Origin of the sequence: Streptomyces sp. NPDC048424, from assembly GCF_040651555.1 — a bacterium.
Lineage (GTDB): Bacteria > Actinomycetota > Actinomycetes > Streptomycetales > Streptomycetaceae > Streptomyces.
Window position 1 is genome coordinate 1 of record NZ_JBEZKE010000033.1, and the last position, 56,862, is coordinate 56,862.

Genomic DNA, 56,862 nt, shown 5'->3' on the forward strand with positions numbered 1-56,862 from the left:
GCGAGCGCGTTCAGGGACGTCGCGGCAAGACCGCACTCGACCTGCGTGTAGTGGAAGTTCTGCGCGAGGCCCCGCAACTGGACCAGGGCCTCCTCCACGGCCTTCCCGGCGAGACCGGCACGCAGCCGGGCGGTGATCTGGCCCTCCGCGCTGCCGTAGGCGTGGTCGGCCATGGCACTGACCGACTGGTAGCCGTCGGCGGCCTCCGTGAACTCCGACGGCTTCAGAGCCCTCAGGGTCGCGTAATCCATGTCCGCGCTCACCGGCCCCCGTCGTTGCCGCCGGTGGCGGGCGTGTCCTTGTACGTGTCGTTCATGCGGGCGAAGTCACCGCGTAGGGTCTCGTCGTTGGAGACCTGGCCCTTGCCCGCCGAGATCATCGGCCCCTGCAACCTCGTGCACTTGCCGACCAGAGAATCGAGGTACGTCTTCCACGACGTGTACAGCTCACCCTGCGCGGCGGCGCTCTCCACGCCCGTGACGGCCGCGCCCTTCTGGCCGGTCTCGAACTCGGTCAGCGCCTTCTTGACGGCCGTCACCAGCTCGCCGACGTCCTCGCTGCCCTTCTTCCAGACCGCCAGGTCGGACTTGAGGTCCTCACCACCCCCGCCACCACCACCGTCGGGTGCGGCGCTCGCCAGCCGCATCTGCGCGCCGGACGGCGTGCCTTGTTTGAGCCCTGCCCACTCCGCGTCGAAGGACGTCATGCTCACCCGAGCCCCCGTTAACACTCTGCGAATGCAATGATCGGGTGATCCTAATACTTCGACAGCGCTGCACCTCTCGCCCGGTGTTGCCTCGCCGCACCAACCGGCCCCCCTGTAGCGGACCGTAGCGTTCTGCAACGCCGTGAAGGGGTCCCCCCGCGGCGACGGTCAGGCGGCCCGACCCTGCTTGAGGGCGGCGAGCCTGGCCTCGATCTCCGAGGACTTGCCGAGGTCCTCCAGGTACTCGAACTGGGCGTCCAGCGACGACGCGGCCAGCTCCTGCTTGCCCAGCGCCATGGCCTCCTCCCGCCGGACCTTCTCCTCGAAGCGGTTCAGGTCGCTCGTCGGGTCCATGACGTCGATGTTCTTCACCGCGTCCATCATCGTGTTCTGCGCCTGGGCCGTCCTGGCGCGGGCCACGAGCTCGTCCCGCTTGGACTGGAGCTCGACCAGCTTGCTCTTCATCGAGTCCAGCCCCGACTTGAGCTTGTCGACGACCTCCGTCTGGGCGGCGATCGTCGGCTCCGCCGTCCTCGCCTCCTTCTCCGACTGCATCTGCCGGCCCAGCGCCACCTTCGCGAGGTTGTCGAACTTGTCGGCGTCCGCCGTCGCCCCCGACGCCCGCAGCTCGTCCCCCTTCCTGCTCGCCGCGAGGGCCTTGGAACCCCACTCGGAGGCCGCCTCCACGTCCTCCTTGTGGTCCGCCTCCAGCATCCGCAGGTTCCCGATCGTCGTCGCGACGGCCTGCTCCGCCTCCGAGATGTTGTTCGTGTAGTCGCGGATCAGCTGGTCCAGCATCTTCTGCGGGTCCTCCGCCTGGTCCAGCAGCGCGTTGATGTTGGCCTTGGCGAGCTGGGTGACGCGGCCGAGGATGGTCTGCTTGCTCATGACTCGTCTCTCCTGGTGAGGGATGGGCTCTCCGTTGCCGTGCACGTTCAGAAGCGGCCGCCACCGCCCATGCGGCCGCGGGTTCCGCCGCCGCCGAAGGAGCCGGGGCCGCTGCCGCCGCCCCCGCCGAAACCGCCGCCGAAGCCCCCGCCACCGCCGCGGCCGAAGCCCCCGCCGCCCAGCCCGCCCCGCAGGATCTCGCCGAGGATGATCCCGCCGAGCACGGCGCCGCCCTGACCGCCGCCGCGCCGGCCCCCGTACGGGTCCTGGTACGCCCGTACGTCCTGCTCCGCCAGCTGCTGCGCCTGCCGCGCCAGCGCGTCCGCCCGCTGCGCCTCCGCCAGCGCGCCCGACGGGTCGCCCGCCGCCAGAGAGCCCGCCCGCTCCAGGTGCCGGCCCGCCTCCGCCAGCCGGGTGCGGGCCTGGCTGCCGACCGCGCCCCGGCTGGTCGTGACGTAGTCCGTCGCCGCGCCGATCGCGCTGCGCGCGGAGAGCATGGCCTGGTCGAGCAGGGCCACCGCCCGCTGCCGGCCCGACTCCCGCTCCCGCGCCCCGGACAGCGCCTCGTCGAGGGCCGCGTCGGCCTCCTCGATCCGGCGCAGGGCGTCGATCGGGTCGTACCGGCCGGCCGCCTCCTCCTGCCGTACGTCGGCCAGTACGGCCTCCGCCCGGCCGATCCGCCCGCTCAGGTCCGCCGTCGAGGTGCCCTCCGCGGTCCCGGTCAGCAGCCCGCGGGCGTCCGCCAGGTCGGTCTCCGTCTCGGTCAGCGCACCCGGCAGCTTCCCGGCCGCCTCCGCCAGCTCCTGCGCCCGCCGCTCGACCGCGTCCAGCAGGGTCGCCGCCTGGTCCACGGCGCCCTCGGCGGCCCGTACGTGCACGGCCGCCGTACCCTTCTCGCCGCCGTCGAGGGCCGCGTGCGCCAGCCCCAGATTGGTCGCCGTGAACAGCAGCCGGTCCCTGGCCTGTTCGGGATGGGAGGCGACGGGCGCGGAAGCGGAGTCCGCGTACCGCCGCGTCAGCGCGGTCAGGGTCGCCTCGGCGGTGCCGGCGCGCCCGGTCAGCTCCAGATAGCGCTCCTCCACGGTCGCCAGCGCCTGCGGGGCGTTCTTCTCCAGGTCCCGCAGCCGGTCGAAGTCCGCCGACTCGGCGTCGAGCCGCCGGTTCGCCTCGGTACAGCGGGCGACGATCTCGTCCAGCATCCGGCGCCGGGTCGCGTCGTCCTCCGGGTAGGCGTCGTCGAGCTGCTGGCGCAGCCGGAAGGCGTGGGTCAGCTCGCCCTTGGCGTACTCCACGGCCTCGGTGAAGGGGCCGACCGCCTCCTCGCCGAACTGCGCGGAGGCGAAACCCAGTTCCTCCGTGCTGGTGCGGACGGCGTCGTCGGTCTGCACCAGCAGGGTCTTGGCCCTGCCGTCCAGTTCCGGCAGCGGAAGCCGGTCCGGCGCGCCCTCGGGCCAGCCCGGCCCGGTGGTCGTACCGCGGCCGCCCGCGGCGGCGTCCTTGCGCTTGCGGCGGGAGTACGCGTACGCCGCGAGCGCCCCGGCCGCGCCGACCGCGACCACCGGGAGCACGAAGTCCCCGGCCCCGCTCTCGCCGCTCGCCCCGCCACCCGGATCGGCCGGGCCGGGGGTGATCGTGGGCACGGGCACGGGCTGCCCGCCGAGCACCGCGTCGTAGCCGTTCGCCGCCCCGATCGCGGCGCCCGCCCAGTCGTTCTGCCGCAGCGGCGGCTCGATGGCGTCCCGGGCCACGGCCGCGAGCTTGTCTTCGGTGAAACCGGAGTCGACGGCGGCCGAATAGGCGTACTGGCGGGCCCCCGTCGCCACCGCCAGCAGGATGTCGTTCTGGCCGAGCCCGTTCTTCTCGGCGGTGGCGTCGGCCCAGCTCTGGGCGGAGCGCCCGGAGAAATCGTCCACGTACGCCACGAAGAGCTGGACCCGCCGGTCGGCGTACAGCTTGTCGAGCGCGTCCTTGACGGCGGCCTGCCGGCCCTCCAGCGCCCCGACCCGGTCGGTGATCTGCCCCTGCCGGGACAGCGTGACGGGGTCCTCGGCCCGTGCGGGCGGCGCCCCGGCAACACCCCAGCCGCCGAGCGCCAGCAGTGCGGCGGCCAGGGCGAGCCCGGCCCGTACGCGTACCTGGCTCTTCGGCTCGCTTCTCGGCGGGGTCACATTTGGGAGGGTATGAGCCGTTTCCCGTGCCCGCATCCGGAGCAACGGGTGGTGCGCCCGCCCGGGCCGGGGCCCTCCCGGAGAGGGTCCCGGCCCCGGCCTCGCGCGCCCCGTCAGCCCTGTCGACGGCCGATCTTGTTGCCCAGCCACACCAGCGGGTCGTACTTGCGGTCCACCGCCCGCTCCTTCAGCGGGATCAGCGCATTGTCGGTGATCTTGATGCCCTCGGGGCAGACCTCCGTACAGCACTTGGTGATGTTGCAGTAGCCCAGCCCGTGCTCCTCCTGGGCGGTGCGCTTGCGGTCCAGGCCCGCCTCCGACGCCGCGTCCAGGGGGTGCATGTCCAGCTCCGCGACCCGCATCAGGAAACGCGGACCGGCGAAGGCGCCCTTGTTCTCCTCGTGGTCACGCACCACGTGACAGGTGTCCTGGCACAGGAAGCACTCGATGCACTTGCGGAACTCCTGCGAGCGCTCCACGTCCATCTGCTGCATCCGGTACGCGCCCGGCGCCACCCCCTCCGGCGGCACGAAGGCCGGCACCTCCCGCGCCTTCGCGTAGTTGAAGGACACGTCCGTCACCAGGTCGCGGACGACGGGGAAGGCGCGCAGCGGGGTGACCGTGATCGTCTCGGACCGCTCGAAGGTGGACATCCGCGTCATGCACATCAGCCGCGGCCGGCCGTTGACCTCCGCACTGCACGAGCCGCACTTGCCCGCCTTGCAGTTCCAGCGCACCGCGAGGTCCGAGGCCTGGGTGGCCTGGAGCCGGTGGACGATGTCCAGGACCACCTCCCCGTCGTGCACCTCGACCGTGAAGTCCCGCAGTTCCCCGCCCTCCGCGTCGCCCCGCCAGATCCGGAAGCTCGCGTCGTACGTACTCATTCGTAGAGCTCCTCTTCGGCGAGGTACTTGACCAGCTCTTCCTTCTCGAAGAGCGCGAGCAGGTCGGGGCGGATGGGCTCGGTGCGGGTGCGTTCGAGGACGATCCGGTCGGCCGCCGGGTCCGCCGGGGGCGGGTCGACGGGGCGGCACAGCAGGTTCACCGGACGCCAGCCGCGCTCCATCGACGGACAGTCCTCGCGGGTGTGCCCGCCGCGGCTCTCGGTGCGCTCCAGGGCGGCGCGCGCCACGCACTCGCTGACCAGCAGCATGTTCCGCAGGTCCAGGGACAGGTGCCAGCCCGGGTTGAACTGCCGGTGCCCCTCGACCCCGGCCCGGGCGGCCCGTACGCGCAGGGTCGCGAGCCTCTCCAGGGCCTCGGCCATCTCGCCCTCGCGCCGGATGATGCCGACGAGGTCGTTCATGGTCGTCTGGAGCTCCTGGTGGAGGGTGTACGGGTTCTCCGCGCCCTCGGCCGCGTGGAACGGGGCCAGCGCCTCCGCGGCCGCCGCGTCGATCTCCGCCTGGGAGACCGCGGGGCGCGCACCGGCGGCCGCGGCGTGCTCCGCCGCGTGCAGTCCGGCCCGCCGCCCGAAGACCAGCAGGTCGGACAGGGAGTTCCCGCCGAGCCGGTTCGAGCCGTGCATCCCGCCCGCGACCTCGCCCGCGGCGAACAGCCCCGGCACCCCGACGGTGGCCGCGGTCTCGGAGTCGACCGCGATGCCGCCCATCACGTAGTGGCAGGTCGGGCCCACCTCCATCGGCTCCGCGGTGATGTCCACGTCCGCCAGTTCCTTGAACTGGTGGTACATCGACGGGAGTCGCCGCTTGATCTTCTCGGCGGGCATCCGGGTGGACACGTCGAGGAAGACCCCGCCGTGCGGGGAGCCGCGGCCGGCCTTCACCTCCGAGTTGATGGCCCGGGCCACCTCGTCGCGCGGCAGCAGCTCGGGCGGGCGCCGGTTGTGGTCCGGGTCCTCGTACCAGCGGTCGCCCTCCGCCTCCGACTCGGCGTACTTCTCCTTGAAGACGTCGGGGACGTAGTCGAACATGAACCGCTTGCCCTCGGAGTTGCGCAGCACCCCGCCGTCGCCGCGCACCGACTCCGTGACGAGGATGCCCTTCACCGACGGGGGCCAGACCATGCCGGTCGGGTGGAACTGCACGAACTCCATGTTCAGCAGGGGCGCGCCCGCGAGCAGGGCCAGCGCGTGGCCGTCGCCGGTGTACTCCCACGAATTCGACGTGGTCTTGAAGGACTTGCCGATCCCGCCGGTGGCCAGCACCACGGCCGGGGCCTCCAGGACGAAGAAGCGGCCGGACTCGCGCTCGTAGCAGAAGGTCCCCGAGACCTTCCGCCCCTCCTTCAGGACCCTGGTGACCGTGCACTCCTGGAAGACCTTGAGCCGGGCCTCGTAGTCCCCGTACTCCTTGAAGTCCTCCTGCTGGAGCGCGACGATCTTCTGCTGGAGGGTGCGGATCAGCTCCAGGCCGGTGCGGTCGCCCACGTGCGCGAGGCGCGGGTACTCGTGGCCGCCGAAATTGCGCTGGGAGATCTTCCCGTCGGGCGTCCGGTCGAAGAGCGCGCCCCAGGTCTCCAGCTCCCAGACCCGGTCCGGGGCCTCCTTCGCGTGGAGTTCCGCCATCCGCCACTGATTGAGGAACTTGCCCCCGCGCATGGTGTCGCGGAAGTGCACCTGCCAGTTGTCGCCCTCGTTGACGTTGCCCATGGAGGCGGCGATCCCGCCCTCCGCCATCACCGTGTGGGCCTTGCCGAAGAGGGACTTGCAGATCACGGCCGTACGGGCCCCGCGCTCGCGCGCCTCGATCGCGGCCCGCAACCCGGCGCCGCCCGCGCCGACCACGACCACGTCCCACTGCTGCCGTTCCACTTGGGCCATGTCAAAAGATCCTCGGGTCGGTGAAGGCGCCGCTGGCCAGCAGGTAGACGTAGAAGTCGCACAGGGCCACGCTGATCAGGGAGGCCCACGCCAGCTGCATGTGACGGGTGTTGAGCCGGCTGACCCAGCCCCAGAGCCGGTAGCGGACCGGGTGCTTCGAGAAGTGCTTGAGGCGGCCGCCCATGATGTGGCGGCAGGAGTGGCAGGACAGCGTGTAGGCCCAGATCAGCGTGATGTTGACCAGGAACAGCAGGGTCCCGAGGCCCATGTGGCCCCACGCGTAGTGCTCGTCGCGGAAGGTCAGCACGGTGTCGTACGTGAGGATGCCCGCGACCGGGACCGCCGCGTAGAAGAAGTACCGGTGGGCGTTCTGGAGGATCAGCGGGAAGCGGGTCTCGCCGGTGTACTTCGTGTGCGGTTCGGCGACGGCGCAGGCGGGCGGCGAGGCCCAGAAGCCGCGGTAGTAGGCCTTGCGGTAGTAGTAGCAGGTCAGCCGGAACCCGAGCGGGAAGATCAGGATCAGCAGGGCGGGGGACAGGCCCCACCAGCTGCCGAAGACCTCCCAGTTGGGGCCGCCCTTCATCGGGACGCAGTTCTCCGCGAGGCACGGGGAGTAGAAGGGCGAGACGTACGGGGCCGCGTAGTAGTCGGCGTTCGCGAAGGCCCGCCAGGTCGAGTAGGCGATGAAGGCGAGCAGCCCGGCCGCGGTGACGGCGGGGGAGACCCACCACCGGTCGGTCCGCAGGTGCCGGGCAGCGATCGCGGCCCGGGAGGCGTCGTGGACGCCGCCGGGCCGCTGTCGGGGTGGTTGTGTTCCTGTGGCCAAAGAGGACTCCGGGAGGAGTGATGAGGGGTGGCCCCAGGGGGCCCGGCCGCGAGCGGCCGGGCCGGATGGGGTGTGCGGGAGGTCGTGGGGTCGCGTACGCCGCTCAGGGCGCGCGACGGTCGCGGGCGCCGAGGCCCTCGTCGTCCGAGTCGGTCCACAACGAGCTGTCGTACGGCGTGTCCGGGACCGTCACCATCCGGGACGGTTCCGGCGACGACGCCGGCGTCGAGCTCCCGGGCTTGCGCCGCCCGGCCTGCTGCTCCAGCTGCTCGACCTTGCGCGTGAGCTCGTCGAGGTTTCGGCGTACGGCACTCAGATCGTCTTGCAGGGACATGATTTGCCCTCACTTCCGCCGAGGTGCGGTGGCAACGCTCATGTGCGCCTGCGAGTGTCGCGCTTCCCGTCCCCCGTTGTGAAGGGACGTGCAGCGATTGCGGGCGCGCAGGCGTGAACTGTGCGCCCCTCCCTGCCCCTCATTGTCATCCCTCTTCCGGGGGAACGCCCCTTTGGAGCGCAAGCCGGATTGGTCCGCACGGGTGGGGTTCGCGGCGTGGCGAGAGGCGGGTGCGAAGGGTGCGGCGGACCGTCGATTTCAGTGGGATCCGGCAACCGGTGTGATCAGCTCCATATACCGCCGAACGTGATCATGCTTCCCCCACGCCCCGCCCCGGAGGTACCACCCATGTCCCAGCGAAGGCGCAGGTCCTTGGCGCTCCTGACCTCGGGAGTCCTCGCACTGCCGCTCCTCACGGGCTGCGGCGCGGGTGAAGACGAGGGCGGCCCTGTCGCCGCCGGGCAGGACATCGCCACGACCGCCCGCGAGAAGGTCGCGGACGGGGGTGTGCTGCGCTGGGCCGTGGACACCCTGCCGGACACCCTGAACACCTTCCAGGCCGATGCGGACGCCACCACCACCCGCATCGCCGGGGCCGTGCTGCCGCAGCTGTTCGTGCTGGACGCCAAGGGGCGGCCCGTGGCCAATCCCGACTACCTGGAGAAGGCCGAGGTCGTCGAGCGGGAGCCCAAGCAGGTCGTCCTTTACAAGCTGAACCAGCAGGCGGTGTGGAGCGACGGACGCGAGATCGGCGCCGCCGATTTCGTGGCGCAGTGGCGGGCCCTGAACGGCAAGGACTCGGCGTACTGGACGGCGCGCAACGCCGGCTACGAGCGGATCGAGAAGATCGAGAAGGGCAAGACCGACCTGGAGGTCAGGGTCACCTTCGCCAAGCCGTACGCCGACTGGCGCTCGCTCTTCAGCCCGCTCTACCCCAAGCAGGTCACGGGCACCCCGGACGCCTTCAACGAGGGCGCCCGCGGCGCTCTGAAGGTCACCGCGGGGCCCTTCGCCCTGGGGGCGATCGACAAGAAGACGGGTACGGCGGCCCTCACCCGCAATCCGCGCTGGTGGGGCCGGCAGGCCAAGCTGGACACGCTGGTCCTGACGGCGGTGCCGCGGGCCGAGCGCGCCGCGGCGCTGGCGGCCGGGAAGCTGGATCTGGCCGAGATCGACCGCAACGGCGCCGACCGGATCGCCCTGGCCCGCCGGGACGCGGCCGGCAAGGACGCCACCGGCAAGGGCGGCGCGGGCTCGGGCGGCGCCCCGGCCCACGGTCCGGGAGCCGCGATGACCCCGGCCCAGGCCACGCTGTCGTGGGCGGTCGCCTTCGGGACGGACGAGGACAAGGCCACGGAGGAGAAGGAGACCCGCGACAAGCACGTGGCGGCGGTGAAACGGTACGCCGACGAGCAGACGGCCCTGCGGAACTTCACCGTCCGCAAGTCGCTGGAGCCGTCCTACACGCAGCTCGCGATGAACGGGTCCACGGGCCCGCTGGCGGACGAGCGGGTGCGCCGGGCGGTGGCCCGGGCGCTGGACCGCAAGGCGCTCGCCGAGCTCGTGCTGAAGCCGCTCGGCCTGCCCGCGAAGCCCGTCGGCAGCCACGTGGCGCTGGCCGGGCAGCGGGCGTACGCCGACAACAGCGACGCACTCGGCGGTCAGGACATGCAGGCGGCCCAGGCCCTCCTCGCGGACGCGGGCTGGCGCCGGGGCGGCAAGATCACCGAGCCGGCGGGAGCCAAGGCCGGCCCGGAGAGCGCGCCGCAGGACGACGGGAAGACCCCCTCGGGCCCGGGCACCGGAAACGACGGCCTCTACATCGTGGGCCAGGACGACGAGGCCAACAAAGACCCGCGCTCGGCCGCCGGGCAGCGCCCCCAGGGCCGCCCGGCGGGCTCCGTCGAGCGGCCCCTCGCCGCGGCCCCGGGCGGTGCGCAGGACGGGCCCTCCCCGGTCCTGGCCCCCGCCCCCTTCGGCGCCCAGCAGGAGGTCTCCCTCCTCGCCCAGGCCGCCCGGGTGGCGGTCGTCGACGACGGCAAGCGCAGCGCGGCCCGCGACGGTGACGCGGCCGATCCCGCCAAGGCCTCTCCGGCCCCGGCCAAGCAGGCCACCCGCACCTCCGGCGCCATGCTCGCCAAGGACGGCAAGGCGCTCACCCTGCGCTTCGTCCTCCCGGCCGGACCCGGCTCGGAGTCCCTGCGCGCGGTCGGCGAGCGGATCGCCCAGATGCTGCGGAAGGTCGGGGTGAACACCGAGACGACCAAGGTGGCCGACGAGAGCTTCTTCAAGGACCACATCGCCTCGGGCCAGTACGACCTGGCCCTCTACTCCTGGCCCGCGACCGCCTACCCGGCCACCGACGCCCGGCCCATCTTCGCCAAGCCGGAGCCGGCCGCGGACGGCTCGCTCCTCGTCGAACAGAACTACACCCGGGTCGGCACCGACCACATCGACCAGCTCTTCGACCAGGCGGTCGGCGAGCTGAACGAGGAGCAGTCCCGCGAGCTGATCCGCAAGGCGGACGCCCGGATCTGGGCCGCCGCCGGCTCCATCCCGCTCTACCAGCGCCCGGAGCTGGTGGCCGTCAAGCCGGGCCTGGCCAACGCCGGCGCCTTCGGCCTCGGCACCCCCCGCTACCAGGACATCGGCTGGAAGAAGCCGCCGACCGCCAAGGACAAGAAGAAGTAGCGTGGGCGAAGAAGTGATGACAAAGGGGTGCCTGTCAGGTTGACCCCCGGGTAGCAAGCTCAGATGTGACTCAAGTCCCTTGCCCGCCGGATCCCCGGCGGGCAAGGTCGTGCCATACCCATTGACCCGGCCGTTGACCCGCATGATTACCGGCACGATGGGCGGTCCGGGCACCCCACGCAGCACTCGGCCGCGCTCATTCGTCCGGCCTCTTGACAGCCCCCCGGCAGGCGGTTCCCGCCACGCGACGTACCATGGGGTAAGGCCGTGGCAGGTTTTCGCCCGGCCGAGGCGCGCGTGCCAGGCCGTACGCGACGCCATCCACGATCCCGGGAGAAGCGCCGAAGTGCCCACGCGCCACGACATCCGTAACGTCGCCATCGTCGCCCACGTCGACCATGGCAAGACGACCATCGTCGATGCCATGCTCAAGCAGGCCGGTGCCTTCGCCGCCCACCAGCACCTCGACGACCGCATGATGGACTCGAACGACCTGGAGCGTGAGAAGGGCATCACGATCCTCGCCAAGAACACGGCGGTGAAGTATCACCCCAAGGACGGCGGGGCCCCGATCACGATCAACATCATCGACACCCCCGGCCACGCCGACTTCGGTGGTGAGGTCGAGCGCGGTCTGTCGATGGTGGACGCGGTCGTCCTGCTGGTGGACGCCTCGGAGGGTCCGCTGCCCCAGACCCGCTTCGTCCTGCGCAAGGCCCTGCAGGCGAAGATGCCGGTCATCCTCTGCATCAACAAGACCGACCGTCCGGACTCCCGGATCGACGAGGTCGTCAACGAGACGTACGACCTCTTCCTCGACCTGGACGCGGACGAGGACCAGATCGAGTTCCCGATCGTCTACGCCTGCGGCCGTGACGGCGTCGCCTCGCTGACCAAGCCGGAGGACGGCACCGTCCCCGCGGACAGCGACAACCTGGAGCCGTTCTTCTCCACCATCCTGGAGCACGTCCCGGCCCCGGTGTACGACGAGGAGGCCCCCCTCCAGGCGCACGTCACCAACCTGGACGCCGACAACTTCCTCGGCCGCATCGCGCTGCTCCGCGTCGAGCAGGGCGAGCTGCGCAAGGGCCAGACCGTCGCGTGGATCAAGCGTGACGGCACGATGTCCAACGTCCGCATCACCGAGCTGATGATGACCGAGGCGCTCACCCGCAAGCCGGCCGAGGTGGCGGGCCCGGGTGACATCTGCGCGGTCGCCGGTATCCCCGACATCATGATCGGCGAGACCCTGGCCGACCCGGAGAACCCGATCGCGCTCCCGCTGATCTCGGTCGACGAGCCGGCGATCTCCATGACCATCGGTACGAACACCTCCCCGATGGTCGGCCGCGGCGGCAGCGGCAAGGGCGCGGACGCCAAGTCCGCGGTCAAGGACCGCAAGGTCACCGCCCGCCAGGTCAAGGACCGTCTGGACCGCGAGCTGATCGGTAACGTCTCGCTCCGCGTCCTCGACACCGAGCGCCCGGACGCCTGGGAGGTCCAGGGCCGCGGTGAGCTCGCGCTCGCCATCCTGGTCGAGCAGATGCGCCGCGAGGGCTTCGAGCTGACCATCGGCAAGCCGCAGGTGGTCACGCAGGAGGTCGACGGCAAGGTCCACGAGCCGGTCGAGCGCATGACGATCGACGTGCCCGAGGAGCACATGGGCGCGGTCACGCAGCTCATGGGCGTCCGCAAGGGCCGCATGGACAACATGTCGAACCACGGTTCCGGCTGGGTCCGCATGGAGTTCGTCGTCCCGTCGCGCGGTCTCATCGGCTTCCGTACCGAGTTCCTGACCGGTACGCGCGGCACCGGCATCGCCCACTCGATCCACGAGGGCCACGAGCCGTGGTTCGGCCCGCTGGTGACCCGTAACAACGGTTCGCTGGTCGCCGACCGCGCCGGTTCGGTCACGCCGTTCGCGATGATCAACCTGCAGGAGCGCGGCGTCCTGTTCACCGACCCCGGCACCGAGGTGTACGAGGGCATGATCGTCGGCGAGAACTCGCGCTCCGACGACATGGACGTGAACATCACCAAGGAGAAGAAGCTCACCAACATGCGTGCGGCTTCCGCGGACAACACGGAGAACGTGATTCCGCCCCGCAAGCTCTCCCTGGAGCAGTCCCTGGAGTTCTGCCGCGACGACGAGTGCGTCGAGGTGACCCCGGAGGCCGTCCGCATCCGCAAGGTCGTGCTGGACCAGAAGGACCGCTCGCGCACCGCGTCGCGCGCCAAGTCGGCCAAGTAGGAGTAAAGACCTTACGCAGCAGGGCCGTTGCGTCGCCCGTCCTGTGGTTTGCTCGGGCGGGCGGTCGCGGCGGACGCTGCGGGTCGCAGCACTCTGAAATGCAGCAGCCCCTCCTGTCACGGAGTCCGTGACGGGAGGGGCTGTTCGCTTTTGTCAAGCGGATTTTGGCGTTCTGGTGTCCGCATACCGACCGTGACACTCCGGAAGATGAGCTAACCGTCCGTTTCGCACGTGTCTGTCTCCTATCCGTTTGTCCGGATTTCGGGTTTCTGCCGCGGATCGATGTTGTGAAAACGAGACCACCCAAGTGTGGTTTACGGCCTGGCAGTCCCTGAGGATGGCTCCATTGAGCTCGGGTCAATGGGTCACGCGCTGTGGGGAGCGCGCCGACTCACGAGCACACTATGGGCAGGAATTCGCTCGCCGTCAGGGGTGTCGGCGAGGTTTTTTTGCCCCTCAAGTCGATCAGTGGACTCATGAGGAGGAAACCCATGCGCGGTGCCAAGAGCGCCAAGTGGGTCGTGGGCGCGGTTGTCGTCGCCCTGGCCGCTACCGCCTGTGGCGGCGGTGACGGTGACAGCAAGGACAAGGGCAGCGCTGCCAACGGTGGCGTGTTCCGGATGGGCAGCACGGAGCCGGACACCATCGACCCGGGGCGTGCCCACGAGTCCACCGGTATCCTGCTCGCCAACGCGCTGTTCACCGGCCTGTACGGCAACACGCCGGACGGCCTGGCCGAGCCCGCGCTCGCCGAGTCGGCGACGTCGGACGAGGGTTGCACCTCCTGGACCTTCAAGATCAAGCCCGACACCAAGTTCTCCAACGGCGAGGTCGTGGACGCCGAGGCGTTCGCCCGCGGTTGGGCCCGTGCCGCGCACAAGGCCGCCGCGTCCGACGTGGCGTACCACTTCGCCGGCATCAAGGGTTACGCCGAGCTGCAGGACGGCTCCGCCAAGACCTTCTCCGGTGTCACCACCCCGGACCCGAACACCATCAAGGTGGACCTGTCCAAGGCGGACTGCGAGTTCGTCCTGAAGACGGCGCACAACGCCTACAGCCCGGTTCCGAAGGCCGCCAAGGTCGGCGAAGAGGACAAGGCGTTCGGCGAGGCCCCCATCGGTAACGGTCCGTTCAAGATGGACGGCACCTGGGAGCACAACAAGGCGATCAACCTCGTCCGCAACGACGACTACTCGCTGACCAAGGCCTCCCTCGAGAAGGTCCAGGTCACGCTCCTCAACGACAAGACCGCGCAGCAGCTCGAGTACGACGGCTTCCAGGCCGGCACCTTCGACTACGCGCACATCCCGACGCCGATGCTCAAGACGGCCGAGGCGAAGTACAAGCCGCAGAACAAGTGGTTCGCCAAGGACACGAACGGCATGAACTTCGTTCTGCCGATCGGTGACAACGGTCCGACGAACAACAAGGACGCCCGTCTGGCGATCTCCTACGCGATCGACCGTCAGGCCATCGCCAAGGGTGTCTTCCAGGGCTACCAGACCCCGTCGACCACCATCGTGCCGCCGGCGTTCCCGAAGGCGTACCAGAAGGACCTCTGCGTCTCCTGCGTCAAGCAGGACGTCGCCAAGGCGAAGGAGCACGCCGAGAAGGGCGGCCTGAAGCCGGGCACCGAGATCCGCTTCAGCTTCAACACCGGTGCGGGCCACGAAGAGTGGGTCCAGGCCATCGCCAAGCAGCTCGAGGACGTCCTGGGCGTCAAGGTCAAGCTGGACGGCAAGGACTTCCCGGGCATGCTCAAGGAGCAGCAGAGCTCCGCGGCCTCCGGTCTGTACCGCTTCGCGTGGGGCGCGGACTACCCGACCCCGGAGAACTTCCTGTTCCCGCTGCTGCACTCGGCCTCGATGAACAAGGACGCCGAGGGCAACGTGACCGGTGACAACCGCGTCCGTTACAACAACCCCGAGTTCGACAAGCTGATCGACACGGCTCGCTCCACCAAGGACGAGACCGCTCGCATCGCGATGTACAAGCAGGCCGAGAAGATGGCCATGGACGACATGGCGCTCATCCCGACCTTCAACCGTTCCCAGTTCCGCCTGATGGCGACCGACAAGTTCAACGGTCTGGACGACATCAACTTCAACGAGGACCCGATCCTCGAGAAGATCTCGATCAAGAAGTAATCGGTTCGGACGGTATATCCGTCAGGAGCGAACGTGCCGCGGCCCCCGGGTGACCGGTGGGCCGCGGCCCCGCTCGGCAGGCCGTTTTCACTTCGGCACCCCTCACATCCGCGGGCAACCCCCGCACGCCGAGAGCCGGCCCGTTCCATGGGCTGGAGGCCGCTGCTCCCAGAAGCGGCCAGGTAGAGAGGCAAAACATGGGAAGGTACGTCGCCCGTCGCCTCGGGCAGATGGTCATAGTCCTCATAGGCGCGACCATGGTTCTGTTCGCGTGTCTGTTCGTACTCCCCGGCGATCCCGTGGGTTCGATCGCGGGCAGCGACAAGGCACGTGACCCCGCAGTGGTCGCGGAACTGAAGGCGCGTTACGGGCTCGACAAGTCGTTGCCCGAGCAGTACGTCAACTACGTCGCGAAGGTTGCCACCGGCGACCTCGGCGAGGACTTCGTGCAGCGCCGCGAGGTTTCCGAGATCCTCGGCCCCAAGCTTCAGAACACGGCGAAGCTGGCCATCCTGGCCATCGTGCTCGTCACCGTGTTCGGTATGGGCGTGGGCATCATCGCCGCGCTCTACAGATACAGCATTCTCGACATGGCCACGACATTTTTTACGACGATGGCCGTCGGGTTCCCCACCTTCGTGATCGGCATGCTGCTCATGAAGTTCTTCGCCGTGGACCTCCAGTGGTTCCCACAGCTCGGCGGAGACAAGCTCGAAGGCATGGTCCTTCCCGCGATCACCCTCGCCATCACCGACGTCGCCTTCGTCGCCCGCCTGACCCGCGGCACGATGCTCGAGGTGCTGCGCGCGGACTACGTGAAGACGGCCGTGGCCAAGGGACTTCCGCGCCGCCGCGTGCTGTTCAAGCACGTGCTGCGCAACTCGTCCATTCCCGTGGTCACGTACCTGGGTATTTCGTTCGGCGGACTCCTCGGTGGTGCGCTCATCACTGAGGCGATCTTCAACTGGGACGGTGTCGGTCTGGCACTGGTTCAGGCGATTCAGCAGCAGAACAACCCGATCGTCATCGGTGTCGTGACGTACAGCGTCGCGATCTTCGTCGTCCTCAGCCTCATCGTGGACCTGCTGTACGCGGCCCTCGACCCGCGTATCCGCCTCAGCTGACCGCCCCCAAGGAGGATTTCCTCATGTCTGAGCTCGCAACGAGCCCGGCGATCGGGGACGAGAACCCCGTGTCGTCCGCTTCGGCCGCCGCCGAACCCGCACCCAAGCAACTCAGCCAGTGGGGCGAGATCCGGCACCGCTACGTCCAGAACAAGCTGGCCGTCGTCGGTCTCGTGATCATCTCCCTGCTGTTCCTGACGGCGATATTCGGCGACATGCTCGCCCCGTTCGACCCGAGCGCGCAGGACCTCGAGAACACCCTCGCCTCGCCCAACGGCACCCACTGGATGGGCACCGACGCCCTGGGCCGCGACATGTTCTCGCGCCTCATCGCCGGCACCCGCGTCGCCATGTTCGTCGGCCTCGCCTCGATCTTCTTCGCGGTGCTGATCGGTGTCGCCCTCGGCGCCATCGCCGGCTACTTCGCCGGCTTCGCCGACACCCTGGTCATGCGCGTCGCGGACGTGTTCCTCGCGTTCCCGCTGATGATCGGTGCCGTCGTCATCATCCTGGTCACCGGGCGCGGCATCACCCCGGTGGTCATCTCGCTGGCCATCTTCTCCTGGGCCACCGTGTCCAGGCTCCTGCGCAGCTCGATCCTGTCGGTGCGCGAGATGGACTACGTCCACGCGGCCAAGGCGCTCGGCGCCGGCGGCTGGCGGGTCGTCCGCACGCACATCCTGCCGAACTCGCTGACCGCCGTTCTGGTCTACGCGACGTTCAACGTCGGCACCACGATCGTCGGTGTGGCAGCGCTCTCCTTCCTCGGAGCCGGTGTCCCCGTCGACGTCCCCGAGTGGGGCAACATGCTGGCGGCCGGACAGGGCTTCATCGGCGTCAACGACTACCTGTGGTACTTCCCCAGCCTGTTCGTCGTCGTCACCGTGCTCGGCTTCGCCTTCGTCGGCGACGGCCTGCGTGACGCGCTCGACCCGAAGCTCCGGTAGGGCCGCCCGATGCCCCGAGACAACATCAGCAAGCAGGACGAAGGTGGCGGCGTGACGACGTCGGAGATTCTCAGCGTTGCGGAGACGGGTGGCGGGTCCGCCGTGCCGCTGCTGGAGGTGGACAACCTCCAGGTCGAGTTCAAGACCCGTGACGGGGTCGCCAAGGCCGTCAACGGCGTGAGCTACAGCGTCAACGCCGGCGAAACCCTCGCCGTGCTCGGCGAGTCCGGCTCCGGCAAGTCCGTCACCGCACAGGCGATCATGGGCATTCTCGACAGCCCGCCCGGACGGATCGCCGGCGGCGAGGTGCGCTTCCACGGCAAGGACATCCTCAAGATGTCCGACGAGGAGCGCCGCAAGCTCCGCGGCAACAAGATGGCGATGATCTTCCAGGACGCGCTGTCGTCCCTGAACCCGGTCTACTCGGTGGGCGACCAGCTCGGCGAGATGTTCCGGGTCCACCGCGGCATGTCCAAGAAGGACTCGAAGGTCAAGGCCATCGAGCTCATGGACCGGGTGAAGATCCCCGCCGCCAAGGCGCGCGTGGGCGATTACCCGCACCAGTTCTCCGGCGGTATGCGCCAGCGCATCATGATCGCCATGGCGCTGGCCCTGGAGCCGGACCTGATCATCGCCGACGAGCCCACCACGGCCCTCGACGTGACGGTCCAGGCCCAGGTCATGGACCTGCTCGCGGAGCTCCAGCGCGAGATGAACATGGGCCTGATCCTGATCACCCACGACCTCGGCGTCGTCGCCGACGTCGCGGACAAGATCGCCGTCATGTACGCGGGCCGGATCGTCGAGACCGCTCCGGTCCACGAGATCTACAAGCGTCCGTCCCACCCGTACACCCGCGGCCTGCTCGACTCGATCCCGCGCCTGGACCAGAAGGGCCAGGAGCTCTACGCGATCAAGGGTCTGCCGCCCAACCTGCTCCGCATTCCGACGGGCTGCGCCTTCAGCCCCCGCTGTCCCAAGGCGCAGGACATCTGCCGTACGGAGATCCCCGTACTGCACCCCGTCACCGAGCAGGACGGCACCGAACTGCCGGGCCGCGGCAGCGCGTGCCACTTCTGGAAGGAGCAGATCCATGGCTGAGCTCACCAAGAACGCCACCGAGCGCGAGCCGATCCTCCAGGTCCGCAACCTGGTCAAGCACTTCCCGCTGACCCAGGGCATCCTGTTCAAGAAGCAGGTCGGCGCGGTCAAGGCGGTCGACGGGATCTCCTTCGACCTCTACCAGGGCGAGACCCTCGGCATCGTCGGCGAGTCCGGCTGTGGCAAGTCCACGGTCGCCAAGCTCCTGATGAACCTGGAGCGGGCCACCTCCGGCCAGGTGCTCTACAAGGGCGAGGACATCAGCCGGCTGTCCGGCAAGGCCCTCAAGGCCGTGCGCCGCAACATCCAGATGGTCTTCCAGGACCCGTACACCTCGCTGAACCCGCGCATGACGGTCGGCGACATCATCGGGGAGCCCTTCGAGATCCACCCCGAGGTGGCTCCCAAGGGCGACCGGCGCCGCAAGGTCCAGGAGCTCCTGGACGTCGTGGGCCTGAACCCGGAGTACATCAACCGGTACCCGCACCAGTTCTCCGGCGGTCAGCGCCAGCGCATCGGCATCGCCCGCGGCCTGGCCCTGCAGCCCGAGATCATCATCTGCGACGAGCCGGTCTCCGCGCTCGACGTGTCGGTGCAGGCGCAGGTCATCAACCTGATGGAGAAGCTCCAGGACGAGTTCAACCTCTCCTACCTCTTCATCGCGCACGACCTGTCGATCGTCCGGCACATCTCGGACCGCGTCGGCGTCATGTACCTGGGCAAGATGGCCGAGATCGGCTCCGACGCCCAGATCTACGAGCACCCGACGCACCCGTACACCCAGGCGCTGCTCTCCGCCGTCCCGGTCCCCGACCCGGAGGCCCGCGAGGGCCGCGAGCGCATCATCCTGAGCGGTGACGTCCCGTCGCCGGCCAACCCGCCGTCGGGCTGCCGCTTCCGCACCCGCTGCTGGAAGGCCCAGGACAAGTGCTCCACCGAGGAGCCGCTGCTGGCGATCCCGGAGCGCTTCAAGGGCCAGACCGGCCCGGCCGCGCACGAGTCGGCGTGCCACTTCGCGGAGGAGAAGGCCATCCTGGCCGTCTGACCTCCGACGGACCCGCAGGGCCACGGCCGGTCCCCGGTGCTTCGAGCACCGGGGACCGGCCGTTTCCGTACGGGTCCGGGAAACCCGGTTGCGGCACGGGGAGCGCGGCCCGGAGAGTGAGGCAATGACCCTCACCGTACGGCCCGCCGGGCCCGGGGACGCGGCCGACATCTGCGCCCTCCTCAACGCCGTCGACATGATCGAGATCGGCCGCCCGGAAACCGACCTGGGCACCGTCGAATCCGACCTCAACGCCCCCGACGTCGACCTGGCCACCGACTCCTGGCTCGCCTTCGAGGGCGGGCGGCTCGTGGCCTACGCCCTCGTCTGGGCCGACTCCGGGCCGGGCCGCGTCGACGGCGACCACTACGTACTGCCCGGCCACGACGAGGCGGCCGTCCTGCTGCTGGAGCGCATGGAGGCCAGGGCCCGCGAGCTGACCGCCGGCTCCGGCGTCCTGCGGCTCCAGCTCAACGTGGAGCCCACCCTCGACCTCTCCCACCTCACCGGGCGCGGCTACCGCACCATCCGCCGCTACCAGGTCATGACCCGCTCCCTGTCGCCGGCCGCCGACCCGGCGCCGGCCCTCCCGGACGGGCTCACCCTGCGCCACTGCGCCGACGACGAGGCCGACCGCCGCCGGGCCCACGCCCTGATCGAGGAGACCTTCGCGGCGCACTTCGGCCATGTGGACCGCCCGTACGAGAGCTGGCTGGACCACATCGACGGCCGCCGCCTCGACTGGTCCCTGGTCTGGATCGCGAGCCTGCCCGGCCACGGCGACGCGGCCGTCCTGCTCACCCGCGACGACCGCACCAGCATGGGCTGGGTCGGCCACATCGGCGTACGCAAGGAACTGCGCGGCCGCGGCCTCGGCGGCTTCCTGCTGCGCCACTGCTTCGCGGCCTACGCCGCCCGCGGCCGCGACACCATCGGCCTCGGCGTGGACACCCACAACGAAACGGGCGCACTCGGGCTCTACGAGGCGCACGGCATGGGCCTGCACTACGCGGTCGACTCCTGGGAGCTGCCGTTGCACTCGCAGGGGTGACGGGTGGCCGCTGCTGCTTCGTTGCCGGCCGTCGTGTAGCCCGTACGGGTGGAAGCGGGCGCTGCGCGCGCGGGGTCCTGGCGAAGCTGCCATGGTCGGTGCACGACGTGAGGGCTGTTGTGCAGATCGAGCGGGGTGGCTGGTGGCACGCGCTGGGGGCAAGCCGAAGCGGGCGCTGCGCACGCCGGCCGCCGCCTTCACCGTGTCAGCGCCCCACGGCGCGCGGATCCGGGATCGTCTGCGCCTGTCCGGCCGCGATGCCGAAGTACTGCGGATCGTCGGCGAGTACCTCGGCGGGCTCGCCCGTGCCGATCTGGCAGACCGGGTGCGGATCGGGACGGTGGCAGCCACGCAGAACCGGCGGGCGGCGCGGAAGCGCGCGTTGACCAGGGTGTCGTCGTCACGGTGGGCGGGCGCCATCACCCGTGCGTCCGAGGACCAGTACCAGCTCTCACTGCGCTGTCTCCTTGACGAGCGAACCTCGCTGCGCCGGGCCGTCTCCAAGATCCGGCAGCGCGCGGGGGTGCCGTGCGGGCAGCGTGTGGCTGGTGTCCGCGGCTACTCGAGCCAGGCCGAGCGCGCCCAGAAGCAGCGCCGGCTGCGGGTGCTCCCCGGACGCATGGCCGAGGTGGAGGCGCGAATCGAGGCCGGGCATCCGGCGATCGTCGTCGGCGGCCGAAGGCTCGTGAAAACCCGGCACAACCTCACCGCGGCCGGGCTCACGTCAAAGCAGTGGCGGGAGCAGGGGGACGCACGGCGCATGTTCCTGACCGCAGACGGAGAGTCGGGCGCGCCGTACGGGAACTACACGATCACCGTGGATCCGGCTGACGGCACGCTCGCCTCCTGGTCCTGCGTGAAGACAGCGCTTCCCACCCCGTCCGAGCTGGCCGCCGCAGGTGCCCGGCTGCTCGCGGTCGACCTGAACGCCGGCCACCTTGCCGCCTGCGTCGTGGACGTGCACGGCAATCCGGTCGGTGAGCCCGTCACCCTGCCCACTGACCTGACCGGGCCCGCATCCCGGCGCGACGGGCGTTTGCGGGCTGCGATCACCGAACTCGTCGACCTCGCCCGGGCGAACGGTTGCGACGGTCTGGCGATCGAGAACCTCGGCTTCGGTGACGCCCGGTCAACCGGCCGGGAAACGATGGGCCGGGGCAAGCGGGGCAAGGCGTTTCGCCGCACCGTCGCCGGACTGCCCACCGCCCGCTTCCGGGAGCGACTGCGTTCGATGGCTCACCATCGAGGGCTCGTCGTGGTCGCGGTCGATCCGGCCTACACCTCCCGCTGGGGCCGCCGGTACTGGCAGGCAGCGCTTCAGGAGCAATCGAAGACCACCCTCGTCACCGGCCATCATGCGGCCGCCGTGGCGATCGGCAGACGTGCCCTCGGCCACGGGACGCGGCGTCGGCCAGGTGTGACCGCACACGACCAGAGGATCGTCGTGCGGAGAGCTACCGGCCAGACCGCGCCCCGCCCGACGGCGCACGGGACCACGAGCCCGCCGAGGACCACAGGCGCACCCCACGAGGGGCGTAAGACCTGCTGGGACCGGAGCGAACGGTTCGCGCGGGTCCCTGCCTCCCAAGACCGTTCGGGGAGGCAACCGGCCAGTCCGGGAGACGGCGATTCGCCCAACAGTGGCCAATATCGCTAGGAACGGTGCAATCGGTCCAACCAGCGATGCACGATGCGATCTATATGGTGACATTGGCGCCTAAGTGAGTCTGGGACCCATAGGAGGCACTCCATGCGCGGAGCCACCCACGCCAAGTGGGCCGCATGTGCGGTGGCCGTCGCCCTCGCGGCGACGGCCTGCGGCGGTGGAAGCGACAGCGGTGGGGGCGGGGGCGACGCGGGGATCGTCAGCTCTTCGTGGGGTGACCCGCAGAACCCGCTGGAGCCTGCCAATACCAACGAGGTGCAGGGCGGCAAGGTCCTCGACATGCTGTTCCGGGGTCTCAAGCGCTACGACCCGAAGACCGGCGAGGCGAACAACATGCTCGCCGAGACGATCGAGACGACGGACAGTCAGAACTTCACGATCACGCTGAAGGACGGCTGGAAGTTCAGCAACGACGAGCCGGTCACCTCGCAGTCCTTCGTGGACGCCTGGAACTACGGCGCGGACGTGCGCAACAAGCAGAACAACTCGCCGTTCTTCTCCGACATCGTCGGCTACCAGGACGTGCACCCGGCCTCCGGGGAACCGAAGGCGAAGACGATGTCCGGCCTGGTGGTGAAGGACTCCAAGACCTTCACCGTCGCCCTCAAGAACAAGTTCTCGACCTGGCCCGAGACCCTCGGCTACCAGGCCTTCTCGCCGCTGCCCAAGGCGTTCTTCACCGACCACACCGGCTGGCTGAACAAGCCCGTCGGCAACGGCCCGTACACGGTGGACTCGTACACCAAGGGCACCGGCATGAAGCTGCGCAAGTGGGACGCGTACCCGGGTACGGACAAGGCGCAGAACGGCGGCGTGGACCTGAAGGTCTACACCGACAACAACACCGCCTACACCGACCTGATCTCGGGCAACCTCGACCTCGTCGACGACATCCCGGCGCAGCAGCTGAAGAACGTCAAGAACGACCTCGGCGACCGGTACATCAACCAGCCCGCCCTCATCATCCAGACCCTCACCTTCCCGCTGTACGACCCGCAGTGGAGCAAGCCGGGCACGGAGAAGGTCCGCCAGGGCATCTCCCGGGCGATCAACCGCGACGAGATCACCAAGCAGATCTTCCGCGAAACCCGCACCCCCGCCAAGGACTGGACCTCGCCGGCGCTCGGCGAGAAGGGCGGCTTCTCCTCGACGGTCTGCGGCGACGCCTGCGTCTACGACCCGGCGGAGGCGAAGAAGCTCATCCAGGAGGGCGGCGGGCTCCCCGGCGGCAAGGTCACGCTGACCTCCAACGTGGACACCGGCTCGCACCGCGACTGGATGGACGCCGTCTGCAACAGCGTCAACAACGCGCTCGGCGAGGGCCCGGTGTGCACGGTCAACCCGATCGGCACCTTCGCCGACTTCCGCAACCAGCAGAGCGCCTTCAAGCTGACCGGCCCCTTCCGTTCCGGCTGGCAGGCCGACTACCCGCTCATCCAGAACTTCCTCCAGCCGCTCTACTACACCGGCGCGTCCTCCAACTACGGGAAGTTCAGCAACCCGGACTTCGACAAGCTCGTCGACGAGGCCAACCAGGAGAGCGACCCGGCCAAGGCCATCGCGAAGTTCCAGGACTCCGAGAAGATCCTCGCCGAGCAGATGCCGGCCATCCCGCTCTGGTACCAGAACGGCAGCGCGGGCTACGCCGAGCGCCTCTCGGACGTTGCGCTCAACCAGTTCAGCGTGCCCGTGTACGACCAGATCAAGGTCAGCTGACCCACGTTTCGGATCGATCCTGGAGCAGTCCATGGGACGTTATGTGATCCGGCGGCTGCTCCAGATGATCCCGGTGTTCATCGGCAGCACGTTCCTGATCTTCGTCATGGTGTACGCGCTCGGCGACCCGGTCGCGGCCCTCTTCGGCGACAAGGCCCCCGACCCCGCGACCGCCGCCCGCATCCGCAAGGACCTCTACCTCGACCAGCCCCTGTGGAAGCAGTACCTCCACTACATGGGCCAGATCTTCCAGGGCGACTTCGGCACGGCCTTCAACGGCCAGTCCGTCACCGAGCTGATGGCCAGCGCCTTCCCCGTCACCCTGCGCCTGACCCTGGTCGCGATCTTCTTCGAGGTCGTCATCGGCATCACCCTCGGCGTGCTCAGCGGGCTGCGCCGCGGCAAGACCGTCGACACCTCCGTGCTCGTGGCCACCCTCGTGGTCATCTCCGTGCCCACCTTCGTGACGGGCTACCTGCTCCAGTACCTCTTCGGCGTCAAATGGGGCTGGGTGCGGCCCACCGTCTCCCCGGAAGCCCCCCTCAACGAGCTGATCCTGCCCGGCATCGTCCTCGCGCTGGTCTCCCTCGCCTACGTCACCCGGCTGTCGCGCACCTCCATCGCCGAGAACGTCAAGGCCGACTACGTGCGCACGGCCACCGCCAAGGGTCTGCCCCGGCACCGGGTCGTCACCCGCCACCTGCTGCGCAACTCCCTGATCCCGGTGGTCACCTTCATCGGCACCGACATCGGCGCCCTGATGGGCGGCGCCATCGTCACCGAGCGGATCTTCAACATCCACGGCGTCGGCTACCAGCTCTACCAGGGCATCCTGCGCAACAACTCGCCCACCGTCGTCGGCTTCGTGACCATCCTCGTCATCGTCTTCCTGCTGGCGAACCTGCTCGTCGACCTGCTCTACGCGGTCCTGGACCCGAGGATCCGTTATGCCTGAGACCGAGCCCGAGCCCCCCGAGCGCGCCGAAGGCCCCGGCGGATACGACCCCGTCGGCCCCCGCCGGCACGAGGCGATCTCCCCCACCGGCCAGGGAGGACCCATGGATCTCGCGCTGCAGGAAGCCGAGAGCGTCGAGGGCATCGAGAAGGCCGCAGGGCCGACCGGCCCCGGACCCACCGAGAAGGCCCGCTCGCTGTGGTCCGACGCCTGGCACCAGCTGCGCCGCAACCCCGTCTTCGTCCTCTCCTCGCTGCTGATCCTCTTCCTCGTGATCATCTCGATCTGGCCGCAGCTCATCGCGAGCGGCGACCCGCTCCAGTGCGACCTGTCCAAATCGCAGCAGGGCTCCTCCCCGGGCCACCCCTTCGGCTACGACACGCAGGGCTGCGACGTCTACACCCGCACGGTGTACGGGGCGCGCGCCTCCATCACCGTGGGCGTCTGCGCCACCCTCGGCGCCGCCCTGCTCGGCTCCGCGCTCGGCGGCCTCGCCGGCTTCTTCGGCGGCTGGGGCGACGCGATGCTCTCCCGGGTCGCCGACATCTTCTTCGGCATCCCGGTGGTCCTCGGCGGCCTGGTCTTCCTGTCGGTCGTCACCAGCACCACCGTGTGGCCCGTGGTCGGCTTCATCGTGCTCCTCGGCTGGCCGCAGATCGGCCGCATCGCCCGCGGCTCGGTGATCACCGCCAAACAGAACGACTACGTCCAGGCCGCCCGGGCCCTGGGCGCCGGCAACGGCCGGATGCTGCTGCGGCACGTGGCGCCCAACGCCGTCGCCCCCGTCATCGTCGTCGCCACCATCGCGCTCGGCACGTACATCGCGCTGGAGGCCACCCTGTCCTTCCTCGGCGTCGGCCTGCGCCCGCCCACCGTCTCGTGGGGCATCGACATCTCCAACGCGGCCTCGCAGATCCGCAACGCCCCGCACATGCTGCTCTGGCCGGCGGGCGCGCTGAGCATCACGGTGCTCGCCTTCATCATGCTCGGCGACGCGGTGCGCGACGCCCTCGACCCCAAGCTGCGCTGAGGAGCCCCGCACATGCTGCTCGAAGTCCGCGACCTGCACGTGGAATTCAAGACGCGCGACGGAGTCGCGAAGGCGGTCAACGGCGTCGACTACTCGGTGGACGAGGGCGAGACGCTCGCCGTGCTCGGCGAGTCGGGCTCCGGCAAGTCGGTGACCGCCCAGGCCGTGATGGGGATCCTCGACATGCCGCCGGGCCGGATCGCGGGCGGCGAGATCCTCTTCAAGGGCAAGGACCTCCTCAAGATGAAGGAGGAGGAGCGGCGCAGGATCCGCGGCGCCGACATGGCGATGATCTTCCAGGACGCGCTCTCCTCGCTGAACCCGGTCCTGAGCGTCGGCAAGCAGCTCGGCGAGATGTACGAGGTCCACCGCGGGATGTCCCGCAAGGACGCCAAGGCCAAGGCCGTCGAGCTGATGGACCGGGTGCGGATCCCGGCGGCGAAGCAGCGGGTGGGGGACTTCCCGCACCAGTTCTCGGGCGGCATGCGCCAGCGCATCATGATCGCCATGGCGCTGGCCCTGGAGCCCTCGCTGATCATCGCGGACGAGCCGACGACGGCCCTGGACGTGACCGTCCAGGCGCAGGTGATGGACCTGCTCGCCGAACTGCAGCGCGAGCTCAACATGGGCCTCATCCTGATCACCCACGACCTGGGCGTGGTCGCGGACGTGGCCGACAAGATCGCCGTCATGTACGCCGGCCGGATCGTCGAGGCGGCCCCCGTCCACGAGATCTACAAGGCGCCCGCGCACCCGTACACGCGCGGCCTGCTGGACTCCATCCCGCGCCTGGACCAGAAGGGGCAGGAGCTGTACGCCATCAAGGGGCTGCCGCCGAACCTGCTGGCCATCCCGCCCGGCTGCGCCTTCAACCCGCGCTGTCCGATGGCGCAGGCCGTCTGCCGCGCCGAGGTCCCGCCGCTCGCGCAGGTCGCCGAGGAGCGTACCAGCGCGTGCTTCTTCTGGAAGGAGTGCCTCCATGGCTGAGTCCCTTCTGGAAGTGAAGGACCTGGTCAAGCACTACCCGCTGACCCAGGGCATCGTCTTCCGCAAACAGGTCGGCGCGGTCAAGGCCGTCGACGGGGTCTCCTTCGACCTGCGCGCCGGGGAGACGCTGGGCATCGTCGGCGAGTCCGGCTGCGGGAAGTCGACCGTCGCCAAGATGCTGGTCAACCTGGAGCGGCCGACGGCGGGTTCGATCCTCTACAAGGGGGAGGACCTCACCAAGCTGTCCGGCCGCGCCCTGAAGGCCGTGCGCCGCAACATCCAGATGGTCTTCCAGGACCCGTACACCTCGCTGAACCCGCGGATGACGGTCGGCGACATCATCGGGGAGCCCTACGAGATCCACCCCGAGGTGGCTCCCAAGGGCTCGCGCCGGCAGAAGGTCCAGGACCTCCTCGACGTGGTCGGCCTGAACCCGGAGTACATCAACCGCTACCCGCACCAGTTCTCCGGCGGCCAGCGCCAGCGCATCGGCATCGCCCGCGGCCTCGCGCTCCAGCCCGAGATCATCGTGGCCGACGAGCCGGTCTCCGCGCTCGACGTCTCCGTGCAGGCGCAGGTCATCAACCTCCTGGACCGCCTCCAGAAGGACTTCAGCCTGTCCTACGTCTTCATCGCGCACGACCTGTCGATCGTGCGGCACATCTCGGACCGGGTGGGCGTCATGTACCTGGGCCGGATCGTGGAGATCGGCACCGACAGCCAGATCTACGACCACCCCACCCACCCGTACACCCAGGCCCTGCTTTCGGCCGTTCCCGTACCGGACCCCGAGGCCCGGGCCCACCGCGAGCGGATCATCCTCTCCGGTGACGTGCCGTCCCCGGCCAACCCGCCGTCGGGCTGCCCCTTCCGCACCCGCTGCTGGAAGGCCGAGCCGCGCTGCGCGGCGGAGGTGCCGCTGCTCGCGGTGCCGCAGGCCTTCCCCTCGGGCCCGGCGGCCCACCCCTCGGCGTGTCACTTCGCGGCGGAGAAACAGGTGGTCCCGCAGACGCCGGCGCCGGGCACCGAGGACTAGTCCCGGCCCGTCCGGCCCGGTTCCGGCCTGTCCTGTCCGTGGGACACGCACCCCGTCGACCGATGATTTCCAGCCACCCACGGGGTGTGAGGTGCGGGTGTGGCCAGTGCCCCACAACGCGGTTTACACGGGGGCAACTTGACCGTTTCTGCCCCGAGATCTGGGGCATGCAGCCTGTGTGGCGTGCGGCCGTGCGGGTGCCGACAGTCGGCCGGGGAGGCGTACAGCCGCCCCGGCCGACCTCCCCGTGACCCCGCCCGTGCGCGCCATGCGCCCCTCGTGCTGCCGGATTTCGATCGATGCGCTGGCACGGATAGTTATGATCCGTAGCGCACGGTGGGTATGACTCTCGCCGAGCGCGAATGCGCGTACCGATGTCCGCTCGACGTGGAGGTGAAACGCCGTGGCACTCTCGATCTCCGCCGTGGTGCTGCTGGCGATCATCGTCTTCCTGCTGGTCCGGAGGGCCGGCCTGAAGGCGGGGCACGCGGTCGTCTGCGTACTGCTGGGCTTCTACCTGGCGAGCTCCACCATCGCCCCGACCCTCAGCCAGCTCACCTCGAACGTGGCCAGCATGATCAGTGGCCTCAAGTTCTGAGCCGTGCCTCGTAGGCTAGGCCCATGAACGGTCTTCCCGCCCGTCGTCTGCTCCTCGTGCACGCGCACCCGGACGACGAGTCGATCAACAACGGCGTCACCATGGCCAAGTACGCGGCCGAGGGCGCCCACGTCGCGTTGGTGACCTGCACCCTCGGCGAGGAGGGCGAGGTCATCCCGCCCGCCCTCGCCCACCTGGCGGCCGACCGCGACGACACCCTCGGCGCCCACCGCGTCGGCGAACTCGCCGCCGCCATGGCCGAGCTGGGCGTCCACGACCACCGGTTCCTCGGCGGCCCCGGCCGCTTCCGGGACTCCGGGATGATGGGCGCCCCGCAGAACCACCGCCCGGGGGCCTTCTGGTCCGCCGACGTGGACGAGGCGGCCGCGTACCTCGTGGAGGTGATCCGCGAGCTGCGCCCGCAGGTGCTCGTCACGTACGACCCGGACGGCGGCTACGGGCACCCCGACCACATCCAGGCCCACCGGGTCGCCATGCGCGCCGCCGAACTGGCCGCGGAGACCGCGTACCGGCGCGACCTCGGCGACCCGCACGCGGTCGGGAAGATCTACTGGAACCGCGTCCCGCTCTCCGTGGTCGAGGAGGGCTTCGCCCGGCTGCGCGCCGCCGGAGCCGAGAACCCCTTCCCGGGGCTCGGCTCGCCCGAGGACGTGCCGGGGGTCGTCGACGACGAACGGATCACCGCCGAGATCGGGGCCGAGGAGGCCTTCGTCACGGCGAAGGCGGCGGCCATGCGGGCCCACGCCACCCAGATCGCCGTGGACGGACCCTTCTTCGCCCTCTCCAACGACCTGGCGCAGCCGCTGTTCACCCGCGAGTACTACGAACTGGTCGAGGGCCGGCCCGGCGTACCGGCGGGGGCGCGCGAGCACGACCTCTTCGCGGGGGTGGGGGCATGACCGGCAGCCTGACGGTGGGCCGGGTCGCCGGCGGCCTGGGTCTGGTGGTCGCGGGCGCGCTGACCGGCGCGGCCGGCTGGCTGGTGGTGGACCTGTGGTTCCCCGGCGGCCTGCTGCTCGCCCTGCTGGCCCTCTTCGGACTGTTCCTCGGGGGCCGGATCGCCCTCGGCACCGGCCTCGGCGTGGGCGGGGCCGCGGCCGGCTGGTTCCTCGCGTACGTGATGCTCAGCGTTCCGCGCCCCGAGGGGGACTTCCTCCTCAGTTCGTCCGGAATCGGCATGTACGCCTACCTTTTGGGTGGAACGGTGCTCGCTGTGATGTGTGCCACGATGCGCGGTCCGCTGGACCGGCCGGTTTCGGCCGCGCGCTCCGCCAAGTGACGTGGTGTCGGACCTCGTAGGGAGATCGGCGCACGGCCGGACGCGGGGTCTCCCGGGCCGGTTCAGGGGGGTTTGGCGGGCGCTGTGAGGAACCCCTGAATCCCGGCCGTCAGTTGCGTGCGGGCGGCGGCCAGTATGGTGGACGGGCCGCCGAGCTGCCCGCGCACGGTATGACGGGCGGCGGAGCCAACCGGGAGAACCTGCCTTGAGTCGTGAAACCGACAGTTCGTCCTCCGGGCCCAAGGGGCACGGTGGAGCCGCATACCCCTCGGGGACGCCGCCGTACGGAACCGGCCAGCACCCGTCCACGACCGTGCCGTCCGGACCTGGCGCGTCGACCGCTCCGGAGGAGAACCCTGTGACCTCGAAGCCGTCCACGCCCGAATCCGACGGGCCCAAGACCGAGACCACCCTGACGACCCGGATCCGGATCAACATCCCGGGTTCCCGGCCGATCCCGCCGGTGGTCGTGCGCAAGTCGATGGGCACCAACTCCGGCCCGGCCGCCGCCGCGCCGGAGCAGGGGCCGGAGCCGACGCCCGAGCCGAAGCCCGCGCCCGCGCAGCGGCCGAAGCCCCAGCCGACGCGGATCGAGGCCGAGCGGGAGCCCGAGCCGGCGCGCGCCCAGGGCCCGGCCGAAGCCGAGGAGCCGGCCGCCAGCAACTGGTTCGCCCCCCGCAAGCCGGCTGGCGCCGCCCCCGCGGCCCAGCCGCCCGCCGCCGCGCAGATGCCGCCGGCCGCGTCCGCCCCGCCGCCCCCGCTCGCGCAGCGGCCCGTGCCCGGCGGCGCGCCCACGCCCAGGCCCACCCCGACGCCGCCCCCGCCCGTGCCGGGCGGCGGCTACGCGCCCCCGCCGCGCACCCAGACCCCGCCCGCGCCGGACAGCGCCTACGCGCCGCCGCGCACCCCGCCGCCGCCCGTGGCGGACTACGGCACCGGCTACGCCCAGGCGCCCGCACACGCGCCCGCCGCCCCGATGCCCGGCGGCCCCGGCGTCGGCTCCACCCAGGGCTTCCCGGCGTACCCGGGCGACCAGGGCGACACCGGCCCCGTCACCGAGGCGTTCCCCGTCTACGGCAGCCAGCCCGCCGGCCCCACCGGCGGTCCCGGCTTCGGCTCCGGCCCGGTCGGCGGCCCCGGCGGCGGACCCCGCGTCGAGGAGGCGGCGGGCTGGCCCGGCCCCGAGCTGGACACGCCGGCGCCGACCCCCGTCCCCGCGCCGGCACCGGCGGCCCCGCGCCCCGCGCCCGCACAGCAGAAGGGCACCGCCAAGCCCGCCAAGAAGGGCCGCTCCAAGCTGGTCCTGCTCGGCGGCGGGATCGTGGCCCTGTTCGGCGTGGCCTACGGGGCCGGGCTGCTCCTGAACCACTCCGACGTCCCCAAGGGCACCACCGTCCTCGGCGTCGACATCGGCGGCAGCCGCGACGAGGCCGTGGCCAAGCTCCAGACGGCCTTCGGCACCCGCGCCTCCACCCCGATCCAGCTCAACGTCGGCGGCAAGCAGGTCGAGCTGAAGCCCGACAAGGCCGGGCTGACCCTCGACGGCCAGACCACCGTCCGCAACGCGGCCGGCAGCGACTACAACCCCGTCACCGTCATCGGCTCCCTCCTCGGCAACGAGCGCGTCGCCGACCCCGTGATGCCGGTCGACGAGGAGAAGCTCCAGGTCGCGCTCCAGGAGCTCGCGGGCACGGCCGGCTCGGCCACCGAGGGCGCGATCACCTTCGACACCGGCAAGGCCGTCGCCGTCCCCGGCAAGCCCGGCACCACCCTGGACGTGGACGGCTCCGTCGACCTCGTCACCAAGGCCTTCCGCGACCAGGTCGCCACCGGCAAGCCGGCCGTGGCCGAACTGCCGACCACCACCAAGGAACCGGCCGTCAACCAGGCCGAACTGGACCGGGCGATGAAGGAGTTCGCGGAGCCGGCGATGTCCGCCATCGCCACGGTCAAGGCGGGCGGCAAGTCCCTCCCCTTCGGCTCCAAGTCCCTGCCGAAGTTCCTCAGCATGCAGGCCGTGGACGGCCGCCTCACGGAGAAGTTCGACCTGGAGGCGCTCAAGGCCGTCTACGGGAACACCTTCGACGGGGTCCTGATCACCCGCGGCACCGGCGCCAAGACGGCGGTCACCCCGCAGGACGTCGCCGGCGCCCTCGGCAAGGCCCTGCGCGGCAAGACCACCGCCGAGCGGACCGTCGTCATCGAGACCAACGCCGGCTAGCCGGCCTGGCCCCGCGGCACGTCACGACGGACCAGTGCCCCCGCCCGGACCCTTAGGTTCCAGTGGTCATTGCAACACCCCAGCAGGGGATGCGATGGACTTCGAGATTCGTAGGGACCGACGGTGGCAGGGGCCGCGGACCCTGGTCCGTGAGCGGGAGGAATACTTCCGGCTCATGGACCAGGGCGTCAGCAGCAGGGAAGCGTGCCGGATCGTCGGAGTCGACCGTCGGACGGGAAGGCGCTGGCGGAATGGATTCACCCGGTCGGACAGCAAGAGGTGGACGCCACCGGTCGAGCTGGTGGGGCCCGAACCCGGGCCATCGCGGCATCTGCGGGAGCTCGATCGCCTTCACATAGCCGACCGGCTGCGGGAGAAGGCGTCGATCCGGACGATCGCCGCCGAACTGGGCCGCAGCCCCTCCACCATCAGCCGGGAAATCCGCCGGAACCGCACAGTCCTGACAGACGGCCGATGGAAGTACCGGCCTCACGCGGCACAGCGCCGCGCCGACGAGCGCCGCCCCCGGCCCAAGTCCCGGAAGATCGGGCAGGTCCCGGAGCTACGAACCTTCATTCAGGACCGCCTCAACAGGCGGTGGAGCCCGGAGCAGATCTGCCGGGCTCTTCGCACGCGCTTTCCCGACCGGCCGGAGATGCACGTGGTCCACGAGACGATCTACCAGTCGCTCTACGTCCAGGGCCGCGGCGAACTCCGCCGAGAACTGGCCAGGGTCCTGCGCACCGGCCGTGTCCGGCGCAAACCCCGCCGCCAGGCCCAACAACGTCAGAACCGCTTCCGCGACCCGATGGTCATGATTAGCGACCGGCCCGCCGAGGCCGCCGACCGCGCGGTCCCTGGCCACTGGGAGGGCGATCTGATCATCGGCAAGGATGGCGCCTCAGCGATCGGCACCCTGGTCGAACGCTCGACCCGCTACCTGATGCTCCTGCACCTGCCGGACGGCCGTGGCACCGAACTGGTTCGCGACGCACTGATCAAGACCGTCCAGAACTTGCCCGCCCACCTGAAGCGTTCGCTGACCTGGGACCAGGGCAGCGAGATGGGCCGGCATCGCGAGTTCACGATCGCCACGGATATCCCGGTCTACTTCTGCGACCCGGCCAGTCCCTGGCAGCGCGGATCGAACGAGAACACAAACGGCCTGCTGCGGCAGTACTTCCCCAAGGGAACCGACCTCGCGCAGCACAGCCGCGAGCACTTGGATGCCGTCGCCGCCGAACTCAACGGCCGTCCACGCAAAACGCTCGACTGGGAAGCTCCAGCCGAGCGCCTGCATAAACTGCTCGCGGCCTGATCAACCAACCATGTGTTGCAATGACTGCTGGAATCCGCCACCCCGGGCGGGGGCACTGTCATGTCCGCCGCATGACATCTGTCATCCGGCACACACGACGCCCGGCACTGCCGCAGGGGACCCCGTGCGGGCGAATCTTTCTCCATGACGACGACGACCGCGGCACGCACCGCGAAAACCGCCACCGACACCGTGGTCAGCTTCGAGAACGTGACGAAGAACTACGGCCCGGTCCGGGCGGTCGACGGCCTCACCCTCGCGCTCCACCCGGGCGAGACCGTCGCGCTCCTCGGCCCCAACGGAGCCGGGAAGTCCTCCACCCTCGACCTCCTGCTCGGCCTGCGCCCCGCCGACTCCGGCTCCGTCCGGCTCTTCGGCACCACCCCGCGCGAGGCCGTCGCCGCCGGCCGGGTCGGCGCCATGCTGCAGAGCGGCGGCCTGATGGCGGAGGTGACCGTACGGGAGATCGTCGCGCTCGGCTGCGCCCTGCACCCCCGTCCGCACCCGGTCGACGAGGTGCTCTCCCGCGCCGGCATCGACAAGATCGCCGACCGCAAGGTCGACAAGCTCTCCGGCGGCCAGGAGCAGCGGGTGCGCTTCGCCCTCGCCACGGCCGGCGACAACGACCTGATCGTGCTCGACGAGCCGACCACCGGCATGGACGTCACCGCCCGCCAGTCCTTCTGGGCCACCATGCGCGAACAGGCCGACCAGGGCCGCACCGTGCTCTTCGCCACCCACTACCTGGAGGAGGCGGACGCGATCGCCGACCGCGTGCTGGTCCTCAGCAAGGGCCGGCTGCTCGCCGACGGCACCGCCGCCGAGATCAAGGCCAGGGCAGGCGCCCGGAAGGTCTCCTTCGAGCTGGACGGCCAGGAGGCCGTGGACGAGCAGGTGCTCCGCGCGCTGCCCGCCCTCACCGCCTTCGAGCGGCACGGGGCGACCGTGCGGCTCCAGTCCGCCGACCCCGACGCGACCGTCCACGCCGTGTACGCGCTCGGGCTCTACCCCCGCAACCTGGAGGTCGCGGGCCTCGGCCTGGAACAGGCCTTCATCGCCCTCACCGAGGCCGAGGAGGCCGCCCTGTGAACGCCCTGATCAAGCTGGAGATCGTCCGCGCCCTGCGGAACAAGAAGTACCTCTTCTTCACCGTCCTCTACCCGGCCGCCCTCTTCCTGATGCTCGGCGGCACCCTCGACGGCACCACCAAGGTCATGGGCACCGAGCTGACCATGCCCGCCTTCTACATGGTCGCCATGGCCTCCTTCGGAGCCCTGACCGCCGTCCTCATGGGCAACAGCGAACGCATCGCCAAGGAGCGCGAGCAGGGCTGGGTCCGCCAGCTCCGGCTGACCGCCCTCCCCGGCCACGGCTACGTCCTCGCCAAGACCGCCGGCGCCGGCGTCCTCTCGCTCCCCTCCATCCTGACCGTCTTCGCGGTGGCGGCCGTCACCAAGGACGTACGGTTCGACGCCTGGCAGTGGCTCGCCCTCACCGGCGCGATCTGGGCCGGCAGCCTGGTCTTCGCCGCGCTCGGCGTCGCCATCGGATACCTGGCGAGCGGCGACAGCGTCCGGCCCATCTCGATGCTGTTCTACTTCGGCCTGTCGATCCTCGGCGGCCTGTGGATGCCCACCACGAACTTCCCGCAGTGGCTCCAGACGATCGCGAGCTGGCTCCCCACCCACGCCTACGCGGGCCTCGGCCAGGCCATCGAGCTGGGCGGCGCACCGCACGCCAAGGACGTGGCGATCCTCGCCGTGTACTTCGTACTGTTCACCGGTGCCGCCGCCTGGCTGTACCGCAAGGACTCACTGAAGGCATGAACCCGTGGCGCTGAAGCAGGCATACGAAGACCGCGCGGACCGGGACTTCCTGGAGATCGCCAAGGAGCCGGAGACCCGTCACCAGAAGATGGTGAAGATGCTCTGGATCAGCATCTGGCTCTTCTACCTGAGCGCCCCCGTCGCCGACCTGGCCGGCGGCGGACACAGCCTCGGGGCCAGGCTGCTCGGTGGTCTGGGCCTCGCGGCCTTCGTCGCCTGGTACCTGGTGCTGGTGTTCCGCACCGCCCGCCCGATGCCGGTCCGCCGGGTGCTGTTCTCGCTGGCGGTGCTCGCCACCCAGGCCACGATCCTGTCGCTGACCCTGGGCCGCGAATGGCTCGTGCTCTTCGTCTACGTGGCCATCTCCTCGGGAGCCGCGCTGCCTGCCGAGTACTCCCGCTGGACCGTCCTCGGCACGACCGCCCTGCTGGCGGTCACGGCGAACGCGGTCCCGGGCGGCACCGCCTACCTGGCGGGCCTGCTGATCCCGGCGCTGATGGGCGGGTTCGCCATGGTCGGCGTCCGCGCGATGATCCGGACGACGATGGAACTCCGCGAGGCGCGGGCCACGGTGGCGCAGCTCGCCGCCAACGAGGAACGCCTGCGGATGGCCCGCGACCTGCACGACCTGCTGGGGCACTCGCTGTCGCTGATCACGCTGAAGAGCGAGCTGGCGGGCCGGATGCTGCCCGGGCAGCCGGAGGCGGCCGCCCAGCAGGTCGCGGACATCGAACGGGTCAGCCGGCAGGCGCTGGTCGACGTACGCGAGGCGGTGAGCGGCTACCGGCGGCCCACCCTGCCCGGCGAACTCGCCGGCGCGCGGACGGCGCTGGCCGCGGCGGGCGTGGTGGCGGACCTGCCGGCGGAGCCGTCCGGGGATCTCCCGGAGGAAGTGGAATCGGCCCTGGCCTGGTCCCTGCGCGAGGCCGTGACGAACGTGGTGCGGCACAGCGGGGCCAAGCGTTGCCGGGTCGCCCTGGAGACGCGCCAGACGCTGGACGGGCCGGTGCTGGAGCTGACGGTGACGGACGACGGCTCGGGCGGCCCCGGTGGCCCGGCCGCCCCCGGCAACGGCCTGACGGGCCTGACGGAACGTCTGGCGGCGGTCGGCGGCAGCCTGTCGGCGGGCCCCGCCGGCCGGACCGGCTTCGCCCTCACGGCCCGCGTCCCCCTGGCCCTAGGATCGGGATCATGACCTCACGCCCGATCCGCATCCTGCTGGCGGAGGACCAGTCGATGGTCCGCGAGGCCCTCGCCGCCCTGCTCGGCCTGGAACCCGACATCGAGGTACTGGTGCAGGTGGCCCGCGGCGACGAGGTGGTGGACGCGGCCCGCGCGCACGACGTGAACGTCGCCCTGCTGGACATCGAGATGCCGGGCATGACGGGCATCGAGGCGGCCGCGGCCCTGCGGACGGCCCTGCCCGGCCTGCGCATCGTCATCCTGACCACCTTCGGCCGCCCCGGCTACCTCCGCGGCGCGATGGAGGCGGGCGCCTCGGCCTTCCTGGTCAAGGACGCCCCGGCCGCGCAGCTGGCGGACGCGGTGCGCAAGGTCCTCCAGGGGGAGCGCGTCATCGACCCCACGCTCGCGGCGGCGGCCCTCGCGGAGGGCGCGAACCCGCTGACGGACCGCGAACGGGAGGTCCTGCGGGAGGCGGAATCGGGCGCGACCAACGCGGAACTCGCGGCGCGGCTGCACCTGTCGGCGGGCACGGTCCGCAACTACCTCTCGACGGCGATCCAGAAACTCGCGGCACGCAACCGTGCCGAAGCCGTGCGCGTGGCCCGCGAAAAGGGCTGGCTCTAGCGAAGCCCCGGCCGCCGGAGGCTCCGCCCCCGAACCCCGCCGGAGCCCGCCCCGCGGTCGCCCGCGCCGCCGTCGCCGGGGGCCAGCCCCCGGACCCCCGCTCCTCAAACGCCGGAGGGGCTGGATCTTCCAGCCCCTCGGGGTCTGGGGCGAAGCCCCGGGTCAGTTCAGCAAGGCGCGGGCGGAGGTGGCCTCCGCGTGGATTCGGGCAGCCGCCTCGGCGTCTATCGCGGCGACGACGCCCGCGTACGCGTCCAGCTCCGCCGCGCCTTCCCGGAACGCGCCCCGTTCCACCAGCAGCCGCGCCCGCTCGTACCGCAGCGCCGCCGGGTGCGACGGCAGCAGCAGCGACAGGTCGAGCGACCACAGGGCCACGCCCGACTGCTCCGGGCGGGTCGACGCCCAGGCCCGGATGTTGCCCAGGATCCGCAGCACGATGGCCAGGGTGCCGGCCGGCGTGCGCGGACCCGACGCCAGTTCCGCGGGCCCGGCGCCCAGGGACGCGCCGCCCGCGAAGGGATCCACGACCACGCCCTCCTCCGGGTCCCCGAAACCCACCACGAAGTGCCCCGGGAGCCCCAGCCCGTACACCGGCGCCCCCGCCCGCCGGGCGACCTCCAGCCAGACGACGGACAAGAGGATCGGCAGGCCACGGCGCCGCCGCAGGACCTCGTGCAGCAGCGACGACGACAGCCGGCCGTAGTCCGCCGGGGTGCCGTGGAAGCCGAGCCGCCCGCCCAGCAGTTCCGTCACGGCCGACGCCCACGCCCGTGCGCCCCGCAGCCCGTACGGAAGCATCCCGGCGAGCCGGTCCAGCTCGATCTGCGCCCAGTCCATGGCGCGTTCGTCCAGCTCCGGGTCCGCCTCCGCCGCCAGCAGCAGGCACAGCAGCGCCAGATCGGGCCGCTCCGACCGGGCCTCCGCCGCGAACTGCTCCCGCCGCTCCGCCGGACTCACCCCGCCGCCCGGTAGTGGTGGTACGCGTGGTGCGTGGCGAAGCCCAGCCCGTCGTACAGCGCCAGCGCCCCCGCGTTGTCCGTCTCGACCTGCAGCCACGCCGCCGACGCGCCCTCCTCCAGGGCCTTGCGGGCCAGCGCGGCCATCACCGCCGTCGCCAGGCCCTGCCGCCGCTCCACGGGATCGACCGTCACCGCCGAGAATCCGGCCCACCGCCCGTCCACCACGCACCGCCCGACGGCCCGGCCCCCGGGCAGCGCCGCGAACCACACCGACGGCCCTTCCACCAGCAGCCGCCGCGCCACGTCCGGGTCGTCGACCTTCCCGTAGCGCCCGAGCCACTCCTCGTCCGGGACACGGGTCAGCCGTACGGATCCGGCGGCGGGCGCCGCCACGTCGGCCACCGTCGCCAGCGCCCCGATCCGTACCTCCGCCGACACCTCGGACGCCCAACCCCGCCGTTCCAGCTCCGCGCAGAGCAGCTCCTGCGTGCCGACTGCCCCGGTCGCGGCCTGCACATAGGCCGGAAGCCCTCGTTCCGCGTACCAGGAGGTCACTCGCTCGAGTGCATCGTCCAGCGATATCCCCGGGTCGCCCACCGCCAGTACCGAATTGGCCCGCCGGGTGAAACCGGCGGCGGCCCGCAGGGTCCACTCGCCCAGCGGCTCGCTCTCCAGCGGCTGCCAGGACCGCGCCGTGATCCGCGACAGCTCCTCGAAGGAGGCCGCCGGACCCCGCCGCCGGGCCGGTGCCGGAGGCACGATCTTGCCCGCGACCAGGGAGGATTCCGCGATGCGGACGGACTGCCCGTTCTTCTTTGTGATCAGCAGCACACCCTGGTCCCAGGATGTGAGAACACCGACCGTGTCCGTGAACTCGGGTGATCCGCTCAGCCGGGCCTCCACCCGTCGTACAGAGACACGTTTACCCACGTCAGCCGGGGTAATTCGGACCTCCAGCAGTCCTCCGGCGTTGATTTCCACAGCTCTGTCCGCCCCTCCTGTTCGGATCGTGCCCGGGAACGGAGATACTAGGTGCGGGCATCGACGACGCCGCGCTCCCGCGCGATATGGAAAGCCCTACCGAGGAGGAACGAGAGCGTGACCTACGTCATCGCGGAGCCTTGTGTCGACGTCAAGGACAAGGCATGCATCGAAGAGTGCCCCGTCGACTGCATCTACGAGGGCCAGCGGTCCTTGTACATCCACCCGGACGAATGCGTCGACTGTGGTGCGTGTGAGCCGGTCTGCCCGGTCGAGGCCATCTTCTACGAGGACGACACTCCGGAAGAGTGGAAGGACTACTACAAGGCGAACGTCGAGTTCTTCGACGAGCTCGGTTCGCCCGGTGGTGCCTCCAAGCTGGGCCTGATCGAGCGCGATCACCCCTTCGTCGCCGCGCTGCCTGCCGGTATCAACGGCGAGCACTGACCCTTCAGGCAGGCGCGCCCCTCGGTCCCGTACGGCCTCGTCGCCGCACGGGGCCGAGGCGTTTGCGGACCCGTTACCAGCCAGTACTCAGAGAGAGCAGAGACCATCGTGGCCGCAGTATCCGACCGTCTTCCCGCCTTCCCCTGGGACAAGCTGGAGCCGTACAAGAAGACGGCGGCGGCCCACGCGGACGGCATCGTCGACCTGTCGGTCGGCACGCCCGTGGACCCGGTCCCGCAGCTGATCCAGCGAGCCCTGATCGAGGCCGCCGACTCCCCGGGCTATCCGACGGTGTGGGGCACGGTCGCCCTGCGCGACGCGATCACGGGCTGGGTGCGCGGGCGCCTCGGCGCGAGCGCCGCCGAGCACCGCAACGTCCTGCCGGTCGTCGGTTCCAAGGAACTGGTGGCCTGGCTGCCGACCCAGCTGGGCCTGGGCGCCGGCGACAAGGTCGCCTACCCCCGGCTCGCCTACCCGACGTACGAGGTCGGCGCGCGGCTGTGCGGCGCCGAGGCCGTCGTCTACGACGACCCGACCGAGCTCGACCCGGCCGGCGTGAAGCTGCTGTGGCTCAACTCCCCGTCCAACCCCACCGGGAAGGTGCTCGCCAAGGAGGACCTCGTCCGGATCGTGGCCTGGGCGCGCGAGCACGGGATCCTGCTCTTCAGCGACGAGTGCTACCTGGAGCTGGGCTGGGAGGCCGAGCCCGTCTCCATCCTGCACGACGAGGTGTGCGGCGGCTCGTACGAGGGGATCGTCGCCGTCCACTCCCTGTCCAAGCGCTCCAACCTGGCCGGCTACCGGGCGGCCTTCATCGCCGGTGACGCGGACGTGCTCGGCGAACTCCTGGAGATCCGCAAGCACGGCGGCATGATGACCCCGGCCCCGGTGCAGGCGGCCACGGTGGCGGCGCTCGGCGACGACCACCACGTCGAGGAGCAGCGCGAGCGCTACGCGGCCCGCCGGGCGGCGCTGCGCGCGGCCCTGGAGGCGCACGGCTTCCGGGTCGAGCACAGCGAGGCGAGCCTCTACCTGTGGGTGACCCGGGACGAGCCCTGCTGGGAGACCGTCGCCCACCTCGCGGACCTGGGCATCCTGGTGGCGCCGGGCGACTTCTACGGCGAGGCGGGCGCGCGGTTCGTGCGCGTCGCCTTCACCGCCACCGACGAGCGCGTGGAGGCGGCGGTCAAGCGCCTCGGCTGAGCGCCGGGCGTCCGGGACGGCTCTAGGTCGTCTCTCCGGAAGAGACGGCCCAGGGGCAGGAACGCCCGAGGGGGCCGGGAGTTCGCACTCCCGGCCCCCTCGGTGTTTCCTACGGCGTCAGCCGCCCAGCGGCGAGCCGGGCAGTCCCGCCGGCAGGACACTGCCCACGGGCAGCTCGGAAACCGGCAGCTCGGAGACGGGGAGCTGGGAGACGGGCAGCTCCTTCGTCGCGGGCAGCCCGCCGAGCAGGCCCCCCGCCTTGCCGGCCACGTCGGCGGCCGGGGCCGGCAGGGTCTTGGCGGTGGAGTCCACGGCGTCGGTGGCCGCACCCGCGGTCGCGTCGGTGGTGGCTTCGGGCGCGTCCTGCGCGGTGAGTGCGCCCAGCTGCGGCACGGACTCCAGACCGGCGGCGCTGGCCGCGCCGGCCGCACCGACCACGGGCGCTGCCCCGGCTGCGAGGAGCAGCGCGGCACGGGCGATCCGACGGGTCAGGGGGAGAGACATGTTGCTCCTAAGCGGTAGCGGCTGAGTACGCCGTGACTAACCGCTCGTGGGGCGGGTGGAGTTGCGGTGCCGGTGGGTAAAGGATCGGTAACGCATCGTTTAATCGGCTTCCGCGACAAGCGCATCGGACGCTGCCGACCAGGGCTTCCGTCCGCCCGGGGGTCCGTGGCCCGCCGAACGGATCACCCTCGCAGGAGTGATCACTCGTACGCGCGGCCGGGCGTCCGCCCCGGTGTGTCGTCAGGGTCGCCTGGAGGAGGGGCAGCGGGCGGGGTCAGCGGGCCATGAAGATCCGTACCTCGCCCGGCTCCGCGTTGCGCGGGTCCCCGTCCCCGTCCTTGGCCCCCGTGCCGCCCTTGTGCTGCCACTGTCCCCGGGCCTGGCCCCCGATCCAGGCGCGCAGGCCGTAGGACACCCGGGAGATGCCCATCTCCTTCGAGTTGGCCACCGCCCAGTAGGCCATCGCCCGGCTGTGGCGCGTGGCGGCCTCGCCGCCGTTCGCCTTCTCCTTCAGGGTGATCTCGACCTCCGGGCCGCCCTTGCCCCCGCCGGCGTTCCGGCCGGCCTGTCCCGCCTCGCCGGTCTGCGGGGGAATGGCGTGCAGGCTGTCCTTGCCGAAGATCCGGATCAATTCGTTCCGTACCTTCTCCGGGTCGCCCGGCCCGGCGGGCTCGGGGCCGCCGCACTCCAGGATGCCGTCGCCGCCGAAGGCGGCCGTCAGCACGGTCGCGTCCGGCTCGTGCTTCGCGTACGCCTGCGGGAACCCGCTGCGCTGCACCTTCTGCGCGGCCACCGTCAGCGGCAGCCGCGAGTACCCCGGCACGTCGACGAGGTGGTCGTAGAAGATGCCGGCCGAGTAGACGGGGTCGGTGATCTGCTCCGGCGTGCCCCAGCCCATCGAGGGCCGCTGCTGGAAGAGGCCCAGCGAGTCACGGTCGCCGTGGTCGAGGTTGCGCAGCGCGGACTCCTGCATGGCGGTCGCCAGCGCGATCGTCACCGCCCGGTCCGGCAGGCCCTTCGCCACGCCGACCGCGGCTATCGTCGCCGCGTTCGCCGCCTGCTCCGGAGACATTTCGTACGATTCGGAGGTTCCGTCGTAGTTGCCCGAGTACACCCTGGCCACGCAGAACGGGGCGCCGCCACCGCCGTTCGAGGCGCGCTGCACGGCGAAGTAGCCCACCACCGCGAGGAGAACGAGCAGGCCGACGGCCGCGCGCAGCGGCCGGCGGCGGCGAGGACGGGGATCACGGTTCTCGGACACGCGGCCCACCGTACTTGAGGCATATGACGCGTCCACCGGCCGGACGGCGAGGCCCCGCCCCAGTCCGGGGCGTTAGGGTCAGTTCCATGTCCGAATCCGAGCTGGACCTCACCCTGGACGCCGCCGAGCTGACCGCCCGGCTCGTCGACATTCCGTCCGTGAGCGGCGACGAGAAGGTACTCGCCGACCTCGTGGAAGACGCGCTGCGCGGCCTGCCGCACCTCACGGTGGACCGCTTCGGCAACAACGTCGTCGCCCGCACGCACCTCGGCCGCGCCGAGCGCGTCGTGCTCGCCGGCCACCTCGACACCGTGCCGATCGCCGACAACGTCCCGTCCCGCCTCGACGAGAACGACGTCCTGTGGGGCTGCGGCACCACCGACATGAAGTCCGGTGTCGCCGTACAGCTGCGCATCGCCGCGACCGTGCCCGAGCCGAACCGGGACCTCACCTTCGTCTTCTACGACCAGGAGGAGGTCGCCGCCGACCTCAACGGCCTGGGCAAGGTCGCCGAGGCCCACCCCGACTGGCTGACGGGCGACTTCGCGGTGCTGCTGGAACCCTCGAACGCCGAGGTCGAGGGCGGCTGCCAGGGCACCCTGCGCGTCCTGCTGCGCACCGCCGGCGAGCGCGCCCACTCCGCCCGCAGCTGGATGGGCTCGAACGCCATCCACTCGGCGAGCCCGATCCTGGCCCGGCTCGCGGCGTACGAACCGCGCAAGCCGGTCATCGACGGCCTGGAGTACCACGAGGGCCTCAACGCGGTGCGCATCGAGGGCGGCGTCGCCAACAACGTCATCCCCGACGCGTGCACGGTGACGGTCAACTTCCGCTACGCACCCGACCGCAGCGCGGCCGAGGCGCTGGCCCACGTACGGGAGGTGTTCGCGGACTGCGACATCGCCGAGTTCGTCGTCGACGACTCCTCCGGCGGCGCCCTCCCCGGCCTCTCGCACCCGGCGGCCGCGGCCTTCATGGAGGCGGTCGGCGGCCGCGCCATGCCGAAGTTCGGCTGGACGGACGTCTCCCGCTTCAGCGCGCTGGGCGTCCCGGCGGTCAACTACGGCCCGGGAGACGCCCTGCTGGCCCACAAGGTGGACGAGCGGGTCGAGACGAAGGCGATCCTGCACTGCGAGGAACGACTCCGCGCCTGGCTGACCTCCTGAATTCCGCTTCCCGTCACCTTTGTGCGCCTACCCTGATCCAACGATCAGCAGGAGGGAGCACATCATGGGCAACCCCGAAGGTAACGCTCGTCGTCGGCCCGAGGAGCAGCAGCTCGGGCCGGTGCTGAGGAGGCGGAGCCAGATCAAGGCGGGCAGTACGACGGACCAGCGGCTGCTGGACTCCGCCGGGCCCTCCGAGTGGGTGCACACCGATCCCTGGCGGGTCCTGCGCATCCAGTCGGAGTTCATCGAGGGCTTCGGCACGCTCGCCGAGCTGCCGCCCGCGATCAGCGTGTTCGGATCGGCCCGCACCGCGGCGGGCACGCCCGAGTACGAGGCGGGCGTACGGATCGGCAGCGCGCTGGTCGACGCCGGCTTCGCGGTGATCACCGGAGGCGGTCCGGGAGCGATGGAGGCGGCCAACAAGGGCGCCCGCGAGGCCAACGGCATCTCGGTCGGCCTCGGCATCGAGCTCCCGTTCGAGCAGGGGCTCAACCAGCACGTCGATCTCGGGCTGAACTTCCGGTACTTCTTCGTCCGCAAGACGATGTTCGTGAAGTACAGCCAGGGCTTCGTCGTCCTGCCGGGCGGCCTGGGCACGCTGGACGAGCTGTTCGAGGCGCTGACCCTGGTCCAGACTCAGAAGATCACCCGCTTCCCGATCGTGCTCTTCGGCACGGAATACTGGAGCGGCCTCATCGAGTGGCTGCGGGGCACGGTGATCGCCCAGGGCAAGGCCTCGGAGAAGGACCTCTACCTGTTCCACGTCACGGACGACGTGGACGAGGCGATCGCGCTGGTGACGAAGGAAGTCGGCAAGTAGCCTGCGGCTCGCTCGGCCGGCTGCGGGGCTCCGGCCGGGCCCGCCCGGCGTTCGCGGACCCGGTGCGGGCCGGCGGGGGAAGGCTCCGCGCGGCTGCCCCCGCCCCGCGTGGGCACGGGCCGCCGGGTCCGGGCGCCCGCCGGGGTACCGAACGTTTCCAGGGGTCGGAGAGCGCGGCGGGGTCGTGTTCGGCGCCCTGCGGGGGCACCCCGCCGCACACCCGACCCCGGCTGCGGGGCGGGCCGTCAGGTCAGGCCGCGGCGGGCGACTGCCGGGGGGCGGTGGCCCTGGATCGAGCGGACCATGTCCAGGAGCCCCTTTCTTGACGCCGCCCTCGCGCGCTGCGGCGCCGGGGCGCCTTGCCGGCTTCGGGTGGCTGCGTCGGCCTCCGGCCGTCGGGCCGTCAGGCCAGGCCGCGGCGGGCGACTGCCGGGGGGGCGGTGGCCCTGGATCGAGCGGACCATGTCCAGGAGCCCCTTTCTTGACGCCGCCCTCGCGCGCTGCGGCGCCGGGGCGCCTTGCCGGCTTCGGGTGGCTGCGCCGGCCTCCGGCCGTCGGGCCGTCAGGCCAGGCCGCGGCGGGCGACCGCCGGGGGGCGGTGGCCCTGGATCGAGCGGACCATGTCGAGGACCTGGCGGGTCTCGGCGACCTCGTGGACGCGGTAGACCTGTGCGCCCAGCCAGGCCGAGACGGCCGTCGTCGCCAGGGTGCCCAGCAGGCGTTCCTTGACCGGCTTGTCGAGGGTCTCGCCGACGAAGTCCTTGTTGGACAGGGAGACGAGGACCGGCCAGCCCGTGGCCGTCATCTCGTCCAGCCGGCGCGTGGCCTCCAGCGAGTGGCGGGTGTTCTTCCCGAAGTCGTGGCCCGGGTCGATCATGATCGCGTCCCGGCGGACGCCGAGCGCGGCGGCACGTTCGGCGAGGCCGACCGTGACCCGCAGGATGTCCTCCATCACGTCCTCGTACGCGATCCGGTGCGGCCGGGTGCGCGGCTCGACCTCGCCCGCGTGGGTGCAGACGAGGCCGGCGTCGTAGCGCGCCGCGACCTCCGCCAGCTTGGGGTCCACCCCGCCCCACGCGTCGTTCAGCAGGTCCGCCCCGGCCTCGCACACGGCCTCGCCGACCTCGTGCCGCCAGGTGTCCACGCTGATCACCACGTCCGGGAAGCGGCGCCGGACCTCGGCCACGAAGCCGACCGTGCGCCGCGCCTCCTCGGCCGCGTCCACGTGCTCGCCCGGGCCCGCCTTGACCCCGCCGATGTCGATGATCGCGGCGCCCTCGGCGACCGCCTGCTCGACCCGGTCCAGCGCCGGCTCGTCGCGGAACGTCGCGCCCTGGTCGTAGAAGGAGTCCGGAGTCCGGTTCACGATGGCCATGATCACCGGCTCGTGGGTGTCGAACTCGCGCCTGCCCAGTCGCAGCATCCTGCTCTTTCCTCCTTCGGCGGCCCTCGCGCCTCGCCTGCGACCTTAACCTGGTGGCCGGAGTCTCTCAGGGGAGTTGATCGTGTTCTTCTTCTTGATGATCGCGCTGGTCGTGGTCGTGGCGGCGGTCACCCTGGCCGTGATCGGGGGCGGCTCGGAGGCCGTCCTGCCGGAAGCGGAGCCGGACCGGGTGGCGGACGGTCTGCCGGAGACCCGGCCCGTCGTCCGGGCGGACATCGACGCACTGCGGCTGCCCGTCGCGCCGCGCGGCTACCGGATGGCCGAGGTGGACGACGTACTGGAGCGGCTCGCGGCGGAACTGGCCGAGCGGGACGCGCGGATCGCGCAGCTGACCGCCGCGGCGGCCGGCCCCGCCGCCCCGGCGGACGTGACGGACCGGGTGGACCTCGGCAAGGGCGGCGAGCGGTGAGCGGCGTGCTGGCCGGGGCGGACGGGCTGCTGCGCTGCCCGTGGGCGCTGTCCACGGAGGACTACGTCGCCTACCACGACACCGAGTGGGGGCGTGCGGTCCACGGCGACGACGCCCTGTACGAACGGCTGTGCCTGGAGGCCTTCCAGTCGGGGCTGTCCTGGCTGACGATCCTGCGGCGCCGCGAGGGCTTCCGTACGGCCTTCTCCGACTTCAAGATCGCGGCGGTCGCGGAGTTCGACGAGCGGGACGCGGAGCGGCTGCTGGCCGACGAGGGGATCATCCGCAACCGGGCCAAGATCGAGGCGACCCTGGCCAACGCGAAGGTCCTGGCCGGGTGGGAGCCGGGCGAGCTGGACACCCTGATCTGGTCCCACGTCCCGGAGGAGCCCGGACCCGCGCCGAGGACGGTCACCGAGGTGCCGGCCATCACCCCGGAGTCCACCGCCCTCTCCAAGGCCCTGAAGAAGGCCGGCATCCGCTTCGTCGGCCCCACCACGGCCTACGCGCTGATGCAGGCCTGCGGGCTCGTCAACGACCACTTGGCGGACTGCGCGTCGCGCCTGGCGGCGGGCTGAGCGGGTTGCCTCCGGCGGTTCGGCAGGGGTAGGGGCCGGTTGGGACGGGGTCGGGCGCCGGTTGGCTGCGCCGCTTGGGCGTGCGGTGGGGCCGGTTGTGCCGGGGCCGGGCGCGCGCCGGGGTGTCTCCTCGGGCGCCGAACGTTTCCAGGGGTCGGAGAGCTCGGCCCCGTTGTGTTCGGCGCCCTGCGGGGATCACCCCGGCACACACCCGACCCCGGCCCAACCGGCCCGCTTCGATCCCAGGCTGCCGCACCATCCGGCCTCGCCGCACCAAATTCAGCCCCTCCGGCGTTTGAGGAGCGGGGTGCGGGGCGGAGCCCCGGTCTTTGAGCCGCGGCGTCTCCGGCTTCGCCTCGCCGGCGTTTGAGGCGCGGGGCGGAGCTCCGAGAGCCCCGGCCCCGGCGCGGGCGGCGGGCTAGCGGCCGAGGTACTTCGGGGGCTGCTTCGCCAGGAAGGCCTGGACGGCGATGCCGTGGTCCTCGGAGGCCCCCGCACGGGTCTGGAGGACGTCCTCGTGGGCCAGGGCGTCCGCGAGGGAGTGGGAGGCCCCGTAGGCCAGGGACTCCTTCAGCGCGGCGTACGCGACCGTGGGGCCCGCGGCGAGGGTGCGGGCCACGGACTCGGCCTCGGCGTGCAGGGAGTCCGCGGGCACCAGGCGGTTGGCGATGCCGAGCTCGTACGCCTCCTGGGCCTTCACCGACCGCGGGAAGAGCAGCAGGTCCGAGGCGCGGGAGCCGCCGATCAGGCGGGGGAGGGTCCACGAGACCCCGGAGTCGGCGGTCAGCGCCACCCCGGCGAACGAGGTGTTGAAGGAGGCGGTGTCGGCGACCACCCGGAAGTCCGCCGCCAGCGCGAAGCCGAAGCCCGCCCCGGCCGCGACGCCGTTCACCCCGGCCACGACCGGCTTCGGCATCTCGGTGAGCGCCCGAACGATCGGGTTGTAGTGCTCCTTGACCGTGGACATGGTCAGCGAGGTGCCGCTCTCGCGGTCCGAGGCGAGGTTGCCGATGTGCTCCTTGAGGTCCTGGCCCACGCAGAAGGCCCGGTCGCCGGCCGCGGTCAGCAGGACCGCCCGTACCGCCGGGTCGACGGCCGCGGCCTCGACCGCGTCGCGCAGGGCGACCTTGGCCTCGGTGTTCATCGCGTTCATCGCGTCCGGACGGTTGATCGTGATGGTGGCGAGTCCGTCGGTCACTTCGTAGAGCACGCTGTCGGCCATGGCAGGGGGTCCCCCTTCGTCGCGGGCTTGGCTACCGGCCGGTACCGGCCGGTGCAAGGGCCAGCATGGCGGACCGGACGCGGCGCGCACATGTGATGTGCGTCAAAGAAAGCCGGAGCCGTTCCCGCGGTGCGGCGGCGAAGTATCGCAGGCGGGTCCCCGAAATGAGTGGTTTTGGCCGAGCGCGTTGCGCAAGCGTTCCCGGGCGATGTTGGTCATCGGGTCCTGACATGCGGGATAATGGCTGGGAAGCAATGTGTTCGATGCCGGGTATTAGGCGCCTGAATGGGGCCGTCGGCTGACGATGAGCTGGTTTCAGGAAGGGGAACGAGCATGGCGGCCATGAAGCCGCGGACGGGCGACGGCCCGCTCGAGGTCACCAAGGAGGGGCGGGGCATCGTCATGCGCGTACCGCTCGAGGGCGGCGGTCGGCTTGTCGTCGAGCTGACCCCGGATGAGGCGGACGCCCTGGGTGACGCCCTGAAGAAGGTCGTCGGCTGACCTTTCCAGGGCGCTGACAGCACTTCCACCTTCTGCATTCTCTGCGCTGCCCCGACCGTGATCTGCGGCCGGGGCAGCGTTGTGTCGTGTTCCAGGACAGAAAGCCCCGCCGTGACCTTCTCCCCGCCCGCGCCGCCCGCCTTCGCCGACTGCAGCCCCCGGCAGAAGGCGGCCCGGGTCCTCTCCGACGTGCTGGCGCCGGCGAACCTGGTGGTGGCCCTGCTCCTGCTGATCGGCTGGCACAGCACCACCTCGTGGACCGGGCTCGGGTGGGGCCTGCTCGGCGCCCTGTTCTGCGGCGTGGTCCCGATCGGCATCATCGTCCTCGGCGTCCGCCGGGGAGCGCTGACCGACCAGCACATACGGGTGCGGCGCCAGCGGCTCGTCCCGATGGGCCTGAGCCTGCTCTCCGTCCTCGCCGGGATCACCCTGCTGCACGTCCTCGGCGCACCCCGGGAGGTCTTCGCGCTCGTCGTCGCGATGCTCGTGGGTCTGGTCTCGTCCCTGCTGGTCACGGTCGGCTGGCAGATATCCGTGCACATGTCGGTGGCCGGCGGCGCGGTGATGATCCTGGCGCTCGTCTTCGGCCCGCAGGTCCTCCCGGCGGCCCTGATCGCCGCCGCCGTCGGCTGGTCCCGGCTGGTGCTGAAGGCGCACACCCCGGCTCAGCTGCTCGCCGGCGCCGCCCTGGGCGGCACGGCCGCGCTCACCTTCGCCCTCCTGAGCTGAGCCCGCGGGGGGCCGCCCGGCGGGCGTGCGGCGCTCAGCGCCGCACGGCGCAGAGCAGTCCGTCGCCCACCGGCAGCAGCGCGGCCTCCAGGGCCGGGCTCTCCCGGACGCTGCGCAGCAGCTCGCGGACGCGGAGCACCTCCACCGGCTGGGCCGCGGAGTCGACCGTACGGCCGTCGGAGAAGACCCCTTCGAAGCACACCAGTCCGCCGGGGCGCAGCAGCCGCAACGATTCGGCGAGGTAGTCGAGGGACTCGGTGGGGTCCCCGTCGCAGAAGACGAGGTCGTACCCGCCGTCGGCGAGCCGGGGCAGGACGTCGAGGGCGCGGCCGGGGATGAAGCGGGCGCGGTTGCCCGCGAAGCCGGCGGCGCGGAAGGCCTGGCGGGCGAAGGCCTGCCGGTCCGGCTCGGGATCCACCGTGGTCAGCACCCCGTCGGGGCGCATGCCGTGCAGCAGGTGGATGCCGGAGACGCCCGTTCCGGTGCCGATCTCGGCGACCGCCTTGGCGTCCGCGGTGGCGGCCAGCAGGCGCAGCGCGGCCCCGGTGCCGGGGGAGACGGAGCGCAGGCCCGCTTCCCTGGACCGGTCGCGGGCCCATCGCAGAGCGTCGTCCTCGGCGACAAACGCGTCGGCGAACGCCCAGCTCGTCTGCCGGTTGCCGGTAATGACCCTCTCCTGTCCCCATAGTTGGCGCAACGGTGACTGTATCCGCTGACGTCGGGAACCCGCAGATGGGACCGGGCGTTGTGCAGGGTGGATGCGGGATGAGAAGGGACGGTGCCGGGCAGATCGACGGCCGGGGCCGCCCCGGGACCTAAATCCCGCGTAAAGATACTGCAAAAACGCTTATCCGGAGCTGACAGAGGGGGTGGCTATGGTAGGGACTCCACTGGACACCACCAGAGCCGACAGGGGAGGTGCGGCTGCGCCTGTGGATCGTAGGGGCGCACTGAGACGCCTCTTCTGGTCGGCGGGTGAGCCGAAATCCGTGACCTACATTGCTGACCGCTTCCACACCGCCGACGCCGCGACCACCGCGACCTTTGCCGCCGATGCGGTCTCCCAGGCGTGGACCCCTCCTTCGTGGGAGGAGATCGTCAGCACGCACAGCGCGCGGGTCTACCGCCTTGCCTACCGTCTGACGGGTAACCAGCACGATGCCGAGGACCTGACCCAAGAGGTCTTCGTCCGCGTCTTCCGCTCGCTCTCCACGTACACGCCCGGCACCTTCGAGGGCTGGCTCCACCGCATCACGACGAACCTGTTCCTGGACATGGTCCGCCGCAAGCAGCGGATCCGCTTCGACGCGCTCGCCGACGACGCCGCCGAGCGGCTGCCGAGCCGTGAGCCGTCCCCGCAGCAGGTGCTGCACGACACCCACTTCGACGCGGACGTCCAGCAGGCGCTGGACACCCTCGCGCCCGAGTTCCGCGCGGCCGTGGTGCTGTGCGACATCGAGGGCCTGTCGTACGAGGAGATCGCCGCCACGCTCGGCGTGAAGCTCGGCACCGTGCGCAGCCGCATCCACCGGGGCCGTTCGCACCTGCGCAAGGCGCTCAAGCACCGGTCTCCCGAGGCCCGTGCCGAGCAGCGCGCCCTGGCGGGCGTGGCGATGGGCGCCCCCGGTGCCGGGGGAGAGGGCGGAGCCGAGTGAGCGAAGTCAGTCCGTCTCCTGCCGAACAGCACCTGGGCGACCGGCTCGCCGCCCTGGTGGACGGGGAGCTGAAGCACGACGCACGGGAGCGGGTCCTGGCCCACCTGGCGACGTGCGCCAAGTGCAAGGCCGAGGCCGATGCCCAGCGCCGCCTGAAGACCATGTTCGTGGAGAGCGCGCCCCCGCCGCTGTCCGCGGGACTGCTGGCGCGGCTGCAGGGGCTTCCCGGCGGCGGCCCCGACGGCCCCTCCGGTCCGGTCGGCGGTCCGCCGGGCCCGACGGCCGCCGGTCCCTTCGACGCGTTCGCGTACGGGCTGCCCCCGGCCGCCCGGCCGCAGCAGCAGGGCTTCCGCATACACGAGGTGGGCCGGCCGCGCCGCCGGTTCGCCTTCGTCGCCGCCGGAGCCGTGTCGCTGGCCGCGCTCGCCCTGGGCGGTGCGCTGCCGCAGGAGGGCCTGGATCCGAACGTCCGGGGGGATTCCCCCGCGCCCGCCTCCAGGACCGGCCCCGCCCTCCCCGTGGCCGACGCGTCGGTCCGTGAGCGCATGCCCACGCCCGCGGCCGTCCCGACCCTCCTGTCGACCGCCGCGACCCCCCTGCCGCCCGTACACCCCACCCCTGCGATCCCCGCGCGTCCGGTCTCCCTGCTGCGCTGACCCCGGAGCTGGTTGAATCAGCTGCACATGCGCATAGGTACGCGGGGAGCGCCGATGGCCGACAGGCAGCAGACCGATCCGGCTCCACAGTGGTGGAGCCGGCCCGAGGGCACGGCCGGCGGCCGCCCCGAGGCGGTGCCCGCCCCGCGGCCCGGAGCCGGGGACGAGGCGGGGCAGGGGGCCCGGCAGGATCCCGGCGCGGAGGACCGCGTCCCGGCCGCCCGCGCGGCCGGCCAGGACGGCGGGCCGCCGGCCCGCGAGGTGCTCTACGACCCGTGGGGCGAGCAGCCGCTCCAGGTCGTGGACCGCGGCAGGGACCGGCGCGGCTTCCGGCTGTGGCAGGTGGCGGCCCTCAGCGCCGGAACCGCCCTCCTCGCCGGCGGGATCGGCGGCTACGTCGGCGTCCTCGCCGAACGGCAGAGCAGCACCCGGCTGGAGCTCCCGCAGGCCGCCGTCGCCGACAAGGGCCGGGCACCCGAGAGCGTGGCCGGGATCGCGGCCACCGCGCTCCCCGGAGTGGTCACCCTGCACGTGCGGGGCGAGAAGGGCAGCGGCACGGGCACCGGCTTCGTCCTCGACGAGCAGGGCCACATCCTGACCAACAACCACGTGGTCGCCGACTCCAAGGAGATAGCGGTCACCTTCAGCACCGGCGAGAGCGTCACCGCCGAGCTGGTCGGCCGCGACTCCGGGTACGACCTGGCCGTGGTCAAGGTCAGCGGCGTACGGGGCCTGCGGCCGCTGAGCCTGGGGAACTCCGAGAACGTGAAGGTCGGCGACCCGGTGGTGGCCATCGGCGCGCCCTTCGACCTCTCCAACACCGTCACCGCCGGCATCATCAGCGCCACCGGCCGGCCCGTCACCGCGGGCGGCGACAAGGGCGACGGAAGCGACATCAGCTACGTCGACGCGCTGCAGACCGACGCCCCGATCAACCCCGGCAACTCCGGCGGCCCCCTCCTCGACGCCAAGGCCCACGTGGTCGGCATCAACAGCGCCATCCGCGGCGCCGACAAGGACGACCCCAGCCGCCAGGGCGGCTCGATCGGGCTGGGCTTCGCCATCCCCATCAACCAGGGCAAGCGCGTCGCCGAGGAACTCATCCGCACCGGCCGCGCCACGCACCCCGTCATCGGGGTCACGCTCGACATGGACTACACGGGCGACGGAGCCCGGGTCGGGGACAAGGGCGAGGACGGCAAGCCGTCCGTGGTCGCCGACGGGCCGGGCGCACGCGCCGGGATCAAGGCCGGCGATGTGATCACCAAGGTGGACGGCCAGCGGGTCCGGGGCGGTGACGAGCTGATCATCAAGATCCGGGCGCACCGCCCGGGCGATCCGCTCACCCTCACCGTGCTGCGCGAAGGCCGCGAACGCACGCTGCAGGTGGTCCTCGGATCGGCGAACGGATCATGAGCGGGGGGTGACGGGCGGGTGAAAGCGTCACGGAGGCCGCACACAGGTATGGGTGTGCGGACAACGCCGGGTACCGTGTGTTCGGGCCCGAAGTGATAGAGAGCCGAGGAGCGGCAAGGTGTTCAACGACATAGGCGCACTCGAACTTGTCACGATCGTGGTGCTCGGCATCCTCGTCTTCGGCCCGGAGAAGCTGCCCAAGGTCATTCAGGACGTGACGAACTTCGTCCGGAAGATCCGTGCGTTCTCGGACAGTGCGAAGCAGGACATCCGCTCCGAACTCGGCCCGGAATTCAAGGACTTCGAGTTCGAGGACCTGAATCCGAAGACGTTCATCCGCAAGCAGCTGACCGAGAACGAGGACCTCAAGGAACTCCGCAGCAGCTTCGACCTCCGCAAGGAGCTGAACGACGTCACCGACGCCGTGAACGGTGACGGGGCCACCCCCGCGGCGCCCTCCTCGTCGGCCGCCGCCACGCCCATCGGCACGGGCCCCGATCTGCTCAAGAAGCCCGTCTCCCCGGACCGGGAACAGCGCTCGCGCTTCGACGCCGACGCCACGTGACACGCGGCCTGCCCGGCGTTTCGCGGTCGGGTGGCTATCCTCCATCTGTTGTCCGGACCCAGGACGCCCGAGGGAGGGGGTCCCCCCAGCCCAGCGAGGGGGAGGGCCGTTCCGGACCCCACGGAACGAGAGGCCGCTCAGATGGAGACGACGAGCAGTAGCCGGGTCGGGGCGCAGACCGCCGAGGCACCCGCCACCGCCGCCGCACCCGCGCAGGAACCGCAGACCGACGCGCAGACCGACACACAGCCGCAGGAGGCCGCCGCACCGGTGCCGGCCGCCCGGCGGACGGCCGAGGGCTTCCTGGCCGCAGACTTCCCCTGGTACGGGCTGGACGGGGCCTTCACCGGCCCCCGCTGGCTGATGCAGGTCGGCACCGCCGCCGACGGGACCGTGGAGCACGGCTCCACCGGTCACGGCGACGAGCCCTCCGCCCGGGGCGAGATCGCCACCGGCGAGAAGGAACGCTTCGCGGTGGTCATCACCGTGGCGAGCAACCCGCTGCGCCGCAGCGGCGACGGCACCGGCGTCCTGGAGGCCACCTCGGTCTCCTCGGCGGCCTGGCTGGCCGGCTCCGGGCTGCTGGCCTACAGCTGGCCCGGACAGATGGACCACTCCCTGCGCGACGACTGGCTCGACCAGCAGACCGAGGCCGCGTGGGAGCTCGCGGACGACCTCGCCGGCGAGGACTGGTCGACGCTGTCGCTGCCGGTGGACGGGGAGCCGACGCCGTTCCACTACCGCGAGTCGGAGTTCGGCTGGGTGCTGGCCGGGTCCACCGGGAGCGGGGTCCACCTGGGCGCCTACGGGCGCGGGATGAGCGCGTACGGGCTCGGGTTCTCGGCGATCGCGGACCTCGCCACGTACGAGTAGGCGGGCGGAGACGGGAAAGGGCACCGCCGGCCGGCGGTGCCCTTCTCACGTTGCGCGGCCCGGTGCGGGCCGTGCCCGCTAGAACTTGTTCCGCGGGGTGATGCCCAGGGACATGCCCGAGAGGCCGCGGGCGCGGCCGCCCAGCTTGCCGGCGATGGCGCGCAGGGCCGCGCCGGCCGGGGAGTCCGGGTCGGACAGGACGACGGGCTTGCCCTCGTCGCCGCCCTCGCGCAGACGCACGTCGATCGGGATCGAGCCCAGCACCGGCACCGAAGCGCCGACCGTCTTGGTCAGCCCGTCGGCGACCTTCTGGCCACCGCCCGAGCCGAAGACGTCCACCATCTCGTCGCAGTGCGGGCACGGCAGGCCCGACATGTTCTCGACGACGCCGACGATCTTCTGGTGGGTCTGTACGGCGATCGAGCCGGCCCGCTCCGCGACCTCGGCCGCGGCCTGCTGCGGGGTGGTGACGACGAGGATCTCGGCGTTCGGCACCAGCTGGGCCACCGAGATCGCGATGTCGCCGGTGCCCGGCGGCAGGTCCAGCAGCAGGACGTCCAGGTCGCCCCAGAACACGTCCGCCAGGAACTGCTGCAGGGCGCGGTGCAGCATCGGTCCGCGCCACACCACCGGGGCGTTGCCCGGGGTGAACATGCCGATGGAGATGACCTTCACGCCGTGCGCCGACGGCGGCATGATCATGTTCTCGACCTGGGTCGGGCGGCCCTCGACACCGAGCATGCGCGGCACGCTGTGGCCGTAGATGTCCGCGTCGACCACGCCGACCTTCAGGCCGTCCGCCGCCATCGCCGCGGCCAGGTTGACCGTGACCGAGGACTTGCCGACGCCGCCCTTGCCGGACGCGACCGCGTACACGCGGGTCAGCGAGCCCGGCTTGGCGAAGGGCACCTCGCGCTCGGCGGTGCCGCCGCGCAGGGTGGCGGCCAGGTCCTTGCGCTGCTCGTCGCTCATCACGTCGAGGGTCACGGCGACGGAGGTGACGCCCGCGACCTTCTCGACGGCCTCGGTGACGTTCTTGGTGATGGTCTCGCGCATGGGGCAGCCCGACACCGTGAGGTAGACCGTGACGGCGACCGCGCCACCGTCACCGATCTCCACCGATTTGACCATGCCGAGCTCGGTGATCGGCCGGTGGATCTCGGGGTCGTTCACCGTCGCCAGAGCGTCCAGGATCGCGTCCTGCTCAGGCACGGCGGCGGAGCTTGTGTCGGTAGCCATGCCCCGATGGTACGGCTCGGTAGCACGGCTCAGGAAAGCCCGTCAGCGGTCGCCTTCATCACGTTCCGCCGGGAATAGACGCCGCTCGTCCATCTCCTTGATCAGGTCCTGGAACTCGGACCTGATCCAGTCGCGCGTGGCGACCTCGCCCAGACCCATCCGCAGGGCCGCGATCTCGCGGGTCAGGTACTCCGTGTCGGCGATGGACCGCTCGTTCTGCTTGCGGTCCTGCTCCAGGTTGACCCGGTCGCGGTCGTCCTGCCGGTTCTGCGCGAGCAGGATCAGCGGAGCGGCGTAGGAGGCCTGGAGCGACAGCATCAGCGTCAGGAAGATGAACGGGTACTTGTCGAACCGCAGGTCGTCGGGCGCGAAGATGTTCCACAGCACCCACAGCACGATGACCAGGGTCATCCAGACGATGAACCGGCCCGTGCCGAGGAACCGCGCCACCTTCTCCGACAGCCGCCCGAAGGCCTCCGGGTCGTACTCGGGCAGCAGCGAGCGCCGCGGCGCCCGCGGCAGGTCGAGGCGGACCCGCGAGCGGGTCAGCGCGCTCGACCCGGTGCTCTGGGCCGACTTTCCCGCACGTTCGGCGGAACGTTCCGCCGCGTCCGCCGCCAGCCCGTGCTCACGCGCCTGCATCCGGGCCTGCTCGCGCCGCTCCCGGATCTGCTCGCGCCGCCGCTCACGGGCCTGCTCGCCGCGCCCCCGGTCGAAGCGCCCTCGCTCAGTGGCCACGCACGGCCTCCTCGGAATGGAATTCCGTCTCCCGCCAGTCGTCCGGCAGCAGGTGGTCCAGTACGTCGTCCACGGTCACCGCGCCCAGCAGCGAGCCGCTCTCGTCCACCACCGGCACCGCCACCATGTTGTAGGCGGCCAGGTGCGTGGTCACCGCGGGCAGCGAGGCGTCCGGCCGCAGCGGCGGCAGGTCCGTGTCCACGATCGAGCTGACCAGCGTGAACGGCGGATCCCGCAGCAGCCGCTGGAAGTGCACCGTGCCCAGGTACTTGCCCGTGGGCGTCTCGTCCGGCGGCCGGCACACGTACACCTGCGCCGCCAGCGCCGGCGACAGGTCCGCCTGCCGTACGCGGGCCAGCGCGTCCGCGACCGTCGCGTCCGGCCGCAGCACGATCGGCTCGGTGGTCATCAGACCGCCCGCGGTGTTCTCCTCGTAGGACAGCAGGCGGCGCACATCGGCCGCGTCGTCCGGCTGCATCAGCGTCAGCAGCCGCTCCTTGTCGTCCTCCGGCAGCTCGGAGAGCAGGTCGGCCGCGTCGTCCGGGTCCATCGCCTCCAGGACGTCGGCGGCGCGCTCCTCCTTCAGCTTGCCGAGGATCTCCACCTGCTCGTCCTCCGGCAGCTCCTCCAGCACGTCCGCGAGCCGGTCGTCGTCGAGGGCGTTGGCCACCTCGGCGCGGCGCTTCGGCGTCAGGTGGTGCAGGACGTTCGCCACGTCGGCCGGGCGCATCTGCTCGAAGGTGGCGACCAGGTTCTCGGCGCCCTGCCCGTGCTCCTCCAGCGAGAAGCCCGTCACCCCCGACCACTCCACCGTCAGCGTCTCGCCGCGCCGGCGCAGCGCCCCCGACTTGCCCTTCCGCACGAAGATCCGGTCGATCTCCCAGTCCCGGCGGGCCGGCAACTGCTGGATGGCCACGTCCAGGACGGTGACCTCCTCACCGCTGCCGACCAGCGTCACCCGGCGGTCCAG

General features: G+C 71.2%; 52 protein-coding genes and 2 pseudogenes (1 of these 54 only partly in view). 36 read left to right on the forward strand and 18 right to left on the reverse strand.

Features of this window, described 5'->3' with window-relative positions:
* From AB0D29_RS32100 to AB0D29_RS32135, 8 genes and pseudogenes are all read right to left on the reverse strand, one after another.
* A pseudogene (locus tag AB0D29_RS32100) lies at positions 1–251 on the reverse strand (hypothetical protein); the annotation flags it as partial.
* 8 nt (positions 252–259) lie between these two features.
* Positions 260–712 carry a hypothetical protein gene (locus tag AB0D29_RS32105; RefSeq protein WP_362859048.1) on the reverse strand — a complete coding sequence of 151 codons (453 nt, stop codon included), beginning with the start codon at positions 710–712 and terminating at the stop codon, positions 260–262.
* A gap of 162 nt (positions 713–874) precedes the next feature.
* Positions 875–1,594: a PspA/IM30 family protein gene (locus tag AB0D29_RS32110; protein WP_362859050.1), complete on the reverse strand. Its 720-nt coding sequence runs from the start codon at positions 1,592–1,594 to the stop codon at positions 875–877.
* Between the two features lie 47 nt (positions 1,595–1,641).
* The gene (locus tag AB0D29_RS32115; RefSeq protein WP_362859134.1) at positions 1,642–3,705 is read right to left on the reverse strand and encodes a TPM domain-containing protein; all 2,064 of its coding nucleotides are present in this window, start codon (positions 3,703–3,705) and stop codon (positions 1,642–1,644) included.
* Between the two features lie 170 nt (positions 3,706–3,875).
* Positions 3,876–4,646, reverse strand: coding sequence for a succinate dehydrogenase/fumarate reductase iron-sulfur subunit (locus AB0D29_RS32120; RefSeq protein WP_362859051.1), 771 nt, complete (start codon positions 4,644–4,646; stop codon positions 3,876–3,878).
* Positions 4,643–6,544 (reverse strand): fumarate reductase/succinate dehydrogenase flavoprotein subunit, encoded by a 1,902-nt coding sequence (locus tag AB0D29_RS32125; RefSeq protein WP_362859053.1) that lies wholly within the window; start codon positions 6,542–6,544, stop codon positions 4,643–4,645. Before AB0D29_RS32125 ends, AB0D29_RS32120 begins: the two co-directional genes overlap by 4 nt.
* Position 6,545: 1 nt before the next feature.
* Positions 6,546–7,370 carry a hypothetical protein gene (locus tag AB0D29_RS32130; protein WP_362859054.1) on the reverse strand — a complete coding sequence of 275 codons (825 nt, stop codon included), beginning with the start codon at positions 7,368–7,370 and terminating at the stop codon, positions 6,546–6,548.
* A 103-nt stretch (positions 7,371–7,473) separates the two neighbouring features.
* Positions 7,474–7,704, reverse strand: a complete 231-nt coding sequence (locus tag AB0D29_RS32135) for a hypothetical protein (RefSeq protein WP_362859055.1) — start codon at positions 7,702–7,704, stop codon at positions 7,474–7,476.
* Between the two features lie 348 nt (positions 7,705–8,052).
* On the opposite strand from AB0D29_RS32135, the gene AB0D29_RS32140 reads away from it, so the two are divergent.
* The 23 genes from AB0D29_RS32140 (at position 8,053) to AB0D29_RS32250 (ending at position 36,523) form a co-directional block, all read left to right on the forward strand.
* Positions 8,053–10,395, forward strand: coding sequence for an ABC transporter substrate-binding protein (locus tag AB0D29_RS32140; RefSeq protein WP_362859057.1), 2,343 nt, complete (start codon positions 8,053–8,055; stop codon positions 10,393–10,395).
* A gap of 346 nt (positions 10,396–10,741) precedes the next feature.
* A complete protein-coding gene (typA, locus tag AB0D29_RS32145; protein WP_362859058.1) occupies positions 10,742–12,646 on the forward strand; it encodes a translational GTPase TypA in 1,905 nt (634 codons plus the stop codon).
* A 491-nt stretch (positions 12,647–13,137) separates the two neighbouring features.
* The gene (locus tag AB0D29_RS32150) at positions 13,138–14,793 is read left to right on the forward strand and encodes an ABC transporter substrate-binding protein (RefSeq protein ID WP_362859059.1); all 1,656 of its coding nucleotides are present in this window, start codon (positions 13,138–13,140) and stop codon (positions 14,791–14,793) included.
* 197 nt (positions 14,794–14,990) lie between these two features.
* Positions 14,991–15,917 carry an ABC transporter permease gene (locus AB0D29_RS32155; protein WP_362859060.1) on the forward strand — a complete coding sequence of 309 codons (927 nt, stop codon included), beginning with the start codon at positions 14,991–14,993 and terminating at the stop codon, positions 15,915–15,917.
* A 23-nt stretch (positions 15,918–15,940) separates the two neighbouring features.
* Positions 15,941–16,864: an ABC transporter permease gene (locus AB0D29_RS32160; protein WP_362859062.1), complete on the forward strand. Its 924-nt coding sequence runs from the start codon at positions 15,941–15,943 to the stop codon at positions 16,862–16,864.
* Positions 16,865–16,915: 51 nt separating this feature from the next.
* Positions 16,916–17,965: an ABC transporter ATP-binding protein gene (locus tag AB0D29_RS32165; RefSeq protein WP_362859063.1), complete on the forward strand. Its 1,050-nt coding sequence runs from the start codon at positions 16,916–16,918 to the stop codon at positions 17,963–17,965.
* Complete coding sequence (locus AB0D29_RS32170; protein ID WP_362859065.1) at positions 17,958–19,010, forward strand: dipeptide ABC transporter ATP-binding protein; 1,053 nt, start codon at positions 17,958–17,960, stop codon at positions 19,008–19,010. The genes AB0D29_RS32165 and AB0D29_RS32170 overlap by 8 nt, the downstream gene beginning before the upstream one ends.
* A gap of 124 nt (positions 19,011–19,134) precedes the next feature.
* Positions 19,135–20,061 (forward strand): GNAT family N-acetyltransferase, encoded by a 927-nt coding sequence (locus tag AB0D29_RS32175; RefSeq protein WP_362859066.1) that lies wholly within the window; start codon positions 19,135–19,137, stop codon positions 20,059–20,061.
* 142 nt (positions 20,062–20,203) lie between these two features.
* Positions 20,204–21,718, forward strand: coding sequence for a hypothetical protein (locus AB0D29_RS32180; protein WP_362859068.1), 1,515 nt, complete (start codon positions 20,204–20,206; stop codon positions 21,716–21,718).
* A 93-nt stretch (positions 21,719–21,811) separates the two neighbouring features.
* Entirely contained in the window at positions 21,812–23,443 is a 1,632-nt protein-coding gene (locus AB0D29_RS32185) for an ABC transporter substrate-binding protein (protein ID WP_362859069.1), read from the forward strand.
* Between the two features lie 31 nt (positions 23,444–23,474).
* A complete protein-coding gene (locus tag AB0D29_RS32190) occupies positions 23,475–24,398 on the forward strand; it encodes an ABC transporter permease (RefSeq protein ID WP_362859071.1) in 924 nt (307 codons plus the stop codon).
* A 103-nt stretch (positions 24,399–24,501) separates the two neighbouring features.
* Positions 24,502–25,428 (forward strand): ABC transporter permease, encoded by a 927-nt coding sequence (locus tag AB0D29_RS32195; protein ID WP_362859136.1) that lies wholly within the window; start codon positions 24,502–24,504, stop codon positions 25,426–25,428.
* 12 nt (positions 25,429–25,440) lie between these two features.
* Positions 25,441–26,415: an ABC transporter ATP-binding protein gene (locus tag AB0D29_RS32200; RefSeq protein ID WP_362859073.1), complete on the forward strand. Its 975-nt coding sequence runs from the start codon at positions 25,441–25,443 to the stop codon at positions 26,413–26,415.
* Positions 26,408–27,451: a dipeptide ABC transporter ATP-binding protein gene (locus tag AB0D29_RS32205; RefSeq protein WP_362859074.1), complete on the forward strand. Its 1,044-nt coding sequence runs from the start codon at positions 26,408–26,410 to the stop codon at positions 27,449–27,451. Before AB0D29_RS32200 ends, AB0D29_RS32205 begins: the two co-directional genes overlap by 8 nt.
* 403 nt (positions 27,452–27,854) lie before the next feature.
* Entirely contained in the window at positions 27,855–28,049 is a 195-nt protein-coding gene (locus AB0D29_RS32210) for a hypothetical protein (protein WP_030012369.1), read from the forward strand.
* Positions 28,050–28,072: 23 nt separating this feature from the next.
* The gene (gene mshB, locus AB0D29_RS32215; protein ID WP_362859076.1) at positions 28,073–28,969 is read left to right on the forward strand and encodes an N-acetyl-1-D-myo-inositol-2-amino-2-deoxy-alpha-D-glucopyranoside deacetylase; all 897 of its coding nucleotides are present in this window, start codon (positions 28,073–28,075) and stop codon (positions 28,967–28,969) included.
* Complete coding sequence (locus AB0D29_RS32220) at positions 28,966–29,349, forward strand: DUF6113 family protein (RefSeq protein ID WP_362859077.1); 384 nt, start codon at positions 28,966–28,968, stop codon at positions 29,347–29,349. Before mshB ends, AB0D29_RS32220 begins: the two co-directional genes overlap by 4 nt.
* A 358-nt stretch (positions 29,350–29,707) precedes the next feature.
* A complete protein-coding gene (locus AB0D29_RS32225; protein ID WP_362859079.1) occupies positions 29,708–31,570 on the forward strand; it encodes a hypothetical protein in 1,863 nt (620 codons plus the stop codon).
* 94 nt (positions 31,571–31,664) lie between these two features.
* Positions 31,665–32,888, forward strand: a complete 1,224-nt coding sequence (locus AB0D29_RS32230) for an IS30 family transposase (protein ID WP_362859080.1) — start codon at positions 31,665–31,667, stop codon at positions 32,886–32,888.
* 144 nt (positions 32,889–33,032) lie between these two features.
* On the forward strand, positions 33,033–33,977 hold the full coding sequence (locus AB0D29_RS32235) for an ABC transporter ATP-binding protein (protein WP_362859081.1): 945 nt from the start codon (positions 33,033–33,035) through the stop codon (positions 33,975–33,977).
* Complete coding sequence (locus AB0D29_RS32240; protein WP_362859083.1) at positions 33,974–34,714, forward strand: ABC transporter permease; 741 nt, start codon at positions 33,974–33,976, stop codon at positions 34,712–34,714. Before AB0D29_RS32235 ends, AB0D29_RS32240 begins: the two co-directional genes overlap by 4 nt.
* 88 nt (positions 34,715–34,802) lie before the next feature.
* A complete protein-coding gene (locus AB0D29_RS32245; RefSeq protein ID WP_362859137.1) occupies positions 34,803–35,909 on the forward strand; it encodes a histidine kinase in 1,107 nt (368 codons plus the stop codon).
* Entirely contained in the window at positions 35,906–36,523 is a 618-nt protein-coding gene (locus tag AB0D29_RS32250) for a response regulator transcription factor (RefSeq protein WP_362859084.1), read from the forward strand. Before AB0D29_RS32245 ends, AB0D29_RS32250 begins: the two co-directional genes overlap by 4 nt.
* Positions 36,524–36,685: 162 nt before the next feature.
* On the opposite strand, the gene AB0D29_RS32255 is transcribed toward AB0D29_RS32250, so the two are convergent.
* Both AB0D29_RS32255 and AB0D29_RS32260 read right to left on the reverse strand, forming a co-directional pair.
* A complete protein-coding gene (locus AB0D29_RS32255; protein ID WP_362859086.1) occupies positions 36,686–37,480 on the reverse strand; it encodes a transglutaminase-like domain-containing protein in 795 nt (264 codons plus the stop codon).
* The gene (locus tag AB0D29_RS32260; RefSeq protein ID WP_362859087.1) at positions 37,477–38,463 is read right to left on the reverse strand and encodes a GNAT family N-acetyltransferase; all 987 of its coding nucleotides are present in this window, start codon (positions 38,461–38,463) and stop codon (positions 37,477–37,479) included. Before AB0D29_RS32260 ends, AB0D29_RS32255 begins: the two co-directional genes overlap by 4 nt.
* Positions 38,464–38,580: 117 nt before the next feature.
* Here AB0D29_RS32260 and fdxA point away from each other — a divergent pair, with 117 nt between their 5' ends.
* Complete coding sequence (gene fdxA / locus AB0D29_RS32265) at positions 38,581–38,910, forward strand: ferredoxin (protein ID WP_030011906.1); 330 nt, start codon at positions 38,581–38,583, stop codon at positions 38,908–38,910.
* Between the two features lie 108 nt (positions 38,911–39,018).
* Entirely contained in the window at positions 39,019–40,113 is a 1,095-nt protein-coding gene (gene dapC, locus AB0D29_RS32270; RefSeq protein WP_362859089.1) for a succinyldiaminopimelate transaminase, read from the forward strand.
* A gap of 117 nt (positions 40,114–40,230) precedes the next feature.
* On the opposite strand, the gene AB0D29_RS32275 is transcribed toward dapC, so the two are convergent.
* On the reverse strand, positions 40,231–40,617 hold the full coding sequence (locus tag AB0D29_RS32275) for an ATP-binding protein (protein ID WP_362859090.1): 387 nt from the start codon (positions 40,615–40,617) through the stop codon (positions 40,231–40,233).
* Between the two features lie 274 nt (positions 40,618–40,891).
* Positions 40,892–41,878 (reverse strand): hypothetical protein, encoded by a 987-nt coding sequence (locus AB0D29_RS32280; protein WP_362859091.1) that lies wholly within the window; start codon positions 41,876–41,878, stop codon positions 40,892–40,894.
* Between the two features lie 86 nt (positions 41,879–41,964).
* On the opposite strand from AB0D29_RS32280, the gene dapE reads away from it, so the two are divergent.
* Positions 41,965–43,044, forward strand: coding sequence for a succinyl-diaminopimelate desuccinylase (dapE, locus tag AB0D29_RS32285; RefSeq protein ID WP_362859093.1), 1,080 nt, complete (start codon positions 41,965–41,967; stop codon positions 43,042–43,044).
* Positions 43,045–43,108: 64 nt separating this feature from the next.
* Positions 43,109–43,867 (forward strand): TIGR00730 family Rossman fold protein, encoded by a 759-nt coding sequence (locus tag AB0D29_RS32290; RefSeq protein ID WP_362859094.1) that lies wholly within the window; start codon positions 43,109–43,111, stop codon positions 43,865–43,867.
* Between the two features lie 562 nt (positions 43,868–44,429).
* Here the strand turns inward: AB0D29_RS32290 and folP are convergent.
* Positions 44,430–45,290 (reverse strand): dihydropteroate synthase, encoded by an 861-nt coding sequence (folP, locus tag AB0D29_RS32295; protein ID WP_362859095.1) that lies wholly within the window; start codon positions 45,288–45,290, stop codon positions 44,430–44,432.
* A 76-nt stretch (positions 45,291–45,366) separates the two neighbouring features.
* Here folP and AB0D29_RS32300 point away from each other — a divergent pair, with 76 nt between their 5' ends.
* Both AB0D29_RS32300 and AB0D29_RS32305 read left to right on the forward strand, forming a co-directional pair.
* Positions 45,367–45,720 carry a DivIVA domain-containing protein gene (locus tag AB0D29_RS32300; RefSeq protein WP_362797348.1) on the forward strand — a complete coding sequence of 118 codons (354 nt, stop codon included), beginning with the start codon at positions 45,367–45,369 and terminating at the stop codon, positions 45,718–45,720.
* Positions 45,717–46,298, forward strand: a complete 582-nt coding sequence (locus tag AB0D29_RS32305) for a DNA-3-methyladenine glycosylase I (RefSeq protein ID WP_362859097.1) — start codon at positions 45,717–45,719, stop codon at positions 46,296–46,298. Before AB0D29_RS32300 ends, AB0D29_RS32305 begins: the two co-directional genes overlap by 4 nt.
* 418 nt (positions 46,299–46,716) lie before the next feature.
* Here AB0D29_RS32305 and AB0D29_RS32310 read toward each other — a convergent pair whose 3' ends face one another.
* Complete coding sequence (locus AB0D29_RS32310) at positions 46,717–47,520, reverse strand: enoyl-CoA hydratase-related protein (protein WP_362859099.1); 804 nt, start codon at positions 47,518–47,520, stop codon at positions 46,717–46,719.
* 333 nt (positions 47,521–47,853) lie between these two features.
* Here AB0D29_RS32310 and AB0D29_RS32315 point away from each other — a divergent pair, with 333 nt between their 5' ends.
* Both AB0D29_RS32315 and AB0D29_RS32320 read left to right on the forward strand, forming a co-directional pair.
* Entirely contained in the window at positions 47,854–48,021 is a 168-nt protein-coding gene (locus AB0D29_RS32315; protein ID WP_003966491.1) for a DUF3117 domain-containing protein, read from the forward strand.
* A gap of 111 nt (positions 48,022–48,132) precedes the next feature.
* The gene (locus AB0D29_RS32320) at positions 48,133–48,750 is read left to right on the forward strand and encodes a hypothetical protein (RefSeq protein WP_362859100.1); all 618 of its coding nucleotides are present in this window, start codon (positions 48,133–48,135) and stop codon (positions 48,748–48,750) included.
* A 34-nt stretch (positions 48,751–48,784) separates the two neighbouring features.
* On the opposite strand, the gene AB0D29_RS32325 is transcribed toward AB0D29_RS32320, so the two are convergent.
* Entirely contained in the window at positions 48,785–49,447 is a 663-nt protein-coding gene (locus tag AB0D29_RS32325; protein WP_030710037.1) for a class I SAM-dependent methyltransferase, read from the reverse strand.
* 178 nt (positions 49,448–49,625) lie between these two features.
* Between AB0D29_RS32325 and sigE the strand changes: the two genes are divergently transcribed.
* The 5 genes and pseudogenes from sigE to AB0D29_RS32350 all read left to right on the forward strand — a co-directional run bounded on the left by sigE (position 49,626) and on the right by AB0D29_RS32350 (position 53,915).
* Complete coding sequence (sigE, locus tag AB0D29_RS32330) at positions 49,626–50,405, forward strand: RNA polymerase sigma factor SigE (RefSeq protein WP_362859102.1); 780 nt, start codon at positions 49,626–49,628, stop codon at positions 50,403–50,405.
* Positions 50,402–50,857: pseudogene (locus AB0D29_RS32335) on the forward strand (zf-HC2 domain-containing protein); the annotation flags it as partial. The gene sigE and the pseudogene AB0D29_RS32335, both read left to right, overlap by 4 nt.
* A 231-nt stretch (positions 50,858–51,088) precedes the next feature.
* On the forward strand, positions 51,089–52,477 hold the full coding sequence (locus AB0D29_RS32340; protein ID WP_362859103.1) for a trypsin-like peptidase domain-containing protein: 1,389 nt from the start codon (positions 51,089–51,091) through the stop codon (positions 52,475–52,477).
* 118 nt (positions 52,478–52,595) lie between these two features.
* Positions 52,596–53,042 carry a sec-independent translocase gene (locus AB0D29_RS32345; protein ID WP_362859105.1) on the forward strand — a complete coding sequence of 149 codons (447 nt, stop codon included), beginning with the start codon at positions 52,596–52,598 and terminating at the stop codon, positions 53,040–53,042.
* Positions 53,043–53,183: 141 nt separating this feature from the next.
* Positions 53,184–53,915, forward strand: coding sequence for a hypothetical protein (locus tag AB0D29_RS32350; protein ID WP_362859106.1), 732 nt, complete (start codon positions 53,184–53,186; stop codon positions 53,913–53,915).
* 78 nt (positions 53,916–53,993) lie between these two features.
* Here the strand turns inward: AB0D29_RS32350 and AB0D29_RS32355 are convergent, their stop codons facing one another.
* The 3 genes from AB0D29_RS32355 to AB0D29_RS32365 all read right to left on the reverse strand — a co-directional run.
* Positions 53,994–55,154: an Mrp/NBP35 family ATP-binding protein gene (locus tag AB0D29_RS32355; RefSeq protein WP_362859108.1), complete on the reverse strand. Its 1,161-nt coding sequence runs from the start codon at positions 55,152–55,154 to the stop codon at positions 53,994–53,996.
* A gap of 42 nt (positions 55,155–55,196) precedes the next feature.
* Positions 55,197–55,796 carry a DUF1003 domain-containing protein gene (locus AB0D29_RS32360; protein ID WP_362859138.1) on the reverse strand — a complete coding sequence of 200 codons (600 nt, stop codon included), beginning with the start codon at positions 55,794–55,796 and terminating at the stop codon, positions 55,197–55,199.
* A gap of 85 nt (positions 55,797–55,881) precedes the next feature.
* Positions 55,882–56,862: the 3' portion of a CBS domain-containing protein gene (locus AB0D29_RS32365; protein ID WP_362859109.1), read on the reverse strand. The gene runs 291 nt beyond the window's last position; only the last 981 of its 1,272 coding nucleotides appear in the window; its start codon lies off the right edge, out of view; it ends in the stop codon at positions 55,882–55,884.

Coding starts and splice junctions, on each gene's coding strand:
- AB0D29_RS32200 (WP_362859073.1), top strand. CDS start 25,441: ATGCTGCTCGAAGTCCGCGACCTGCACGTGGAATTCAAGACGCGCGAC.
- AB0D29_RS32245 (WP_362859137.1), top strand. CDS start 34,803: ATGGTGAAGATGCTCTGGATCAGCATCTGGCTCTTCTACCTGAGCGCC.
- AB0D29_RS32310 (WP_362859099.1), bottom strand. CDS start 47,520: ATGGCCGACAGCGTGCTCTACGAAGTGACCGACGGACTCGCCACCATC.
- AB0D29_RS32185 (WP_362859069.1), top strand. CDS start 21,812: ATGCGCGGAGCCACCCACGCCAAGTGGGCCGCATGTGCGGTGGCCGTC.
- AB0D29_RS32125 (WP_362859053.1), bottom strand. CDS start 6,544: ATGGCCCAAGTGGAACGGCAGCAGTGGGACGTGGTCGTGGTCGGCGCG.
- AB0D29_RS32235 (WP_362859081.1), top strand. CDS start 33,033: ATGACGACGACGACCGCGGCACGCACCGCGAAAACCGCCACCGACACC.
- AB0D29_RS32290 (WP_362859094.1), top strand. CDS start 43,109: ATGGGCAACCCCGAAGGTAACGCTCGTCGTCGGCCCGAGGAGCAGCAG.
- AB0D29_RS32360 (WP_362859138.1), bottom strand. CDS start 55,796: ATGCAGGCGCGTGAGCACGGGCTGGCGGCGGACGCGGCGGAACGTTCC.
- AB0D29_RS32195 (WP_362859136.1), top strand. CDS start 24,502: ATGGATCTCGCGCTGCAGGAAGCCGAGAGCGTCGAGGGCATCGAGAAG.
- AB0D29_RS32175 (WP_362859066.1), top strand. CDS start 19,135: ATGACCCTCACCGTACGGCCCGCCGGGCCCGGGGACGCGGCCGACATC.
- AB0D29_RS32230 (WP_362859080.1), top strand. CDS start 31,665: ATGGACTTCGAGATTCGTAGGGACCGACGGTGGCAGGGGCCGCGGACC.
- AB0D29_RS32170 (WP_362859065.1), top strand. CDS start 17,958: ATGGCTGAGCTCACCAAGAACGCCACCGAGCGCGAGCCGATCCTCCAG.
- AB0D29_RS32140 (WP_362859057.1), top strand. CDS start 8,053: ATGTCCCAGCGAAGGCGCAGGTCCTTGGCGCTCCTGACCTCGGGAGTC.
- AB0D29_RS32340 (WP_362859103.1), top strand. CDS start 51,089: ATGCGCATAGGTACGCGGGGAGCGCCGATGGCCGACAGGCAGCAGACC.
- AB0D29_RS32355 (WP_362859108.1), bottom strand. CDS start 55,154: ATGGCTACCGACACAAGCTCCGCCGCCGTGCCTGAGCAGGACGCGATC.
- mshB (WP_362859076.1), top strand. CDS start 28,073: ATGAACGGTCTTCCCGCCCGTCGTCTGCTCCTCGTGCACGCGCACCCG.
- AB0D29_RS32315 (WP_003966491.1), top strand. CDS start 47,854: ATGGCGGCCATGAAGCCGCGGACGGGCGACGGCCCGCTCGAGGTCACC.
- sigE (WP_362859102.1), top strand. CDS start 49,626: ATGGTAGGGACTCCACTGGACACCACCAGAGCCGACAGGGGAGGTGCG.
- AB0D29_RS32250 (WP_362859084.1), top strand. CDS start 35,906: ATGACCTCACGCCCGATCCGCATCCTGCTGGCGGAGGACCAGTCGATG.
- AB0D29_RS32275 (WP_362859090.1), bottom strand. CDS start 40,617: ATGTCTCTCCCCCTGACCCGTCGGATCGCCCGTGCCGCGCTGCTCCTC.
- AB0D29_RS32220 (WP_362859077.1), top strand. CDS start 28,966: ATGACCGGCAGCCTGACGGTGGGCCGGGTCGCCGGCGGCCTGGGTCTG.
- dapE (WP_362859093.1), top strand. CDS start 41,965: ATGTCCGAATCCGAGCTGGACCTCACCCTGGACGCCGCCGAGCTGACC.
- AB0D29_RS32110 (WP_362859050.1), bottom strand. CDS start 1,594: ATGAGCAAGCAGACCATCCTCGGCCGCGTCACCCAGCTCGCCAAGGCC.
- folP (WP_362859095.1), bottom strand. CDS start 45,290: ATGCTGCGACTGGGCAGGCGCGAGTTCGACACCCACGAGCCGGTGATC.
- AB0D29_RS32155 (WP_362859060.1), top strand. CDS start 14,991: ATGGGAAGGTACGTCGCCCGTCGCCTCGGGCAGATGGTCATAGTCCTC.
- AB0D29_RS32135 (WP_362859055.1), bottom strand. CDS start 7,704: ATGTCCCTGCAAGACGATCTGAGTGCCGTACGCCGAAACCTCGACGAG.
- AB0D29_RS32205 (WP_362859074.1), top strand. CDS start 26,408: ATGGCTGAGTCCCTTCTGGAAGTGAAGGACCTGGTCAAGCACTACCCG.
- AB0D29_RS32150 (WP_362859059.1), top strand. CDS start 13,138: ATGCGCGGTGCCAAGAGCGCCAAGTGGGTCGTGGGCGCGGTTGTCGTC.
- AB0D29_RS32160 (WP_362859062.1), top strand. CDS start 15,941: ATGTCTGAGCTCGCAACGAGCCCGGCGATCGGGGACGAGAACCCCGTG.
- AB0D29_RS32350 (WP_362859106.1), top strand. CDS start 53,184: ATGGAGACGACGAGCAGTAGCCGGGTCGGGGCGCAGACCGCCGAGGCA.
- AB0D29_RS32120 (WP_362859051.1), bottom strand. CDS start 4,646: ATGAGTACGTACGACGCGAGCTTCCGGATCTGGCGGGGCGACGCGGAG.
- AB0D29_RS32190 (WP_362859071.1), top strand. CDS start 23,475: ATGGGACGTTATGTGATCCGGCGGCTGCTCCAGATGATCCCGGTGTTC.